The sequence below is a fragment of the Nitratireductor arenosus genome (assembly GCF_009742725.1).
Taxonomy (GTDB): Bacteria; Pseudomonadota; Alphaproteobacteria; order Rhizobiales; family Rhizobiaceae; genus Mangrovimarina; species Mangrovimarina arenosa.
In genome coordinates this window covers 787,830-842,321 of record NZ_WPHG01000002.1, presented here as the reverse complement: position 1 = coordinate 842,321, position 54,492 = coordinate 787,830, and the positions used below count along the sequence as shown (strand labels likewise).

Sequence of the window (54,492 nt, the reverse complement as noted above, 5' to 3'; positions counted from 1 at the left end):
CGCGCTGCCGCCCAAGGCGAAAAAATAGCTGTTTCCGACCGGGATCGGCCTCAGGCCGCGCCCGCCGACAGGAATTTCGTGATCTCACCAGCCACCCAGCCGGGCCTCTCATGCAGGATCCAGTGGCCGCAATCGGCCGCGCACTTCACGACAACCGTGTCGGCGTAACGCGCCAGCCCGTCGAGGCAGGCCGGCCGCAGCGCCTCGTCCGCTTCGCCCCAGAGCACCAGATGCGGCACGGCGACCCGCATCGCCTCGTCGGGCAGGGACAGGATCAGGCTGTCGGGCGCCGGCGCTCCCGGTTCCGGCACGACGATCGGCGAGGCGCGATACCAGTTCAGCATCGCCGTCATCGCGCCCGGTTGCGACCAGGCGGCGACATAGGCGCGCTCCTGCGCCGGCGTCATCCAGCGCGTGGTGGAAAAGCCGGCGATCATCTTCAAGGTCCGGCGATAAGTGTCGGCCGCCATGCGTTCCTCCGCGCCGGGCGCGCGCAAGGTATTGATATACTGGCTTGCCGCGCGCTGGCCGTCATCCTCGAAGATCGCCCGCTGGAAGGCTGCGGGGTGAACGCCGTTGGCGATCACCAGATGGCTGAGCCGCTCGGGCCGTAAAAAGGCGTAGGCATAGGCGACCGACGCGCCCCAGTCGTGGCCGGCAAGCACGAATCGGCGCGTTGGCGACAGCGCCGCAGCCAGCCGGTCGAGATCGGCCACCATGTTGCGCACCCGGTAGGCCTCCACGCCGTCAGGCTTGGACGACAGGTTGAAACCGCGCTGGTCGGGGGCGACAACGTGATAACGCGCCGCCAGCTCGCCCATCACGTTGCGCCACGCAGCCCAATATTCGGGAAAGCCGTGCAGGCAAACGATCAGCGGCCGGCCACGCTCGCCCATTTCGGCGCAATGAAGTCGCACATCGCCGGCGTCGAACTCGAAAAACCGTGTCTGGCTCACCTTCACCTCCGCATGACGGACAGGCACAACGTGGGCGCGCGTCCCGGCAATGGCAAGTTAGACTTTGGCGCGTTTGCGCGTGCGCAGGCGCTTTGATATAGGGGCCGCGACCCCTTTCCGACACAGGCGGCCAACTGACCGCCAATCCCAGAAAACGAGGACTTTCCATGGCGAAGATCAAGGTGGACAACCCCGTCGTCGAACTCGACGGCGACGAGATGACCCGCATCATCTGGCAGTTCATCAAGGAAAAGCTGATCCACCCCTATCTCGACGTCGACCTTAAATATTTCGATCTCGGGATCGAGTATCGCGACGCCACCGACGACCAGGTGACGGTCGACGCGGCCAACGCGATCAAGCAATACGGCGTCGGCGTGAAATGCGCCACGATCACGCCCGACGAGGCGCGCGTGGAGGAATTCGACCTCAAGCGCATGTATCGCTCGCCCAACGGCACGATCCGCAACATTCTGGGCGGCGTCATCTTCCGCGAGCCGATCATCGCCAAGAACGTGCCGCGCCTGGTGCCGGGCTGGACCAAGCCGGTCATCGTCGGCCGGCACGCTTTCGGCGATCAGTACCGCGCGACCGATTTCAAGTTCCCTGGCAAGGGCAAGCTGACGATCAAGTTCGTCGGCGAGGACGGCGAGACCATCGAGCACGAGGTCTTCGACGCACCCTCCTCCGGCATCGCCATGGCGATGTACAATCTCGACGATTCGATCCGCGATTTCGCCCGCGCCTCGCTCAATTACGGCCTGCAGCGCGGCTATCCGGTCTATCTGTCGACCAAGAACACGATCCTGAAAGTCTATGACGGTCGCTTCAAGGACATCTTCCAGGAGGTCTACGAGGCCGAGTTCGAGCAAAAGTTCAAGGACGCCAAGATCTGGTACGAGCACCGGCTGATCGACGATATGGTCGCCTCCAACCTGAAATGGTCGGGCGGTTATGTGTGGGCGTGCAAGAACTATGACGGCGACGTGCAGTCCGACACCGTGGCGCAGGGTTTTGGCTCGCTCGGCCTGATGACCTCGGTGCTGATGACGCCCGACGGCCAAACGGTCGAGGCCGAGGCCGCGCACGGCACGGTTACCCGCCACTACCGCCAGCACCAGAAGGGCGAGGAGACCTCGACCAACTCGATCGCCTCGATCTTTGCCTGGACGCGAGGGCTCGCCCACCGCGCCAAGCTCGACGACAATTCCGAGCTGGCCGATTTCGCCACGACACTGGAAAAGGTCTGTGTGCAGACCGTCGAATCCGGCTTCATGACCAAGGACCTGGCGCTGCTGATCGGCCCCGACCAGCCCTGGCTGTCGACCACCGGCTTTCTCGACAAGATCGACGAGAACCTGCAAAAGGCGATGGCCTAGAGCCGTCCATCTTTAAGATGGAAGCGGTTAGATGGAATGGATTTTCGTTCCGGCAAGGAGAAGTCCGTAGCGCGATAGGACTATCGGGCAACGGCTTCGACGGTGAGGTCTGGTTTATCGGGCTCGCCCGACGGGCCGGGGCGGAAAAGCCGTCCACGTCGGAAATGCTCTATGGTTAGGTCCGCGTCGCAAAACCTCGATGGAAGGCAATTTCGGCCCGGTTCGTGTAACTGAACAATACTGCCTCGTACCACGTTCCAATCCATAGCGGGCCACAGGCCGGCAAGCCGCTCTTGTCCGACACAGGGCGGCAGCCGGCTACCGGCCCTTCGCCTCCCCTGCCTGGACCGGCGGACATGGCTCGCTCCCATAGGAGCAGAACACGCAACAATCGCCGTCAAGCGGGCGCAGCAACTGTTTGCAGCCGCCACATTCGTGGAAAAACGCGCACGCGTCGATCGGCATTTGGCGGCGTTCGGAAAAACCGCAATGCGGGCATGTCAGGGTCGAGAAACGGCGCAACGTGGCCAAAACCATGTCAACGCCTCTCGGTTGCGGGGTATCCAGCGTTGGCGCTCGCCGCAGTAAAGATTTCGATTTGCGCATGCCGGTCGTCATAAACGACGGTCGCGGTTCGTTCATCTGGCGAAACGGAAACATCCAGAACGCCGTCCACCCGCATGAGGGCCGAGCGGACGATGTGAGGGCACGCGGCGCAATACATATTGGCGATGTCCAGAACGACCGTTCGCTCCGCGGCGCCCGCAATTCCGCCGAGCAACAGCAGCGGCAATGCCATCATCAGACGACGTTTCATTTGGACCTCCTTTCTCACGAACCAAGCAGGGCTGGTGCGACCATGTCAAAGGCAAGGGCGGCAACCACCAGAATCGTGGCAAGCCCGGCCGTCCAGTTCACCAATCTCCGCGACAAAGGCCGCGCGCACGCGCTACCCTTGGCGCAATCCCTGCCCCGCGCGCTTCGCAATCGCCAAAAGCCATAACCGAGACAGACGCCGGTTGCGGCGAGGATAAAGGGCTGGAACGGCGCAAGCGCCGTCAAATTGCCGATCCAAGCCCCACTGACGCCGATGAGAAAAAGACCGAGCGGGATCATACAGCAGGCCGATGCCGCGAGGGCGCCGAACAGGCCCGCCCCTATAGCCAGTCCGACCCCCGGACCGGGCGCCGCGGCCTCGTCGGTTCGCACATCGCGTTGAAGTGAATTGTCCGTCATGGCTCGACGCTACATCCTGTAGCAGCTACAGGAACAAGGGGCATTTCGGTGAAAACGATCACGGATCCGCGAGCCGCCGCCATGCCGATTGGCATGCTGTCGCGCAAGACCGGCGTCAATATCGAGACGATCCGCTATTATGAAAGGATAGGGTTGCTCCCGGCCCCGCCGCGCACCGCTGGCGGACGACGTATCTACGACGACGGCCATCGCCGCGCCCTCGCCTTCATCCGACGCGCACGCGAACTCGGCTTCGGCCTTGCCGACATCCGAGCCCTGCTCGCACTCGCGCGACCGCATGGGGAGAGCTGCGCCCAGGTCGAGCGCATTGCCAGCGCTCATCTCGACGATGTCCGCAACAAGCTGGCAGACCTGGCGCGGCTGGAGCATATCCTTGCCGAAACGGTCGGCAAATGCGCGCGGGAAACCGCGCCAACATGCCCGGTCCTGAATATGCTCGACCCCGGCTAAGGCGTCGCGTCACCACATCGACTTTTCGGCCCGTCGCGGCCAGTCGCGATCATAGGCTTCGCCGTCGATTTCCTGCCTGCTGGCAACGGCGAGAATTTGTCCGGGCGTCGGCAGGGTTTTCGGGTCGACATGGTTTTGCGGGTTCCACAGGCCCGAACGCGCGATGGCGCGAGCGCATTGGAAATAGACCGCCTCCACCGAAATGACCGCGACCGAGCGCGGCGGCTGGCCGTCGACGGCGAAAGACGCGCACAGCGCCGCGTCCGCCGTCAGCATGGCCCGTCCGTTGACACGCAAGGTTGTTGCCGACCCCGGCACCAGGAACAAAAGCCCCACCCGGCCGTCATGCACGATGTTACGCAAGGAATCCGTGCGGTTGTTGCCGCGCCGATCCGGCAATAGCAGGGTTTTTTCGTCGCGAATGCGCACGAAACCAGCCAGGTCGCCGCGCGGCGAGCAGTCGAGCCCTTCCGGACCGCAAGTCGCGAGCGCTACGAAGGGCGAGGCTTCTATGAAGGCGGCATATTCTGGAATGACGCGGTCGAGTTCCTTGACCAGCGACGTCTCGCCGGGCTGGCCGTAAAGCGCTTCCAGTTCCGCCACCGTCTCGATCCTGTCCATGCCCTTCCTCTGCCCGCGCCATTTTGTCGACCCTCCGCAGCCGACCCCGAGGCTCGCCGCGCTCAGGCTGGCAGGCGCCGCCGACGGCGGTTATGATCGGTTTTGCCCGACCGCGTTCCGCCACGGAGGATACAGGACGATGACATCTTTGCGCCACACCATCGCACTTGCCGGCTTTTTCGCGCTGGCGGCCGGCGCACCCGGGGCGCTCGCCACCTCGGGACCGGGTTGCTACCAGGTGGTCAATGTCGAGAGCTGGGACGTGCTCAACCTGCGCAGCCGGGCCTCGGCGAAGTCTGCGATCGTGGACATGCTGCGTCCGGGCAATCACGGCATCATCGCCGGCGAAGGCGCGTGCACGCCGACAAGCCGGCCGCTGCCGAGCCGCTGGTGCCGCGTCACCCATTACGACGGCGACCGCACCGTGACAGGCTGGGCCAAGCGGCGCTATCTCGCCCCCAGCGACTGCCCGTAACGGGTCAGCGCGCCAGGCCTTTTTGCTCGAGTTCGTCGAGATAGGCTTGCCAGCGTGCCTCTTTCTCGCGGCCGAGCGTGTCGAGATAGGCCCAGGTGAAGATGCCGGTGTCGTGGCCGTCGTCGAAGACGATGCGCACGGCATAATTGCCGACCGGCTCGAGCCGGCTTATGGCGACGTCCTTCTTGCCGCCCACGGTGACGCGCTGCTCGGCCGAATGGCCCTGCACCTCGGCCGAAGGCGACAGGACCCTGAGCATCTCGGCGCCCAGCGGGTGGCTCTGGTCGGCGAAGGTCACGGTCAGGACGCGCCGGTCCTTGGAAACGCGCAGTTCTTTCGGGGCCGCCATGATCAATTCTCCGCTGCCGCCGGTTTTGTCCGCTCCGCGGTCATCGATGTCGCTATCCCATCATCGCGGCGCGGCATCAAGTCGATATATTGCGCCAGATACAGCGAAAATGTTACCAAGGCTGCAAGCCCGCGCCAGGCACGGCGGGCCGGACCATTCGCGAGGCAGGACCGACAGCATGACCGCCAGCACAGTTCCGATGATCGACCCGTTCGGACGCACGATCGACTATCTGCGCGTGTCGGTCACCGACCGCTGCGATTTCCGCTGCACCTACTGCATGGCCGAGGACATGACCTTCCTGCCGAAGAAGGATCTGTTGTCGCTGGAGGAGCTCGACCGGCTGTGCACGGCGTTTGTCGAAAAGGGCGTGCGCAAGCTCCGCCTGACCGGCGGCGAGCCGCTGGTGCGCAAGAACATCATGCATCTGGTGCGCGAGCTGTCGCGCCATCTCAAAAGCGGCGCGCTCGAGGAGCTGACGCTGACAACCAACGGCTCGCAGCTCGCCCGTTTCGCCGACGAGCTCGCCGATTGCGGAGTGAGGCGCCTCAACGTGTCGCTCGACACGCTCGATCCCGACAAGTTCCGCGCCATCACCCGCTGGGGCCATTTCGGCAAGGTGATGGAAGGGCTGGAGGCGGCCGAGCGGGCCGGGCTGAAGGTCAAGATCAACGCCGTGGCGCTGAAAGGCTTCAACGACGGCGAAATCCCCGAGATGCTGCGCTGGGCGCATGGGCGCGGCATGGACATGACGGTGATCGAGACCATGCCGATGGGCGAGATCGACGCCGACCGCACCGACCAGTATCTGCCACTGTCGCTCTTGCGCGCCAGGCTGGAGAACGAATTCACCCTGACCGACATTCCGTTCAAGACCGGCGGGCCGGCGCGCTACGTCGAGATCGCCGAGACCGGCGGGCGGCTCGGTTTCATCACGCCGATGACGCATAATTTCTGCGAAAGCTGCAACCGGGTGCGGCTGACCTGCACCGGCACGCTCTATATGTGCCTGGGCCAGGAGGACGCCGCCGACCTGCGCCAGCCGCTGCGCGCGTCGGAGGGCAACGAACTCCTGCATGCCGCGATCGACGCGGCCATCGGGCGCAAGCCCAAGGGGCACGATTTCGTCATCGACCGCCGCACCAACCGGCCCTCGGTCTCGCGCCATATGAGCGTGACGGGAGGATAGCGTGCGCGCCAGGAAAGGTCCGGCCATGACGATGCGTGTCCTTGTGTGCCTGACCGCCGGCCTGTTCAGCCTGCACGCGTTCGCCGACACGCTGACCTACAAGAATTCCCGCTACGGCACCTCGGTCACCTTTCCCGCAGAAATCTTTCGCCAGGCGATGGAACCGCCGCAAAACGGCGACGGCATGACCTGGCTTTCCGAGGACGGGGCGAGTCTGGCCGTCTACGCCTTCAACAACGCGCTCCAGGCCTCGCCTGAGGCCTTTGCCGACCAGGCGAGCGAGCCGGCCGGACGCGAGGGTTTCGAGGTGACCTACCGGCGCGTGAAAGACAATTGGGTGGTGCTGTCGGGTTACGTGGAAGACGATATTTTCTACGACCGGTTCGAGTTCGGCGCCGACAATATCATCCATGCCATGCTGTTGAGGTTTCCGCGCACCCTCAAACCGGTCTACGAGCCGCATATCGCAGCCATGGGCAAAAGCCTGAACGGGCCGTAACGGCAAGCCCGGCAACGGAGGTTCGCTAGGCCGGTCCCGCGCACGGGCGCGTTCCAGCCGTCTGGACCAGTGGTTTGCGGTTGCGTTTGCGCAGGGGTGTGCGTAATCCGGTTAAGAACTGTTCCGGACATGGCCTTGCACCTTTCCCCCAATCTGAGCGGCGCGCTCACCATGGCGATCGCCATGGCCGCCTTCACGGTCAACGACGCCGTCGTCAAGCTGGTCAGCACCGAGCTCAACATGGGCCAGATCATGCTGGTGCGCGGCATCGTCGCCACGCTGCTGGTCGCCCTGCTTGCCTGGCGCGCCGGCGTGGCAAACAAGCTGTCGGGCATCCGCAATCCGATGGTGCTGCTCCGGGTCGCGGCCGAAATCGGTGCGACGGTCTCCTTTTTGCTCGCTTTACAGCGTCTGCCGCTGGCCAATGTGACGGCGGTGCTTCAGGTGCTCCCGCTGGCAGTGACGATGGGCGCGGCACTGGTGTTTGCCGAGCCGGTCGGCTGGCGGCGCTGGTCGGCCATTCTGGCCGGGTTCGCCGGCGTTCTGATTATCATCCGCCCGGGTTTCGAAGGGTTCAGCGCGTTTTCGCTGCTTGCGCTTCTGGCCGTCATGTTCTGCACCGTGCGCGACCTTGCCACCCGGCGCATCCACGCCGACGTGCCGACCCTGCTGGTTTCCACGCTGAGCGCGGTCGGCGTCACCATCATCGGCGGCTTGCTCGTCGTCCCGCTGGGTGGCTGGAAACCGCTCGACGGCGGCCAGTTTGGCACGCTCGCCGTCGCCGCCGTGATGGTGCTGGTCGGCTATCAGTGCGTCATCGTCTCGATGCGCTCCGGCGACATCTCCTTCGTGGCGCCCTACCGCTATACCGGGCTGTTGTGGGCTCTCGTGCTCGGTTATGCCATCTTCGGCGACGTGCCCGACGCGGCGATGATCGCCGGCGCGGTGATCGTGGTGGGCTCGGGCCTGTTCACGCTCTACCGCGAGCAGGTGCGCGGCCCGCGCAAGCCGGCCGCCGAAAGCACGGGGCCGACTATGAGCCCTGACGGTCTTTGAGCATGGCGGCGCGCAAGAAAGGCGGCCCGTCCCGCGCCATGGACAGACGGAGGCCGGTATGAGCGACCGACGTCAACTGCCGGGGGTCCGTTCGCCCCATATCCTCACCCTCGTCATCGCGACGGCGACCGGGCCGCTGGCGATGAACATTTTTCTGCCGTCCCTGCCCGGCATCGCCCGGCATTTTTCGGCCGACTACGCCCTGGTGCAGCTTCTGGTGTCGCTTTATCTCGGCGCGACCGCCGTGCTGCAGCTCTTCATCGGGCCGGCCTCGGACCGGTTCGGCCGCCGGCCGGTCATGTTGACCTGTTTTTCGGTCTTCCTGGTCGGCACCGTCGCGGCGCTGTTTGCGCCGACCATCGAGATCCTGCTCGCCTGCCGCGTGCTGCAGGCCTTTTCGGCGGCCGGCATGGTGCTGTCGCGCGCCATCGTGCGCGACACCGTGCGCACGGAGGAAACGGTCAGCAAGATCGCCTATATCGTCATGGGCATGTCATTGGTGCCGATGATCGCCCCGGCGATCGGCGGCCTTCTCGACGAATGGTATGGCTGGCAATCCACCTTCGTGCTGACGCTGGGCTTCGGCCTAGTGTCGATCAGCGTCGTCTATTTCGACCTCAACGAGACCAACAAGACGCTTTCGCCCAGCTTCACCGCGCAGTTTCGCGCCTATCCGGAACTGCTGCGCTCGCGCCGCTTCTGGGCCTACGCGCTGACGGCTGCCTTCGCCACCGGCTCGTTCTTCGCCTTTCTTGGCGGCGGGCCCTATGTCGCCACCGAAATCCTGAAACTCAGCCCGTCGGAATACGGGTTCTATTTCATGCTGATCTCCGTCGGCTACATGAGCGGCAATTTCCTGTCGGGCCGGTACGGCGCGCGCGTCGGGCTCGGGCCGATGATGCTTGCCGGAAATATCGTGACCTTTCTCGGCATGATCGTGTCACTGGCGTTGTTCGGGCTCGGTTTCGTCCACCCGCTGTCGCTGTTCGGCCCGGCCGCCATGGTGGGGCTGGGCAACGGCATCACCCTGCCGAGCGCCAATGCCGGCATCGTTAGCGTGCGCCCGCGTTTGGCGGGCTCCGCCTCCGGCCTCGGCGGTTCCATGCAGATCGGCGGCGGCGCCGCGCTGGCGGTGGTCGCCGGTGCGCTGCTGTCGCCCGACAGCGGAGCCATGCCGCTATTGTGGGTGATGGCGCTGTCGGCCGTCGCGGCGATCTGCGCCACGCTTTACGGCATGTGGGTCGACCGCGTCGCCGGACCACTGGGGGGAGCGTGAGCCGTGAGGAGCCGGATCGCCGGGGTCGTCCTCGCCGGTGGCCGCTCCTCGCGCATGGCTGGCCCCGACAAGGCCTTCCTCCCGCTCGCGGGCAAGCCGCTGATCGCTCACGCGCTGGAGCGGCTCGCGCCCGGCGTCGAGGCGATCGCGGTGAGCGCCAACATCGAGCCGCAGCGTTTTTCCGCCTTTGGGCGCCCGGTGATCGGTGACATTCTTGCCGGACAGCGCGGACCGCTCGCCGGCATCCATGCCGGCCTGGCCTGGGCTGCCAGCGCCGGCTTCGACAGGCTCGTCACGGCAGCGACCGACACGCCCTTTTTCCCGCGCGACCTGGTCGCGCGGCTGGCTGCAACCGGGAACCCAGGGCGGATCGCGCTCGCCGCCTCGCACAACCGGCCGCATCCGGTGTTCGGCCTGTGGCCGACGACATTGGCCGACGCCATGGCGGCGTTTCTCGACGAGCCGGGAAACCATTCCGTTTCCGGCTTTTGCCGATCCCACCCCGTCGACATCGTCGATTTCGCCGTGCAAAAACACAATGGTCAGCAAATCGACCCATTTTTCAACATCAACACGCCGGGCGATCTCGCCACCGCCGAGCGGCTGATTGCGGAGCAGGCGCGATGACACGGCGCGTTTTCGGTATTACCGGCTGGAAGAATTCGGGCAAGACCGCGCTGACCGCGGCACTGGTTACCGAACTCGGCCGGCGCGGCCATCTCGTATCGACGGTCAAGCACGCTCATCACGCCTTCGACATCGACCGACCCGAAACCGATTCCTTCCGCCATCGCGAGGCCGGCGCCATGGAGGTGGCGATCGTGTCGGGCCGGCGCTGGGCGCTGATGCACGAATTGCGCGACGAGGGCGAGCCCAGTCTGGCCGACGTGCTCGACAAGCTCGCGCCCTGCGACCTGGTACTGGTTGAAGGCTACAAGCACGACGCCCATCCCAAACTCGAGACCCGCCGCCTGGAGGCGCGCAGCCGCGAACCGCTCACCGGAACGAGCCCCAACATTGTCGCGATCGCGGCCGATCACCCCGTGGCGGGAGAAACCGTGCCGGTGTTCGGGCTCGGCGACATCACCGCGATCGCCGATTTCGTCGAAACGACGACCGGCCTGGCGGCGCGCGGCGCCAAAGCCTGAGCGTTCGGGCGCGGGAAAGACTTGTCACGCTTTGCGGTTGCATTCCCGACAAAAACAGTGGGAGTATCCGGTTTTCGCGGGTGTTTCGGCACCCGCCGGAAACGACAAGCGGCCGCAAGCCGCAAGCCAATGACAAAAGGACAGAGAGGAACATTATGCGTATCCAACAGCGTCTGGCGATAGCCGCATCGGCCGCCATCCTCGCCCTTTCCCTGGGCGCTGGCGCCCATGCCCAGGACATGATGAAGCTCAAGATCGGCACGGAAGGCGCCTACCCGCCCTTCAACAATCTCGAGGCCGACGGTTCCCTGGTCGGGTTCGACATCGATATCGCCAAAGCGCTTTGCGAGGAGATGAAGGCCGACTGCGAATTCGTTACCCAGGATTGGGACGGCATCATCCCGGCTCTGCAGGCCGGCAAGTTCGACGCCATCATCGCCTCGATGTCGATCACCGAGGAGCGCAAGGAAAAGGTCGATTTCAGCGCTAAATATTACAACACCCCGCCGGCGATCGCCGTGCCCAAGGACAGCGCCATAACCGAAGCCACCGATGAGGCCCTGGCCGGCAAGGCGCTGGGCGCGCAATCCTCCACCACCCATTCCAACTATGCCGAGGAAAAGCTGCCCTCGGCCGACCTGAAGCTTTATCCGACGCCCGACGAGTACAAGCTCGACATCGCCAATGGCCGCATCGACGCGGTGATCGACGACGTCATCGTTTTGTCGGAATGGCTGAAGACCGACGACGGCGCGTGCTGCAAGATCCTCGATACGCTGACACCCGATCCCGTCATCAACGGTGAAGGCGCCGGCATCGCAGTGCGCAAGGGCGAAACCGAGCTTGCCGACAAGCTGTCCGCCGCCATTCTGGCTATCCGTGAAAACGGCAAATACAAGGAAATCAACGACAAATATTTCGATGTCGACGTTTACGGCGACTGATGCCGCATAAACGCGGCCATGCCGGACGGTCATCGCACCGTCCGGCGATCCGGTTCCGCACGGCCGGCGATAGCGCCGGACGCGCGGCGGGCGCGCGGGGCACATGGACAGTTACCTGACCTTGCTGAGCTTCGGCGATCTGGGCTGGGGCGACGAGATCGCCATCGGCGTCGTCACCACGATCGCGCTCGCGCTCGCGACCTTGCCGATCGGGCTGTTCATCGGTTTCCTAGTCGCCCTGGCCAAGCAAAGCCGGGAATGGAGCTTTCGCACCGCCGCCGACATCTACACCACCATCTTCCGCGGCCTGCCGGAACTTTTGACCCTGTTTCTGGTCTATTTCGGGCTGCAGATCGGCATCCAGCAGGTCTTCCGGGCACTCGGCGTGGAAGCCGGCCTGGAGATCAATGCCTTCCTGGCCGGGGTCATCGCGCTCGCCTTCGTGTTTTCCGCCTTCGCCAGCGAGGTGTTCCTGTCCGCCTTCCGCGCGATTCCGCACGGTCAGTACGAGGGCGGCTACGCGCTCGGCCTGCACCGCAACAAGGTCATGCGGCTGGTCATCCTGCCGCAACTGATCCGCATCGCGCTGCCGGGCCTGTCCAACCTTTGGATGATCCTGCTCAAGGATACAGCGCTGGTTTCGGCGATCGGGCTCACCGACATCCTGCGCCAGACCGGGATCGCGGCGCGCAACACCAAGGAAGCCTTCCTGTTTTTCGGCCTGGCGGCGCTGCTCTATCTGGTGCTGGCGCTGTTGTCGTCGGTAGCGCTCGGCCGGGTGGAAGCCGCGGGCAAGCGCGGAGAGACGGCGCGATGACGACGCTGCAAGACAGCATCGACGCCTCCGAGCAGCGGCCGCCGGCCCTGCCCCGCTCATGGACGTTCGAGCGTGTCGCGGGAAACCTGACCCTCGCCTTCTGGCTCGTCGCCGGCATCCTTCTGGTGTGGTATCTGATCGATGCCTGGGCGCCCGAAAAGGTCGCGCGCTACGGACCCAAATATATTTCCGGGCTGCTGACCACGCTCTCCCTGGTCGGCATTTCGCTGGTCATCGGCGCTCTGCTGTCGATCCCCGTCGCTATCGGGCGGATGTCGAAGAACAAGCTGATCGGCCGCATCGCCTTTGCCTATGTCTATGTGTTTCGCGGCACGCCGCTGATCGCGCAGCTTTTTTTGATCTATTACGGTCTCGGCTCGTTCCGCCCGCAACTGGAGGCGGTCGGCCTGTGGGGCTTTTTCCGCGAGGCCTGGAACTGCGCGGTGTTCTCGTTCTCGCTGAACACGGCCGCCTATCAGGCCGAAATTCTGCGCGGCGCCGTCGAGAGCGTGCCGAAGGGGCAATGGGAAGGCGCCGCCGCGCTCGGCCTCAACCGGTTCCAGACGCTTTACAAGATCATCCTGCCGCAGGCGCTGATCGTGGCGCTCAGGCCCTACGGCAACGAGATTATCCTGATGATCAAGGGGTCGGCGATCGTCGCGCTTGCGACCGTCTACGACCTGATGGGCGAAACCCGCCGGGCCTATTCGCGCACCTACGATTTCCAGACCTATATCTGGGCGGCGATCTTCTATCTCGTTATCGTGGAGACGTTGCGCAATGTGTGGAGCGTGGTCGAAACCAGGCTGACCCGTCATCTGCAACGGTGAAACCACGCGTTTCCGTCAGTTTTTTCGAATCAACACGCATTAAGGAGGGGCCAGATGGCCAAAATCGCATTTTTGGGTCTCGGCGTGATGGGATATCCCATGGCCGGTCATTTGAAGCACAAGGGCGGCCACGACGTCACCGTCTACAACCGCACGGCCGAAAAGGCGGCCAAATGGGTTGGCGAGCATGGCGGCGGGCTCGCCTCGACCCCGGCCGAAGCGGCCAGGGGCAAGGATTTCGTGTTTTGCTGCGTCGGCAATGACGACGATTTACGCACCGTCACGCTCGGCCAGGACGGCGCCTTTGCGGCGATGAAATCCGGCGCGGTGTTCATCGACAACACGACGGCCTCGGCCGAAGTGGCGCGCGACCTTGCCGAGGCAGCCGAAAAAGCCGGTTTCGGCTTTCTCGACGCGCCCGTGTCGGGAGGACAGGCCGGGGCCGAAAACGGCGTTCTGACCGTGATGGTCGGCGGCGAACAGGCGATTTTCGACACCGCCCGGCCGGTGATCGAGGCCTATGCGAAAATGGTCGGCCTGATGGGCCCGGCCGGCGCCGGACAGCTCACCAAGATGATCAACCAGATCTGTATCGCTGGCCTGGTGCAAGGCCTGGCCGAAGGCATCCATTTCGGCAAAAAGGCCGGGCTCGACGTGGAAAAGGTCGTCGACGTGATCTCCAAGGGGGCGGCCGGCTCGTGGCAGATGGAAAACCGCCACAAGACCATGAACCAGGGCAGTTACGATTTCGGCTTCGCGGTCGACTGGATGCGCAAGGATCTGGGCATCTGCCTGGCCGAGGCCGAACGCAACGGCGCCAAGCTGCCGGTCACGGCGCTCGTCGACCAGTTCTACAAGGACGTCCAGGACATGGGCGGGCGGCGCTGGGACACCTCGTCGCTGCTGGCGCGGCTGGGAAAATAGCCGTGCCCGCCGCGGCGGCAGCGCCCTCGCCGGCGTGCGACGCCGCGGCCGTCGTCGCGCATCTGGAAACGCTCGCCTCGGCCGACAACCGCGCCGGCATGGCGCGGTTCGGTATTGCAACCGACGCCGCCTTCGGCATCCCGAACGCGGTGTTGCGGCCGCTTGGCCGGGCGATCGGGCGCGATCAGGCGCGCGCACTGGCGCTATGGCAAAGCGGCTGGCGCGAGGCACGGCTTCTGGCCTGTTTCACCGCCGAGCCGAAAAAGCTCACAGCCGCGCAGGCGCACGAGTGGGCGGATGATTTCGCCTCCTGGGAGGTGGTCGATCATGCCGCCGACCTGTTCGTCGAGGCCGGGCTTGCGGGCGAACTGGTGCCGGACTTCGCCGACGATGGGCGCGAATTCGCGCGGCGCGCCGGTTTCGCCATGATCGCATGGGCGGCGGTCCACCTGAAAAACGAGCCCGACGAAACCTTCCTCGCCTGGCTGCCACTGATCGAACGTCATGCGGACGACGAACGCAACTTCGTCAGGAAAGCGGTAAGCTGGGCGCTGCGCCAGACCGGCAAGCGCTCGCTTTTCCTGCATGAACCGGCATTGGCACTGGCGCAACGGCTTGCCGGCGTCGACGACCGCGCCAGACGTTGGGTGGGCAGGGACGCCCTGCGCGAGCTGACCGCGCAAAAGACACTGGACCGGCTGCAGGCGAAGGCGCAAAGGCCGACGCGCTGACCATTCACGCGGCGCTGGCGCTCTCCTTGTCCAACACCATATAGTCGAGCGGCAATTGGGTGGTGTATTTGATCTGTTCCATGGCGAAGGAGGACGACACGTCGCGGATTTCGATCTTGGCGATAAGCTTCTTGTAGAATGCATCGTAGGCGGCGATGTCGGGCACCACCACCCGGATCAAATAGTCGATGTCGCCGCTCATGCGGTAAAACTCCACGACTTCCGGAAAATCCTGGATCACCTCGGAAAACCGGCGCAGCCATTCCAGGCTGTGCGAATTGGTGCGGATCGAAATGAACACATTGACCCGGGTATTGACCTTGTCCGGATTGAGGATCGCCACCCGGCGCCGGATGACCCCCTCCTCCTCCAATTTCTGGATACGCCGCCAGCACGGCGTCGTCGACAGACCGACCTTCCTGGCCACATCGGCAACGGCAAGCGTGGAATCTTCCTGCAAAAGCCGCAGGATTTTCTTGTCGAGACGGTCCATGACGGCTCCTATGGAATTTTTTTCTAATTTACGCCTCTTGCGCCGCCTTTCAAGCAATTTTTTCTTTCTCATCACGCCAACTGGCAGCGCGCGTTCTATTTCCTTGTCCCGACGCAGAGCGAAATTTCCCGCCGCAATACGGGCAGCAAATCGGTCTCGAACCATGAATTGCGCTTGAGCCAGCCGGTATTGCGCCAGGACGGATGCGGCAATGGCAGGACCTTCGGTCGTCCCGGCCGCGAAAAAATCTCCTGCCAGGCGGCGACCGTGTCGGTCAGCGTCCTGCGACACGCGGCGCGCAGATGCCAGCGCTGCGCATGCTGGCCGACCGCCAGAACCAGCTCGACCTGGGGCATCAACTCCATCAGCCGGCCATACCAGGCCGGCGCGCATTCCCGACGCGGCGGCAGGTCGCTTCCCTTGGCGTCATAGCCGGGAAAGCAAAACCCCATCGGCGCGATCGCAAACAGGGCCGGATCGTAGAACGCCTCGCGCGAGACGCCGAGCCAGTCACGCAGCCGGTCGCCGGAGCGGTCGTTGAAGGGAATGCCGGTCTCGTGCACACGCAGCCCTGGCGCCTGGCCGGCGATCAGCACCGGCGCCGTCGAGGAGGCGACGACCACCGGGCGCGGCTCGTGCGGCAGGGGCCCGCCTTCGGGCTGGTCGCGGCAGATGCGGCAGGCGCGGATTTCGCCGGCCAGCCGGTCGAGCTCGGTGATCGGGTCGGAAGGCATCACGCACGCGCGCTCGGCCGGGCCGCCACCGTCTCGTACCAGCGCCGCACATTGCGAAGCCCCTCCGGCAGGTCGATGCGCGCCGGTTTCATGAAATCGATGCCGATCATGCCGGTGATGTCGGCAACCGAATAGGTGTCACCGGCTGCGAATTCGCGGTTTTGAAGTTCGCGATCGAAGATTTCCAGAAATTGCACCGTGCGCGGCTTGTTGACCTCACCCCATTCGGCGATCTGCGGCACCTCCCATTCCTTCATCGCCGGGTGAATATGCCGAAAAGCCTGACCGACGGTGAAGAGGAAGTTGAGTTCCAGGCGCCGCTGCCACATCTCCACCTGCGCCCTGCCGAGCGCGCCGTGACCGAACAAAGCAGGCTCGGGGTGAAGCTCCTCGAAATAGCGGCAGATCGCGATCGATTCGGTCAGGATCGTGCCGTCGGCGAGTTCCAGCACCGGCAGGCGCTGCAGCGGGTTGCGGCTGGTGACTTCCGGTCCGCGATGGCCCATCGCGCCCATGTCGATCGGCTCTCGCGCCACCTCGATGCCCTTTTCGGCCAGAAACACCCTGACGCGCCGCGGATTGGGCGCGCGTCCACCATCGTAAAGCTTCACCATCTGCCTCCCGAAAAACCGCGCACAATGCACGTGCGTCCATTGTCATCAGCCTGCACCAAACAGCGCCGCGACCCAAGCCCGCAGCCGCGTCGCGAGACCGATTTCGATGTCGCTCGCGCGACCGTGAACGGCACGCCAGTCACGCGGGCGTTCGAATTTTCCCGCCCACAATCCGCGTGCCTCGGCGCGCGCCCGACGTTCAGCCTGGCCATAGCGCCCATAGGACACCGCCCAGCCCGCTTCGACCATCGCGTGGTTGAGATCGATGTCGCCGGCGTGACAGACCGCCAAGAGGCGGCCGAACCGATCGCTCTCATGTCCGCGGCAAACGATTGCGTGTTGCCCCACCAGCCTGCGCAGCGCATCGCGCGCGGCCCGGCCGCAGGCGTAGTCGGCGCCGTCCCGCCGGCAGGTCTGATCGAGTTCGGGCGCGTCGATGCCGACAAGACGGATGCGCCCGCCACCAAGCGTCAGGCTGTCGCCGTCGCCGACCGACGGCCGACCGTGCCGTTCGACGGTCGTCGTCTCCTCCAGACGGGCCACCAACAGGGCAACGCCTGCGAAAACGGCGGCCGCCAAGACGGTGTCGGACAATCGGCGCAACCACCGCGACCGGCCGCGGCGCCCGGATTTCGGCACCGGCGGGCGGCGCAACCATGTCCTCACCGGAAGGGACTCTTAACCATTCGGAAGTAATTCTCCGATGTTGATCCAGATCTGGAAAACCCGGTTCCGATGGCGCCAAGACGCTCCACCATGGCGGACAAGAACATTGTGGACCGCACCAAGGCCCACCGCAACGCCGACCTTGCGCGGACGGTGAGGCAAACCCGCGACCGGCTTTCCCAGCAACCCGGCAATCCCGCCTTCGACCGGGAAATGTTGCGCCTGCATGCAGGCGCGCTGACCGGTCGCACCGCGGTGTTGCCTGTGCTGGCGGCCGCGGTCGCCGCCGCCGGCCTTGTCGCCGGCATGGGGCCGCAAGTAGCCTTCTGGGCGGCACTGACTGCGGTCGCCTATGCCGGGCTCGGGCTGTTCGCCGCCCACATCGCCAAAAAGGAGGTAACCGATATCGACGTGTCGTCGGTGCGGGTTCTGCTTTTGGTCGCCCATGCGGTCACCGGGCTGTGCTGGACGTGGTTCGCGCTCTTGAGCTGCGAGGCCTGTCAGATCGACCAGTTTTCCACCGTCAAGGGTGTGGTGCTGCTGTTTGCTGTCGCCGCCACCGCGATCCTGGCTTATGCGCTGCGCGGCGCGCTTCTGGCGACCTTCGCCCTGCCGGTCGTGGCCTATATCGGGCTTGCGGTGAATCTGTGGAACCCGGTCGATGCCGCCATGGCCGGTCTTCTGGCCGCGTCGCTGCCGTTTTTTTCCTACATCGCCGGCCATTTGCACCGCTCGGCAGTGATGTTGTTGTCGTTCCGCACCGAGAAGGACGGGCTGATCGCCGAACTCGAGACGGCGAAATCGATCTCCGACGAGGCGCGTCGGCGCGCCGAGGAAGCCAATCTCGCCAAGTCGCGGTTTTTGGCCTCGATGAGTCACGAATTGCGTACGCCGCTCAACGCGATACTGGGTTTTTCGGAGGTGATGGCCGAACAGGTTCTGGGGCCGCTCGAGAACGAGACCTATCGCGACTACGCGCGCAGCATTCACGATTCGGGCCATCATCTGCTGGCCTTGATCAACGAGATCCTCGACATATCGCGCATCGAGGCCGGGCGCTACAAGCTGAAGGAAGAGCCGGTCGACATCGCCCGCACGGTCGAGGAGTGTTGCAATCTGGTCGAGTTGAAGGCGCGCAACAAGGATCTGCACATCGTGCGTGAGTTCGAGCCCGACCTGCCGCAACTTCATGCCGACGAGCGGGCGGTGCGCCAGATCACCTTGAACCTGTTGTCGAACGCGATCAAATTCGCGCCGACCGGCGGCGAAATCAGAGTGCGCGCCGGCTGGACCGCCGGCGGTGGACAATATATCTCGGTGCGCGACAACGGCCCGGGCATCCCCGCCGAGGAGATTCCGGTCGTGCTGTCGGCTTTCGGTCAGGGCTCGATCGCCATCAAGAGCGCCGAACAGGGTACCGGGCTCGGGCTTCCCATCGTCCAGGGGCTTTTGGATATTCATGGCGGGCGGTTCGAATTGCGCTCCAAGCTGCGCCTGGGCACCGAGGCGATCGCGATCTTTCCGGCGTCACGCGTCATGGCGTCGCTCGCGACGGGCACCGCACACGCCAGGAAGGCGAGCGCGGCCTGATCCCTCAGACGGGCGCGGGCATAGGGCGCATGCCCGACAGGCAGAGCGTCGCCGTCCTGACCATGCCGACGGCAAGCGTACCAGCGATCCCACCGCCGGGAATATCCTGCGCGGCAAGCACCGGCCTTAGCGCTATCCGCTCGCTCACATCCGCCGGAGGCCCGTCGGGGGCCGACGCGGCCAGGCGGCAATGCGTCACCGCCTCGGCATTAAGCGCATGCAGCACGGCGGCGGCGGCGAGAGCCGCAAGCCCGTCGAGGATGACGGGAATGTTTTGGACACGCGCGGACACGATCGCGCCGGCAATCGCCGCGATCTCGCGGCCACCGAGCCGGCGCAGCACTTCGAGCGGGTCGCGCAGGTGGCCGGCATGGCATGCAAGCGCGGCGTCGATCGCGGCGTCGGCGCGATCGAGCCTCCCCTCGCCGGCTTCGGTGGCGGCTGTCGCCCAGTCCCGGCCGGTCCCGCCAAGCAGCGCGGCCAGCACGCAAGCCGCGGCAACCGGGCCGCCGACACTGAAATCGCCAAGCGCGAGCAGGCTAGTGTCCGCGCTCGCCGCCTCCATGCCGAAAGCCATGGTCGCCGCACAGCCGTGTTCGTCGAAGGCGGCTTCGACGGTGATGTCGCCGGTCGGCAAGTCGAGCGCCAGATCGAAGACTTTCAGCGCGATATCGCCGGCCAGGCAGGCCTGGTTGACCGCGGCGCCGCCGGCGGCGCAGTGCTCGACCATCGCCGCGGTCCAGGACGGCGCGCGCGCCGACACACCGTGGCGGGCAACGCCATGCGTGCCGGCAAACAACGCAAGCTGCGGCCGGGTCACGACCGGCGGCATGCGCTGGCTTGCGCGCGCGAGCCAGATCGCCGTTTCGGCCAACATGCCAAGCCCGTCGGCCGGTTTCAGCTCGTCGAGCCGCACGCGCGCGGCATCGGCTGGCGCCTCGTCGGCGCGCGGCAGGCCGCGCAGCAGATTGCGGAAGTCGTCGAAAGGCAAGCCGGTCGTCATGAAAAACCCGAAACTGTGATCCTACGTCGCCCGGCATAGCGTCCCGCCGCGCGCGCGACAATGGCCACCAGCGCCGCACCGCGTGGACCGCCCGGGTAGCGGCGGCGCGACGCAAACGCTCTTGCGCGCGCCGGGAAACTGTCCCATGTGCGTCGAGGCTCGAAAGGATTTTTGATGACCGCGATCGAATCGCCCTGCATCCTGGTCTGCTCGATCGACTTCAAGACCGGCTATTGCTTCGGCTGCGGGCGCACGCGCGACGAAATCGCCCGATGGATCGCGATGACGGCCGAGGCGCGCTGCCAGGTAATGGGCGAACTGCCGGCCCGGCTGGAGACGATCGAGCGCAAGCCGCGGCGCGAGACCAAGCGTGCGCGCATGGCACGCACGCGCGGCGCGGCAGGCTGAACGATGTCACGGCTGTTTTGGATCATCATCGCCATCATCGGTGGCGGGCTCATCCTGCTGGTGACCAGCGGCGACCGCGGCACGGTGTTCGGCATCGACGACAGCGTTTTCGCCCGCACGCTTTATCTCGGGGTCTGGGGCATCGTTCTGGCAGCCTCCATCATCGCCACGCGCATGCCGCTCGGCGACATCGCCCGCAACATCGCGGTGTGGCTGTTCATCATCCTGACGCTGGTGGCCGGCTACCAATATCGCTACGAGCTGCAGGATGTCGCCAGTCGCATCACCGCCGGGATCGTGCCCGGCAGCCCGATTTCGATCGAGGGCGGCAGCGCTGTGAGGCTCGACAAGCGCGGCGACGGCCATTTCGGCGCCCGCGCCCAAGTCGACGGCGCCACGGTCCATTTCGTCGTCGACACCGGCGCCACCTCGACCGTGCTGACGGCTGCGGATGCCGGCCGGGCCGGCATCGACGTGGCGACGCTTTCCTTCCGCGTCCCGGTCTCGACCGCCAACGGCATCGCGCGGGCGGCGGCAACCTCGGTCGACTCGATCACGCTCGGCCCGATCGAGCGCAATGGACTTGCCGTGCTGGTCGCAGCACCCGGCGCGCTGGGGCAGAGCCTGCTCGGGATGAATTTCCTGGAAACGCTGGCCGGCTTCGAGGTGCGCGGCGACGTGATGATCCTGCGCGACTGACGCTTCAGCCCACCAGGCTCCAGGCGAAGCGCGCCGCCACCACCAGCATGAACAGGCCGAATCCGATTTCCAGATGGCGCCGTTTGAGCGCGTGCGACAGCCTGACGCCGAGCGGCGCGGCGAGGATGGTGACCGGAAAGATCAGCGCCAGGGCGATCCAGTTGACGAAACCGGTCGAGCCGACCGGCAGTAGCGGATTGCCCCAGCCGGCCCAGACGTAACCGATCGAGCCGGGAATGGCGATCAACACGCCGACGCCGGCCGACGTGGCCACGGCCTGATGGATCGGACGGCCGTAAAGCGTCATGAAAGTGTTGTTCATGACACCGCCGCCAATGCCCATCAGCGTCGACAAGAGCCCGATCAGAAAACCGATCAGCGCCCGCCAGGGATTGCCGGGAACGCGATCGCCCAGGCGCCAGTGGGCGCGATTGAACAACAGCCTCAGACCGACAGAGAGCGCGATGGCGGCAAACACGATGCGCAAGCCGGCGCTGGAGATCGAAGCGGCGATCAGGCTCGCCACCACCACGCCGGCCGGAACGGCGACGACGAAACTGCGCAACAGCGCGACATCGACCGCCCCGCGCGCGAAATGGGCCTGGAAGGAGCGCAGCGAGGTCGGCACGATGATGGCGAGCGAGGTGCCGACGGCGACATGCATGCGCACGGCCTCGTCGACACCGAGCGCGCCGAGCGCCTGGTAGAAGATCGGCACCAGCACCGCGCCGCCGCCAATGCCGAACAGTCCGGCCAACAGCCCCGACACGGCGCCGGCTGCGGCAGCGCCCAAGGCCAGGCTGACAATATCGCTGATCGGCAAATCATTCACGAGCGTTCTCCGTGCGCAGGGCTAGCCTTGCGGCGCGGGAATGTAAATCGCTCCGGGACCTGTGGACAGTTAGGGTTTGGCGCGTGGCGGATTTCGCTGCCGGCAGGCGGCCCGACCGCGGTGGTGTCGACGCCGCCGGATGCCAGCTTGGTTCACGCGGCCTTGTCGGCCGCCCCCTGGTCGACGGCGGCAAAGGCACGCAAAAGCACCTCGGGGCCGGCGCCCGGCCTGGTCGCCTCGCTCGACAGGATCTGCCTGAAACGGCGCGCGCCCGGCAGGCCGTGGCACAGGCCGACCATGTGGCGGGTGACATGGGCAAGCCGGCCGCCGCGTTCGATATGGGCGGCCGCGTAGCCAGCCATCGCCGCCACGACATCGCCAAGCGCGACGGGCGCGCACGCCTCACCGAAGATCAGCCGGTCGGCCCCGGCCAGCATTGCGGGCTGGTGGTAGGCGGCGCGGCCGAGCATGACGCCATCGACATGGGAAAGATGCGCGGACGCCTCGGCCAGGGTGCCAATGCCGCCGTTGATGCCGATGAAACGGTCGGGCAGACGCTGCTTGAGGCGGTAGACGCGCGGGTAGTCGAGCGGCGGCACGTCGCGGTTTTCCTTCGGGCTCAGCCCTTCGAGCCAAGCCTTGCGGGCGTGCACCCAAAGCGCGTCGGCGCCGGCGGCAAAGACGGCGTCGGCGAGCGCGTCGAGCGCGGGCCCGGTGTCCTGGTCGTCGACGCCGAGCCGGCACTTGACCGTCACCGGCACGATGCAGGTCGCCTTCATCGCCGCCACGCAGGCGCCGACCAGCGCCGGCTGCTTCATCAGGCAGGCGCCGAACGTGCCGGACTGGACGCGATCGGAGGGACAGCCGACATTGAGGTTGACCTCGTCATAGCCGAACCCGGCTGCGATCGCGGCGGCCTCGGCGAGTTTTTCCGGCTCCGATCCGCCGAGTTGCAGCGCCACGGGATGCTCGTCGGGATGAAAGCCGAGTAGACGCGCCCGGTCGCCGTGCAGGATGGCATCGGCCACCACCATTTCGGTGTAGAGCAGCGCGCGACGGGACAATTGCCGATGAAAATAGCGGCAATGACGGTCCGTCCAGTCCATCATGGGCGCGATGGCCAATTTAAAATGCTGATTATATTGCATTATTTATATTTGCCACGAAGTCGGCCGAGCTTGCACGCACCGGGTTTTGACCAGATTGCACAGGCTTGTACCACTTTCGATGTTTCCACGCACCAAATGGCGACGATCGTGAAACCATCAACGATCGGTAGCGGCCACACGGCGGCCTAAACTCTCCGGGCGCTCACCCAGGCTCGAGAGGGAACAAGCCGTGGAGGGCCCGCCTCTACAGCCGCTCGCCGTCGCGCAAGCGATAACTTGGCTGATACATTGTGACCAGTTCCTCGGCGGCGGAAGGATGGACGGCCATCGTGCGGTCGAAATCCTCCTTGGTCAGCCTGGCCTTGACGGCGATGCCCAGGATCTGTGCCATCTCGCCGGCGTCGGGCCCCAGAATGTGTGCGCCCACGACGCGGCGGCTGTCGCCATCGACGACCAGCTTCATCATCATCTTTTCATCACGACCCGACAGCGTGTGGCGCATCGGCCGGAAGCTGGCCTTGTAGATCTCGACATGGCGGAAGCGCTTGACCGCCTCGTCCTCCGCGAGCCCGACCGTGCCGATCTCGGGCTGCGAAAACACCGCCGTGGCAACGTCGTCGTGGTCGGGGCGGGTCGGGTTGTCCTTGAAGACCGTTTCCACGAAACACATCGCCTCGTGGATCGCCACCGGCGTGAGTTGCACCCGATCGGTCACGTCGCCAATGGCGTAGATATTGTCGATATTGGTGCGCGAGAACTGGTCGACCGGGATCTCGCCGCGCGGCCCGACGGCGACGCCGGCCGCCTCGAGCCCCAGGCCGGCGGTGTTGGGCGTGCGGCCGAGCGCCAGCATGACGGTGTCGACCACCAGATGGCCGTTGTCGTGGAGATGGGCGTCGAGCCGGCCGTCCGCGCGCCGCTCGATCCGGTCGAAGATCGTATGGCACAGGATGCGGATCCCTTTTTTCTCCATGGTCTCGTGCAGCGTGCGCCTGAGATCCATGTCGAAACGGCCCAGAATCTCCTTGCCGCGATAGACCAGTGTGGTCTCCACGCCGAGCCCGTGAAAGATGTTGGCGAACTCGACCGCGATGTAACCGCCGCCGGCGATCGCGATAGAGCGCGGCAGGGTGTCGAGATGGAAGGCCTCGTTGGAGGAGATGCACAGTTCGTGGCCGGGCAAAGCGGCATGCGGGTTGGGCCGGCCGCCGGTCGCCACGAGGATGGTGCCGGCGGTGACGGTGCGGTCGAGCCCGACCAGGCGCACGGTGTTGCGGTCGACCAGCTCGGCCCGGCAGTCGAAGATTTCCGCGCCGGCATTGTCGAGCCCCTTGCGGTAGAGCCCCTCCAGCCGCGCGATCTCCCTGTCCTTGTTGGCGACGAGCGTCGGCCAGTCGAAGCGCGCCTCCGGCACGCTCCAGCCATAGCCGGCCGCGTCCTCGAAATGCTCGGGAAACTGCGAGGCATAGACGAACAGTTTCTTGGGCACGCAGCCGCGAATGACGCAGGTGCCGCCATAGCGGTATTCCTCCGCGATCGCGACCTTCTTGCCCAGCGAGGCCGCGACGCGCCCGGCGCGAACCCCGCCTGAACCGCCTCCGATCACGAACAGATCGTAGTCATAACTGGCCATGATTGCTGCCTCGAAACAGATCGGTTGGAAACGCCTTACATCGGCAGGCGCATGACAGGAACGCCGCTTATGCTCCCAAAGCGGGCCAAAGCGGAAAAATCCGGCGTCCGCCGGGCCACATCGTCACGCGAGGCACCGGCGCGTTTTCGGGCAGCAGGCTAGTCGGACGCCGTGCCGCCGTCATTCGCCGGCGCCGGATCGGCGGGCGCCGCGTTTTCGCTGGACGCGGTCTTCTTGCTCAGCGCCTCGTTGACGGCCACGGCCAGATCGCGGGCCAGGCCCTTTTGCCAGATGTCGGCGGCCTGGAGCACGTCACGGGTGACAAGTGGCGATTTGGTCTTGAACGCGATGCCGCCCGGCGAGGTGTAGAACGCGGCAATGGCGTTGAGTTCTTCCTCGGTGAAGTTGCGCGCATAGGCGAGCGCGGCTTCCTTTTCCAGATCGCCGCGGCGCGGGGCGAGCCTGAGCGCCTCCTCGTCGACGGTCTCCACGATCACGGTCTGGAGGTTCGGGTCCTTCTGGATCAGTTCGCCCTTCAGCGACTGCGCGGCACCCGGCAGGATGAAGTCGAACTCTTCCGTCGCGCCAAGCGAATCGATCGCGGCGCGCGCCGCCTTGAGATGGCTTTCGGAAACGTCCTGCGAAAAGGCCGGCTGTGCCACCGCCAGGATAAGTGTCGCCCCGAGGGCGGCCGCTAGGCGGCGGGCATGGATCATGGATGTCATCACTGACAGAACTCCCTTTCTATCGGGTGGCTTTTATGGTGCTCACGCCGTTTTCGCCGGCAATGATAGCAACGCTTGCTAGATCGAGAAACAATCCGTGTTCGACCACGCCGGGAATGGCGTGAAGGGTACTGGAAAGCGCTCTTGGATCGGGAATGCGGCCAAAAGATGCATCCAGGATCATATGGCCGCCATCGGTCATGAAAGGCTCGTCCTTGCCGCCGCGCACCGCGACCGGGCCGGACAGGCCGAGCCGGCTCGCCGCCTTTTCCACCGCCAGCCGTGTCGCGGCAAGACCGAAGGCGTTGACCTCGATCGGCAGCGCGAAGCGGCCAAGCATCTCGACCAGCTTGGCGCTGTCGGCGATCACCACCATGCCGTCCGACGCGGCCGCGACGATCTTTTCGCGCAAAAGCGCGCCGCCGCCGCCCTTGATCAAGGCAAGGTCGGGCCCGATCTCGTCGGCGCCGTCGACGGTGACGGACAGGCGGGGCGCGGCATCCAGCGTCGTCAGCGGCACGCCGAGCTCGCCGCACAGACGCGCCGTGCGCTCGGAGGTCGGCACGCCGACGACCACGAACCCGTCGGCAACCTGCGCGGCGAGCAGGCGCACGAATTCCTCCGCCGTCGAGCCGGTGCCGATGCCGATCGTGGCACCGTCCTCGACATAGGCGAGCGCGGCGCGCGCCGCCTCGATCTTCAGCAATCGTGCGTCCATGAAATCCAGCCCGTCTGCCCTTTGTGGCGCTGATCTAGCACTTCCGATCCGATGGTCAAAGAGGCCGCCCGCGCGCCAAGCGCGACGAATTGCCTTGTCGGCGATACCGGCACGGGCTATCGCCGGGTTTCGCCAAGCCCGCCGGCCACCCGACAGCGAGGAACCCGATCATCATGAAGCGCCCGTCCCCCGTCATCGTGTTCGACCTCGACGGCACGCTGATCGACACCGCGCCCGACCTGATCGCCAGCCTCAACCACGCGCTCGCCGATCACGGGCTCGCCCCGGTCAGCCCCGCCTCGATGCGAGCCTTCGCCGGGCTCGGCGGCAAGGCAATGATCGAGCGTGTGCACGCAGAGCGGCGCGTGCGGCTGGAGCCGGAAACCTCCGCGCTGATGGTCGAGACGTTCCTGGCCCATTACGGCGACACGATTCCGGGCACCTCCCTGCCCTATCACGGCGCGACCCCGGCCCTGGAGCGGCTGGCGGCGGCCGGCTTCGCCCTGGCGATCTGCACCAACAAGCCGCAGGCGATGACGGAGCGCCTGCTCGAGGCGCTGAAACTAACCGCTTATTTTTCGGCCGTATGCGGGGCCGACCGGTTTTCGTTCCGCAAGCCGGACCCGCGCCATCTGACCGAAACCATCGCGCTCGCCGGCGCCGACCCGCGGCGCGCGGTGATGATCGGCGATTCGCGCAACGACGTCGCCACCGCCAAGGCGGCCGGCATTCCGGTCGTCGCCGTCGAGCACGGCTATTCCGACATTCCGGTGCGCGCGCTGGAGCCGTCGCGGGTGATTTCGCATTTCGACGAGCTGACCGCCGAGCTTGCCCAGCGCCTGATCGACGGCACGCTCGACGGCTGAGCGACAGCGCGCTTGACTTTGCAAAGCCTCCGCCTCTATATCGCCGCCTGTCGCGGGGCCCAGGCCCCTGCGGGCGCGTAGCTCAGCGGGAGAGCATTCGCTTCACACGCGAAGGGTCACAGGTTCAATCCCTGTCGCGCCCACCATTTTTCCTCGGACGAATTCAGCCAAAATTCCTGCCCGCCCCGGCGGGCACGTCTAACGCGCCGTTTCAAACGGCGCCGGGGCGCGGCGTACCGACGGTCACTACTGCGCATGGTTAACCGGCCGCTCGGTTTAGCGTTCTCTTAACCCTGTGCGTGCATTTTTGGCGGCGTTCAACAGTATGGGTTGCGTATCATGCGTTCGGGTTTGGCGGTTGTGGGCGGCGTCGTGGCCGCGCTTTTTTTGTCCGGCTGCGCCAACGCGCCGAAAAAGCTCGCCGCCGGCGAGCGTCCCGGCCTCGCCTTCGCCGAGGAGCGCGCGCCGGCCGACGCCGAGCAGAGCGCGCAAATCGCCATGCTGAGGCCCGACCAGCTGCCGCGCGTGCTTGGCGGGCTGGCCGGGCGCACGATCCGCGTTGCGCGGGTCGCTGACATCGCCCTGCGACCGGGCGAAGTGGTGCTGACCTTCGACGACGGGCCGATCCCCGGCCGCACCGACAAGGTGCTCGACATACTCGACCGTTTCGGGGTCAAGGCGACCTTTTTGATGGTTGGGCAGATGGCCAACGCCTATCCGGCGACGGCGCGCAAGGTGGCCGCGCGCGGCCATACGATCGGCACGCACACGCAAGGCCACGCCAATCTCGCCAGCCTCAGTCACGCCAGCGCGCAGGCGCAGATCGACCGCGGCCGCAAAAGCGTGGCGGCCGCGGTCGGCCCCTACCGCGCCGCGCCGTTCTTCCGCTTTCCCTATCTCGCCTCGACCGCCGCGCTGCGCAACAGCCTCGCCGCCCAGGGCGTGGTGGTGATCGACGCCAGCATCGATTCCAAGGACTATTTCAAGAGCGGGCCGCAGGCGATCCGCGCCCGCACGCTGACGCGGCTGCGCCAGCGCGGCTCCGGCGTCATTTTGATGCACGACATCCACCCGCGCACGGCGGCGATGCTGCCGGGCCTGCTCTCCGATCTCAAGACCGGCGGCTACAAGGTGGTGCACCTGGCGCCCGGCGCGGGCGGCGGCCTGCTGGTCGCCTCGGCCGAAACGGACTGACGGGCCTCCCCCGTCCGGTCCGGATAGGCAATCTCCCGAAAGCCCACAGCTAGCCGATCTTGGCCAAGAGCCGCATCAAGCTGGCGCGCTCACGCCCGGTAAGCGGCGCCAGCGTCTCTTCGGTGATCGCAAACGCAAGCAGCCGCAATCGCGCCAACGTGTCACGCCCCTCGGCACTCAGCCGCACGACCAGCCGGCGTCGGTCCTCCTTGTGCGTGTCGATCTCGACCAGCCCGCGCGCCTTCAGCCGGTCGATGACGCCCTTGATCGTCGCCGCGTCCATGGCGATCAGGCCGCCGAGCTGGTTCTGCGAGGCCTCGCCGACCTCCTCCAGCCTGGCGAGCGCGGCGAATTGCGGCGGCGTCAGGTCGGAGATGCGGGCGGAAAACAGCGCCAGATGGCGCTGGTTGGCCTTGCGCAGCACGAAACCGATATGCTCTTCAAGCCTATAGGCTTTTTCCGCCGCCGCCGGTCCGGCGAACGGCGCGGCCTTCGCCTCGACGCTCATCTCAACCCGTCCAGTCCCGTGACGTCCCCGGCCGCCAGGCCGCCCACGCGGGCGTGGACGCGCCCGCCGCAGCTCATCGCCAGGCAGAACAGGATTTCGTCGGGGCGCGGCCCGTCGGGCGCGCTGACGGTGATGGCGTCGAAATGGCTGCGCACATAGGCGGCGTTGGCGTGGCCGAGCGGAATGTCGAGCGTGGCGCCGAAGCCTGCCACCTTCATCGCCGAGGGCACGATCGCCATTGATTTCGGCAATCGCTCGCGCATCGCATAGCCGCCCGGCACGTGCCAGAGCGCGCCGTGCTCGATCTCGCCCTGCGTGCCGACGATCGCGCCCTTGCCGTAGCCGTCGATTTTTTCGGCGTCGCCGCCGAGCGCGGCGATCAACCGTTCCGTCAGTTCGGCCCCGAGCGGCTTGAGATCGTCCATCGCCGCTTCGATGTCTTCTGCATATTTGCCGGCGAACGGGTTCTTGACCAGCGCCATCGCCGCCGCGCGCCGGCGTGGCGCAGCCGCGACCGGTCCGCCGTCGTGGACGATCTCCTCGAAAAACACCGCCAGCTTGCGGATCGGAAAGTCAGGCATCAAGCAAATCTCCTTGAAAGGCCCCGGCAGGCATGGTGCCGATGGAGCCGCACAGGCGGCAGGCGCCGCAAAGAAAAAGCGCCGCTGCGGCGATCAGGCCGCGCGCGCGGCAGGTTTCCGCCGCGGCGAGACCGCGCGCCAGCGCCGTGTCGATCTCCGCCGCATCGAGCGCGCCGACGCCGGTCGTGACCGGCCGCGCGCCGAGATCGCTGTCGGGCGAAAGCGTATTGGCCGGCGCGCGCGCGATCGCGGGATGTCCCGGCAGGTCGACGGCGTTGGCGATCAGGGTCGCGGCGACGTCGGCTGCGGCCGCGTTGGCGGCCAAAACGGTGACGGCGTCGGCGATACCCAGCGAATGGCTGCGGCCGCGCCAGCCCGAGGTCGCGATCCCGCGCACCGGATCGTCGGCGTCGATCGTCACCCGGTCGGAAAAACCGTGCCCGGTGCCAGCGACGGCAAGACGGATCATTTGCCCGGGCGCAAGGAAGACGGCGCTGTCGCCGCCATTGTTGACATAGGCCCGCTCCAGTTCGCGCCCGGTCACCAGCGCGGCCAGCACCTCGTCAGCGACCGCGCCGGCGACGGCGGCCATCGGGGTGACGAAACGGCCGGCATGCGGGCACGCCGCCTGCTCCATCCGGCGCGCGGTGGCGCCGGCAAAATGGCGCGGGGTGTTTGTCGACGGCGCGCGCAGGGCGCCGAGCTCGCCGGCCAGCTCGTCGAGCACGGTGGAAAAGCGGGCCGCCGCCTGCCGGTAGCCGGCCGCGCGCTCGGCCGGCGCGCCGAACGCCTCGACGATCAGGTCGATCGGGCCGTGCTGCATGTGCAGGCGCCGCCCGTCCGGCAGCCAAGCGATCCGCGGCCCGCTCATCGCCGTTCCCGCCGCCGCTGGCGGAGCGGCGGCCAGGGATTGCCGCGCGGCGCGGGTGTATCCCGGCGCGGATTGTGATACGCGCCGCCGCGCGCCAAAATGTCATCGACCGAACGGATCTCGTCGGCGTAACCGCCGAGCCGGATATAGTCGTCGCGGCGCAGGGTGAATTCGACCGGCGCCACCAGCGCCGGCGTCGGCACGTAGCCGAAGGCGTTTTGCGGCATGCGGGTGACGTCGACCATGATGGTGATGCCGCCGCCCGGCCAGACATAGACCGGCGCGCCGCCACAGGTGACATAGGTGTTCAGGCCCTGGACCGAGCGGGTGAGATTGACCGGGTTTTCTGTCACGCCGGCGCGGAGCGACCCGCCGGCACCGCCCATGAACAGCACGGTACATAAAGCCGGTTCGCAATTGTCTTCAATAAGATCGACGGATTTCTTCAATCGATCTGGAAAAGGCTTCGTTACCGGCTTTAAGTGCTGGTCGAGCTCATAATAGGCGAATTGCTCGCCGGTCGTCGACACCATCAAGAGCGACAGGCCGGGCCGGGCGCCCTTCCTGGCGTTGAAGGGGCCGAGAATCTCCAGCGGGTCGGCGATGGTGGTGCCGCCCCAGCCGAGGCCGGGTTCGGAGACTTTGAAATAGCGGCCGGGCGTGGAGCGTCGGCCGATGATCTTGATGCCGGTGTCGGGCCAGCCAAGCACCTTGCCGGCCTGGTGTTCCGACACCACGCCGGTGATGTGGTCGTCGACCACCACCACCTCGTCGACCAGGTCGCGCCACTGGCTGGCGAACATGCCGATCGTCGCCGAACCGCAGCCGACCCGCATGCGCTGTTCCTGGCGGCCGTCGATCACCGGCGCCTTGCCGGCCTCCACAACCAGCGTCGCGCCGTCGTCGATCGTCAGTTCGACCGGCTGGCGGTTGCACAGCGCCAACAGCGTGTCGCAGGTCACCCGTCCCTCGGCCTTGGAGCCGCCAGTCAAGTGGCGCACCCCGCCGAGCGAGAGCATCTGCGAACCGTATTCGGCGGTCGTGACGTGGCCGACCGGCTCGCCCTTCGCCCGCACCGTCGCCGTCTCGGGCCCGATATGGCGGTCGGTGTCGATCTTTACCTTGACCCCGCAATAGGAAAAAATCCCTTCCGTCACCACGGTCACCAGATCGACACCCTCGACCTCCTGGCTGACGATGAAGGGGGCGGGTTTGTAGTCGGGATAGGTGGTGCCGGCGCCGATCGCGGAGACGAAGCGGCGGCCGGTGTTGACCAGTTCGCCGTCCCAGGGCTCCTCCGGGTCGAGGAACGGCACCAGCGGCGTGCCCTCCTCGGCGGCGTGGTGCAGGATGGTCAGCGGATCGGTGCGCACGATCTTGCCGCCGACATTGCCGTAGCGGTCGCAGGCGCCGGTGCGCCCGTCGGCGATGTAGCACATCACCGGACAGGCATCGCAGCGGATTTTTTCGCCGCTGGCATCGGGCCTTTCGGGCGACGGTTCGAACCGTTCCGACAATTCGCTCATCGCCCCGCCTCCGCCGCGTGGATCGCGGCCAGAACCCGGCTCGGCGTCGCCGGCAGCCTGTCCACCAAAACGCCGGTGGCGTCGCGGATTGCGTTCAGGATCGCCGGCGCGGTCGGGATCAGCACGTGCTCGCCCAGCCCCTTGGCGCCGAACGGGCCTTCCGGGTCGGCGATTTCGACCAGAATGGTCTCGATCGGCGGCACGTCGCCGATAGTCGGGATCAGATAGTCGTGCAGGTTTTCCGTGCGGCCGGGCACGTAATCCTCCATCAGCGCCATGCCGATCCCCTGCGCGATGCCGCCCTCGATCTGGCCTTCGGCCAGTTGCGGGTTGATGGCGCGGCCGACATCGTGCGCGGCGGTGATTTTCAAAAGCGCGACCGTGCCGAGGCTGCGGTCGACCGCGAGTTCGACGATCTGCGCGCCGTAGCCGTAGACGGCGTAGGGCACGCCCTGCCCGTTTTCGTCGAGCGCCGTCGTCGGCGGGTCGTAGCTCTCCTCGGCCGAAAACACGTAGCCGCGCGCATCGAGCGGCAGCGTGTCGAGCGCGATTTGCCGGCGCGCCTCGCCCTCGCGCACGACGAGCAGGCCGGCGTCGAGGTCCACGGCCGCGCCGGGCGAGACATTGGCATAACGCAGGATTTTTTCGCGCAGGGCACGGCCGGCCTTTTCGGCCGCCTTGCCGCTGACATAGGTCTGGCGCGAGGCCGAGGTCTTGCCGGCGTCGGGCGTCTTCCCGGTATCGCCGTCGACGAGGCTGAAGGCGGCCAGCGGCAGGCCGGCGGCGTCGGCGCAGATCTGGGCGATCACCGTGTTGGAGCCCTGGCCGATATCGACCGCGCCCTGATGCAGCACAACAAGGCCGGCGGCCGATATGCCGACCCGGATCGTGGAGGGGTTGGGCAACGAGGTGTTGCCGCAGCCATACCAGCACGACGCGATGCCGACGCCGCGCCGCACCGGACCGTCGCCGGCCGCCGCGTTGGCGGTTTCGGCGTCGGCCAGCGCGCGCCGCCAATGCGGTTCGAGCGCGGCCAGGCAGGCGCCGATGCCGACGCCGGACGCCAGCACCTGCCCGGTCGCGGTCCTGTCGCCGTCGGCGAGCGCGTTGCGGCGTCGCAGCTCCAGCCGGTCGATGCCGAGTTTCGCGGCGAGCGCGTCGTAGAGCGTTTCCAGCATGATGGTGGCCTGCGGCACGCCGAAGCCGCGAAACGCGCCGGCGACCGGGCCGTTGGTGTGGATCGCCCGCGCGCTGGCGCGATAATTGGGCGTCAGATAGGGCCCGCAGGCATGCACCGGCACGCGGTTGGCGACCGTCGGCCCCCAGCTCGCATAGGCGCCGGTGTTGAAATCGCCGGCAAACGCCAGCCCGGCGATGCGTCCGTCGGCATTGGCGGCCAGCGTGGCGCGCATTGAGGCGGGGTGGCGCTTGGTGGTCGAGGCCATCGAGTCGGCGCGCGTATAGGCAAGCACTGCCGGCCGCCCGGTCTTCAGCGCCACCAGCCCGACCAGCGGCTGCAGCGAGACGTCGAGCTTGGAACCGAACCCGCCGCCGGTCGCCGCCGGCACGATACGCACCTTGTCCGGCGGCAGGCCGAGCACGGCGGCGGTGTCGTCGCGGTCCATATAGGGCGCCTGCGTGCACGCCCTGACGACCAGCGTGTCGCCGTCAAGCAGCGCATAGCCCGCTTCCGGCTCGATATAGGCGTGCTCGACATAGGCGGTCTCGATCGTGCCCGAGACCGACACCGCCGCGGCCGCGATCGCGGCCTCGGCATCGCCGCGTACGACCAGGCCCTGCGTCAGGATATTGCCCGGACGATCATCGTGCACGCGTCCGGCTCCTTTCGCGACGGCTTCGGCCGGGTCGAGCACATGCGGCAGTTCGTGCCAGTCGACCGGAAATTCGGCCGGGTCGAGGGTCGCGATCGTCGCCGGCTCGCCGGCGACCAGCGCCACCGCCTCGCCGCGAAACCGCGCGGTGCCCTCGGCCAGCGCCGGCTGGTCGGCAAACGGGCCGATGACGCCGAAGCGGTTGCGACCGGGAATGTCGGCGGCGGTGAAAACGGCGGCGAGGCCCGGCCGTTCGGCCACGAAGCGCTTCAGATCGCCAAAGCGGAATCTTGCATGCCAGTGCGGCGAGCGGATCACCAGCACCGACAGCGCGTCGGCCGGTCGTTCGTCGGCGCCGAACCTGTCGGTGCCCGTCACCTTGGCCACCCCGTCGAGGCGTATGACCGCCGCGCCGACCGCGCGACCGGTTTCGGGCGGCGGGCTCTCGCGACCGGTTTCGGGCAGACCGGCGCCCATCACGGCGGCGATGATCTTGCGGTAGCCGGTGCAGCGGCACAACACGCCGCCGAGCGCATCGCGCACGTCTTCCTCGCTCGGGGCGGGATTGCGGTCCAGGAGCGCGGTCGCGGCGACCAGAAAGCCCGGCGTGCAGATACCGCACTGGGCCGCGCCGTGACGCAGGAACGAGGCCTGCAAGGCCGACAGCCGGCCGTTGGCGAGCCCTTCCACCGTGGTGACGCGCCGGCCCGCGGCGGTCGCGGCCGGCATCAGGCAGGCGCAGACCGCCTCGCCGTCGACAAGCACCGTGCAGGCGCCGCAATCGCCGGCGTCGCAGCCGAGCTTGGTGCCTGTCGCGCCGAGTTCGTCGCGCAGCACGGCGGAAAGCCTGGCCACCGGCGAGACGTCGGCTGAAACCGGCGCGCCGTTGAGGGTAAAGCCGATCGTTTCGCACACCGGGCTCACGCTGCCTTCTCCTTGCCCGCGCCATCGTCGCAGGCCTGCCGGATTGCACGGCGCAGGATCTCGGCGGCCGCTTCGCGCCGATAGGCGGCGCTGGCGCGGACGTCGTCGATCGGCGACAATTCGACAAGCTGGTCGGGGCCGAAGGCGAGCGCTGCGTCCGGGCGGCGGCCGCGCAGCGCCTTTTCAAGCGTCGTCATGCGCCGGGCGACGGGCGAGCAGGCGCCGAGCGCCAGCGCGATCTCGCCGATCGTGCCGTCTTCGGCCAACGCGACGCGCGCGGCCGCCATCGCGATCGAGATCACCAGATAACGCCGCGCCCCGAGCTTGACGAAACCGCTGCTTCCGGCTGTTGCGGCCCTTGGCACGACAAGGGCGACCACCATTTCGTCCGGCGCCAGCGCGGTCTCGCGATTGCCGCGCACGAAGGCGTCGAGCGGCACCCGGCGCCGGCCGGCCCGGGCGGCAATTTCCACACTGGCGTCGAGCACCAGCAGTGGCGGCACGCCGTCGGCGGCCGGCGAAGCGTTGCACAGATTGCCGGCCACCGTGGCCGCGTTCTGGATCTGGACCGAGCCGACCTCGCGCGCGGCCGCTTTCAGCGCGTCGAAGGAAGGCGGCAGATCGTGGGCGATCAGCTCGGACCATGTGGTGCGGGCGCCCACGACATAGGCGTCGTCCGTCCGGGCGATACCGCGCAGGTCGTCGAGCCGGTTGATGTCGAGAATGTTTTCGCGGATCGGGCGCGCGCCCTGCCCGGGATAGAAATCGGTGCCGCCGGCCAGGACCCGCCACCGCCCCTTTGCGAGCAGATCGAGAGCCTCCTCCAGCGTCTGCGGTCGGGCGTAGTTTGCCAACGGGGTTTTCCCTCATAGCCGCCGGTTTCGAACAGGCGTTTCCGGCGCGGCAAATTCATTCGTATGCAAATGATATCAGTCCGCCGTGACTTGTCAAAGCCGGCCGCTACGGTCACCATGGCGCCGGTCGCGCCTGCCGCGCGCCGCTCCAGCCCAGCCGCAAGAGGACACAAATGGCCGACAAAGCCCTGCTCGTGATCGATCTGCAAAACGATTTCTGCCCCGGCGGCGCGCTCGCCGTTACCGGCGGCGACGAGATCGTGCCGGTGGTCAACCGGCTGATCGAAAGCTTCGATCACGTCATCATGACCCAGGACTGGCATCCGCCGCGCCATTCCAGCTTCGCCGCCGAGCACGCCGGCAAGGCGCCCTTCGAAACGGTGGACATGCCCTATGGCGAGCAGACCTTGTGGCCGGACCATTGCCTGCAGGGCAGCGCCGGCGCCGCGTTTCACGCCGGGCTCGACTGGACCAAGGCCGAGCTCGTCGTGCGCAAGGGATTTCGCCGCGAGATCGACAGCTATTCGGCGTTTTTCGAAAACGATCACGAAACGCCGACCGGGCTTGCCGGCTATCTGCGCGAGCGCAACATCGCCGATCTGACCATGGTCGGGCTGGCGACCGATTTCTGCGTCGCCTATTCCGCGCTCGACGCGGTCCAGGAAGGGTTTTCGGTCAAAGTCGTGATGGAAGCCTGCCGGGCGATCGATCTCGGCGGCTCGCTGGCGGCGATGACCGGCATGATGAAGGAGGCCGGGGTGCGCCTGGTCTGAACCGGTTTCAGCGGCCGCTCCCTATCCCAGACCGACATAATGGCGCACCAGTTCCGGCTCGGCGCGCAGCCGGTCGACGTCGACCACGTCGCGGTTGACGCCGTTTTCGATGAAGGCGACCCGGTCGGCGACCGGCAGCACCGCATCGACGCGCTGTTCGACCAGGATCGTCGACACGCCCTGTTCGCGCAGCCGCGTCACCGTTTCGCGGATGCGCGCGATCATCGACGGCATCAGCCCCTCCGTCGGCTCGTCGAGCAAAAGCACCGAGGGTTCCACGCACAGCGCGCGCGCCATGGCCAGCATCTGCTGCTCGCCGCCCGACAGCGTGCCCGAACGCTGGGCCAGTCGCTCGCGCAGCACCGGAAACAGCGCCAGCACCGCCTCGCGCGTGTCGCCGCCGCGGCCGCGCGTCATCAGGCCGATCTCGAGATTTTCGGCCACCGTCAATTCCGAAAACAGCCGCCTTCCCTGCGGCACATAGGCAACGCCCCGGCGCGGCACCTCGTGCGCGGGCAGGCGCGCGAGATCGTCCGCGCCGAGCAGGATTTCGCCCGAACGCACCGGCACCAGCCCCATAACCGCTTTTAGCGCGGTGGTCTTGCCGGCGCCGTTGCGGCCAAGCAGGCAGAGGACCTCACCTTGCCGCAGGGTCAGAGAAAAGTCACGCAGCACATGAACGTCACCGTAGAAACAATTGATCTTGTTGATGGTGAGGATGTCAGTCATCGTCGGGCGTCCCGAGATAGGCATGCTGGACGGCGCTGTCGGCGCGGATTTCGGCCGGCGTGCCCTCGGCCAGCACCGCGCCGTTGTTCATCACCGTGATGCGGTCGGCGAGCGCCATCACCACCGGCATGTTGTGCTCGATCAGAAGCACGGTCGCCGTGCGGGCGATGTCGCGCACCAGCGCAATGAAGCCGTCGATCTCGGCGTCGGACAGGCCCTGCGTCGGCTCGTCGAGGATCAACAGCCGCGGTTCGAGCGCCAGGCCCATGGCGACTTCGAGCAGGCGTTGGTGGCCGTAGGCGAGCTTGCCGGCGGCCTGTTCGGCGCGATCGGCCAGCCCGACCCGCTCCAGCGCGCTGGCGACGCCCCTGCGCAGATCGGCCGGCGAAAACCGGCTGCCGCCGCGCTCGGCATGGTCGATCAGCCGGCGCTGGGCGGCGAGCGCGACATTGTCGAACACGCTCAGATTGGCGAAGATCGAGGTGATCTGGAACGTGTAGGCGATGCCGCGCTTGACCCTTTGATGGGCTGGCAGCCGGGTCACGTCGACGCCCTCGAACAGGATCGTGCCGGCACTCGGCGCGATCCGGCCGCACACGAGGCTGACGAATGTCGTCTTGCCGGCGCCGTTCGGGCCGATAATCGCCCTGATCTCGCCCTCGTTGAGCGAAAAATCGACACTGTCGACGGCACGCAAGCCGCCGAAGGACCGGCTCAAGCCGCGCGTCTGCAGCAACGGGCTCACGGTAGCCATTTCAGCCACCTTTCGCGGATCGTGCCGAGCACGCCTTTGGGGAAGAAAAGCACCAGCACGATCAGCGCGACACCGACGATCAGCAGATAGGCGGAGGTGTAGCCCGACGTGATGTCGACGACATAGAACATGAAAACGGTGCCCAAAAGCGGGCCCAGCACCGTGCCGGCGCCGCCGAGCAGCACCCACAAAAGCGGCAGGATCGAATACTGGATCGCGGCGAAGGTCGAGCCGATATAACCGAACAGCACCGCGTAGGCGGCGCCGGCGGCGGCGCAGAAGGCGCCGGAAATCACCATGGCGGCGAGCTTGTTGGAAAACACATCGTAACCCAGCATGCGCACCCGCTCCTCGTTTTCGCGGATCGCCACCAGCACGCGTCCGAATGGCGCACGCACGATCGCGAAGCTTGCCATAAGCACGACCGAAAACAGCGCCACGGCGACGAAATAGCGGCTGGCCGGATCGCTCAGGTCGATCTCCAGGCCCGGCAGCGCCAGCCGGCGCGCGGCCTGCGGCAGCACCAGCCCCTCCTCCCCGCGGGTCCACTGCGTGAAATAGAGCGTGGTCAGGTAAAACACCTGCGAAAACATCATCGTCACGATCATGAAGGCGACGCCGGTCGTGCGCAGCGCCAGCATGCCGACCACCAGCGCCAGCAGCGCGCCGGCACCGACGCCGGTGGCGAAGGCCGCACCGACGCCCCAGTCGAGGTGGTAGACGGGCAATCCGGCGCCGTAGATGCCGGCGGCGAAAAACATCGCATGGCCGAGGCTGAGCTGGCCCGCATAACCGAACACGATATTGTAGCCGGCAGCGAACACCGCCAGCACCAGCACCCTGGCCAGAACGCCGCGATGATAGTCGGGCAGGATCCAGTAAAGCAGCACGAGCGCCGCCAGCACCGCCAGGTGCAAAAGCAGCGCGCGTGTCGTCGCCCGGCCCGCCATCAGCGCGCCGCCTGGCCGAACAGACCCTGCGGGCGGAAGACCAGCACCAGGGCGACCAGCAGCGTGGCGATCATCTTGGCGAGCGTCGGCGAAAAGAACACCGATATGATACCGTCCGACAGGCCGATCAGCACCGCGGCCACCACCGTGCCGCGCAGCGAGCCCAGCCCGCCGATGATGACGACGATGAAGGACAGAAGCAGCGGATCGAGCCCCATCAGATAATGCGCCTGCTGGATCGGCACGATCAGCACCGCGGCGACCGCCGCCAGCATGGCGCCGAGCGCGAACACGGCCGCATAGACCTTGTCGACGGGAATGCCGAAATTCTGCGCCGTCTCGCGGTCGAACTGGGTCGCGCGCATGACCAGGCCGATGCGGGTGCGCGTCAGCACCAGCCAGGTGGCCAGGATCAGCCCGATCGAGGCGACGATCACCGCCAGCTTGTAGCCGGAATAGCCGAACCAGGGCAGCGCGATGCGCAGGTTGAACGGCGCCTGCACGGGTCGCGCCTCCGGCCCGTAGAAGGTCAGCGCAAGTTGCTGGATGATATAGAGCATGCCGATCGTGGCCACGATCGTGGCCTCGGGATCATAGTTGAGCCGGCGCAGCACCGCCCGCTCGCAGACCAGCGCAACCAGTCCGACCACGAGCGGCGACAGCACCAGCGCCAGCAGGAAACCGACCGCCGGACTGCCGGTCACCAGGGTGGAAAAGAACCAGGCGAGCACGGCGCCCAGCATGAAGAACTCGCCATGGGCGACGTTGACCACGCGCATGACGCCGAACACCAGCGACAGGCCGAGCGCGGTCAGCGCCAGCACGGCGGCGGTCACCAGGCCTTCGAGGGTGGCCAGAAGAAGATGGGGTCCAAAGGACATAACGAGCGGTCTCAGCACCTGCGGCGGCGGCGCGTTTCAAGTACGGCGCGGGGCGTGGCGGAAGCGGGCGGGGATTTCGGGGTAGCGGGCGTGTCCCGTCGCCCCGCCTCGGAAAGAGCGGGGCGGCGGGCGCGGCGCCTCAAAGCGACTGTGTGGTGTAGTCGCCTTCCGGCTCATACATGCCGTCTTCGATCTCGGTGCGGTGCACGACCTCCATCCTGCCGTCGGAAACCTGCGAGATGTACTGGTGGCCGAAACATTGATGCAGCTCGCCGTTGAACTTCTTGGCTCCTTGCGGATGCTCCGGCCCGGCCGCGAATTCGGTCATCGCCTCGGTCGCCTCGACCAGCTTCTGGCGGTCGTCGGGCCCCTGATAGCCGGCCGCCTCCATCGCCGCCTTGATGACATAGAGCGTTTCCCAGCAACCGAACATATGCGCGGCCGTCGACACGTCCTTGGGATCGTCGACCGACGCGCCGTTCTGGTCGATGCCGACCGCGTCGCGATAGGCTTTGACGTAGTCCGGCGCGTCGGCCTGCAGGTAGCGCGGCATGCCTTCCCAGAAATGGCTGCCGTCGAGGAATTCCAGACCCGGGCTGGCCATGTCGACCGCCTCGAGCGAATCGATGAAACCGAATAGCTTCGGGCCGCCGCCGCCATAGAACTCGCCGAGTTCCTTGACGAAGGTCAAAACGGCCGGGCCGACCATGACGTGATAAAGCACTTCGGTGTCGGACGGGATCTGCGGAAAATAACGCGTGAAGGAACTTTCCGTCGGCGGGATCGGCACGTGCTTGATCACCTCGCCGCCCTGCTCCTTGATCGCCGCCGTGAAGAAATCGCGATGGTCGTGGCCGAAGGCATAGTCGGGAAAGATCATCGTGACTTTCTTGCCCAGATTGGACGCCACCCACGGCGCCATCGAGGAGACCTGCGCCTTGACGTCGGTGATGCCGGGCTGGAAGACGTAGCGATTGAGCTTGCCGGAGGCGACGTGATAACCTTCGCTGACGACGTAATAGGGCATTTTCAGTTCGCCGGCCGTCGGCGCCGAGCCGACCACGACATGGCTGAACAAGGTGCCGTAAACGACATCGACCTTGTGCTGGTTGGCGAATTTTTCCACAACTTCCGCGCCGCGCTTCGGGTCGGTGCCGTCGTCCTCGGTCACGATCTCGAGCGGGCGGCCATTGATGCCGCCAGCGTCGTTGATCGCCTTGGCGGCCGCCATCGTGGTGCGTTCGTACCAGCGGCCATAGGCGGCGCCGATGCCGGTGCGGTGGGCCTGGAAGCCGATGCGGATCGGCTCGGACGACTGCGCCTGGGCGTAGCGCACGAAGCCGGGTGCCAGCGTTAGACCGGCCGATGCGCCGAGCCCCTTGAGGGCGGTTCGGCGGTTGAGCTTGTCCGTCAGAAGGCTGGTTTTGCTGCGTTTTTCACTCATGCCGTTTCCCTCATGATTTCCGATTTCGACCAAAGGCGGCGCTTGCCGGAACCGGTCCGCGACGCGGAAAGAAAATCGATTGTGTACAAATCAAATCATCAATCCCCGGCCATGGCAACCGCCCCTTACCCCGCGTAAGGAAGGAGTCGGCCCGCAAGTCAATACCCCGTCGGTGTCGATAACAGCCACAGCCCGAAAACCGTATAGATCACCATCAGTCCGGCAAGCGGTATCTGGCTGATCGCGGCGCGGCCGGCCGAACCGTAGCAGCGCCAAGCGATGACATGGCTTGCGGCCACGGCGAGCAGGTGTCCGCCGATGATCGCCGCCGACTGCAGGTTCCAGATCAGCCAGGCCGTGTCGGCGCCCGCCGTCAGCGCGGCCGCCACATGCAGCCCGGCCGTACCGAACAGATTCCAGCCCGTCGCGAACGGATCGGAAATCGCGGCCAGCGCGTATTGCCCGTCGACGAGCAGCGCCGGCAGATGGTGGGAATAATGATAGCCGAGCACGATCGGCATCAGCGACCAGACCAGCCGCCCGGCCAAAGCAGCATCGTCCGGCCCCGCGCCGGCCATGCGCGCGCCAGCCCGTACCGCGCCGTGAAACAGCGCCCACAAGGCGACAAAGGCGCCAGCGGCCCCGATGCTGTTCGACCACACGACCGCCGAACGGCCGGGAAATTCAAGCGGGTTGACGCCGGCCATGCTGAGCCAGAAAAAAGTGCGCATCAGCCCGTCGAACGAGATCGCGCTCAAAGTCAGAAGCAGGAAGGCGGCGGCGCTTTTCGACAGGGCCGGCGCGCTCGCCAGCCTGGCGCCGGGAAGACAAAGACGCAGGCCAATCCGGCCGGGCCGGCTGCTGTTGACCTCGACGAAGGCCATGCGCGCCACCATCGTCATCAAAAGCGACAGGAACTCCGCCCGCCGGCTCCAGTGGCGGTGGCCGAAGGCGACCATGCCGCAAAAGGCAATCCCCCAATAGGCCGCCATTGCGAGCGCCAGTTTCTCCGGGTCGGCCGGAGCGATATAGACCAGTTCGAACCAGACGAAGGCCGCGAAGCCAAAAGAGGCCGGCCATGTGGCCGCGCGCGGCGGATAGGGCAGGAACGGCCGCCCGTCGGGCCGCCCGAGCATCAGCATGACCAGGCGCCACGGCCCGTACCAGGGCTCGATCCACCGCCACAGATTGCCGAAGATCCCTTGAAACAGCACCACGCCGATCCAGATGAAAACCCAAAACACCAGCGGCAACGGGTTGGACAGCGGGTCGCGACTGCCGAAAAGTCCGGCCGCGATAAGGCCGGCGAAAACCAGAAAGGAGACGGTGCTGGTCAGCGCCCGCGGATCGAGGCGTATCGCCAGGCCGGCCGAACGCCAACGCGCGAGCCGGTCGAGCAGCGCCGGCGGCACCAGCGCCAGCACCGCGAAACTCAGCCAGACGGCCAGCCCGCCGCCGACCAGGTAGTAGCCGGTCGGCAGCAGCAGCACATAGGCTCGGTCCGATACATGGGCAAAGGCTGGCGCCACGGTTGCTGCAAGCAGACCGACGGCGAGCGCCAGCGCGCGTGCGCGCATCGGCGCGCGGTCGGCGAACGGTTGCCGTCGTCGCGCCGCGCGTTGCCGGTCATCTCGGTTAATCTGGCTGAATGGCATGATTTGTCGGCTGCACTGAAGTTACCTATCTTAGACAGGAACGTCTGAACTTGTCCGCTGTTTTGCCGGCCGGCACAGTCGATGGCCGCCAAAACGGGCGGCGGTGCATCTGGGCTGGGGATGAATGCAAGAGATTGCTAAATAAGCGATAGCCATTAGATAGAAAAATGGCTATCCAATTCGTTGGACGATAACGATTGAGGCACCATGTTCGGCGCACCGCACGACACCGACGCTCACGGAAGCGCGATGGAAGATCTGGATCAAGGTATCCTGCCGGACCTGCTCGGCCGTCAGATTCGTCTGACCTATCTTGCCGCATTCCGGCTGGTGGAAAACCGGCTTGCCGCCTTCGGCATCACACCGCAGCAATTTTCCCTGCTGGCCATTGTCGAACGAAACCCCGGTTCCCGCCAGAGTCTGCTGGCCAGGGCGCGCGGGCTCGACAAATCGACGCTGGTTCCGATGATCGACCGGCTCGAACGCGACGGCATGGTAGAGCGGCGTCCGCTGGCGACCGACCGGCGTATCCGAACGATCTGGATCACCGAGCGCGGCAAGGACATACTCGCCGAAGCAATCCCGGCGGTTCAGGACGGGGATCGCGCCATCGGATTGAACCTGAGCGAGGCCGAACATCAGGAATTTCGCCGCTTGCTCGAAAAAGTACGGCTCGGGCTTGCCGAGCAATAGCCGCGACTGTGGATAATTCGGCCCCGTGCGCCCATGCCGATGGCGTTTCGAGCCCAACTGCTTAGTCTCGTCGCCATGCGACCCTCCAAGGACATTTCGCGCCTGATCGAGATCATGGCCGCGCTGCGCACGCCGGAAACCGGATGCCCGTGGGATGTCGAGCAGGATTTTTCCACCATCGCGCCCTACACGCTCGAGGAAGCCTACGAGGTCGCGGATGCGATCGCCCGCGATGATCTCGACGATTTGCGCGAGGAACTGGGCGACCTGCTCCTGCAGGTCGTGTTCCATGCCCGCATGGCCGAGGAACGAGAAGCGTTTTCGTTCGGCGACGTGGTCGAGGCCATCACCGCCAAGATGATCCGCCGCCATCCGCATGTGTTCGGCGACGCCGACGCACGCGCGGCCGGCACGGCCAAAGGGATGTGGGAAGCGATCAAGGCCGAGGAAAAGGCCGAGCGCAAGCAACGGCGCGACGCCCGGGGCATCGATGCCTCCGAGGCTGATCGCGGCTATCTCGACGACGTGCCGCTCGGCCTGCCGGCTTTGACGCGCGCGCTGAAGCTGCAGCAGCGGGCTGCCAAGGTCGGCTTCGACTGGACCGAGGCCGGGCCGGTTCTCGACAAGATCACCGAGGAGATCGGCGAACTGCGCGAGGCGCTGGATCGCGGCGATCAGGCAAAGGTGAAGGACGAATTTGGCGACGTGCTGTTTGCGCTTGTCAATCTCGGCCGCCATGTCGGCGCCGACGCCGAAACCGCCCTGCGCGGCACCAACGACAAGTTCCGCCGGCGTTTCCACCATGTCGAACGATCGCTGACGGCCCGCGGGCGCACGCTCGATGCGGCCTCGCTGGAGGAAATGGAAGCGGTTTGGCAGGAGGCGAAAGCCGACGAATAGGGTCGGCTCCTGATGTGCGCGACCCGGGTTCGGGCGGGTCGCAATGACGGTACAGCCTGGGCGTGGCCGGCTTTTGCTTCAGGACGTTCCAGCGACGACACGGTCGCGGAAACGCCTGCAACGACCGCGAACGGCTCAGCTGGTAAAGAAATTCTGGGTGCCGTGCGCCTCGATCGCCTCGGCGAGCCGGCCGAGCGCGTGGACATAGGCGGCCGTGCGCATCGTCACATCTTTGGCCCGCGCCACGTCCCAGACGGCGCGCCCCTCGCGCTCCATGATGACCCGCAGCTTGTCGTGGATCTCCTCTTCCGTCCAGTAATAACCCTGACGGTTTTGCACCCATTCGAAATAGGAGACGGTGACGCCGCCGGCATTGGCCAGAATGTCCGGCAGCACGATGACGTTGTTTTGGGCCAGGATCGCATCGGCTTCCGGCGTCACCGGACCGTTGGCGAGTTCCAGGACCAGCGTCGCCTTGACCGAGGCAGCGTTCCCCACGTGGATCATGTTTTCCAGCGCGGCCGGAACCAAAAGATCGCAGTCGACCCCGGTCAGGTCGGCAGCCGGCATGCATTCGTGCCCGCCCTGCCCGGCGGTGCTCGCGACCGAACGGCCTTCGGCTTTGGCGTCGAGCAGCATATCCATATGCAACCCGGCTTCCGAATACACCGCACCTTCGGAATCCGATACCGCGACGACCTTGTGACCGTCGCCGGCGAGCAGGCGGGCGATATGTTGGCCGGCATTGCCGAAGCCCTGAACGGCGACGCGCATGGTCTGTCCCAGCCCGAGATTTTCGGCCAGATGGCGCACGAGATAAAAGCCGCCACGCGCCGTCGCGTCACCGCGCCCGAGCGAACCGCCAAGGGCGATCGGCTTGCCGGTGATCACCGCCGGCTCGGCCTGCCCGACCATCTGGGCGTATTCGTCGGCCATCCAGCCCATGATCATGGAATTGGTGTAGACGTCGGGGGCCGGAATGTCCCGGTCAGGCCCGATAATGCGGGCGAATGCCTGAATATAGGCGCGCGACAACCGTTCGAGCTCGGCCTTCGACAAGGTGCGCGGATCGACCTGGACGGCGCCCTTGCCGCCGCCATAAGGCAGGTTCATCACCGCGCATTTGAAGGTCATCCAGAAGGCCAGCGTCTCGACCTCGTCGGCGGTCGACGCGGGATGGAAGCGGATGCCGCCCTTGGTGGGGCCGCGCGTGTCGTCATAACGGCAGCGCCAGGCAAGAAATGATTTACGCGATCCGTCGTCCATACGGATCATCAGACGCACCTTCGTGGTCTCCCGCGCATATTTCAGTTTCTCGATCACGTCCGGATCAATGCTGAGATGGGACGCCGCCTGATCTAGGCGTACCAACGCATGGTCGAGCAGGCTGTCTTCGGACATTATCTCTCCTTCGAATCGTTGCAATTTTGAAGCGGGTGGCGAATGCCCGGACGGGCGGGACTGGCCGGGGGCGTCAACGCGGCCGTCATATCAGGCAATGACGGTTTTAGGTTGCAAACACAAGGCTTTGGCTGGCCCATGTGAATATCGGGACAAACCCAAAAGCGACCATTGGCGATCGTGTCGCGACCTTGGTGATTACCGGCTGGCTTACAGGGGAAGCGGTTCCAGGACCACAAGGGTGACGGCGGTGAACGGCGCGATACCGCGAGGCCGCCGGCGTCAGGTTTCGCGGCGGCGCGCCAGCTCCTCGGCGGCCGCTTCCGTCAGGCGCACACGCAGCCTGGCGCCCCCATCGTCGAGATCCTCGCGTCCCAGCACCTCGCCATTGCGGTAGAGCCAGTCGAGTTGGCTCATATCCGAGGGTTGGAGCACGATCGTCGTATCCCGCAGCTTTCCCGACAAGCGCTGCTCGATGGCGGCCATCAGCGTATCGAGCCCCACCCCGGTCAGGGCCGAGATCACGATGGCGCTGCCGGTGGCGCCGGATTGCGTTTCGACCGCATCGACCTTGTTCCAGACTTCCAGAACTCTGGCTTCGTCGGAAGCGTCGATGCCCAGATCGCGCAGGATCGTCTCGACGTCCTCGGCCTGCGCGGCGGCATCGGGATCGGACAGATCGCGCAGGTGGATGATCAGGTCGGCTTCGACGACCTCTTCGAGCGTAGCGCGGAAAGCGGCGACCAGATGGGTCGGCAGGTCGGAGATGAACCCGACCGTGTCCGACAGGATCATGATCGTGCCATACGGCAGCCGCACCCGCCGCAAGGTCGGGTCGAGAGTAGCGAACAGCATGTCCTCTGCAAGCACCCCCGCCCCCGTCAGACGGTTGAACAGCGTGGATTTTCCGGCATTGGTGTAGCCGACGATGGCGACGACGGGAAACGGCACCTTCTTGCGCTTGGCGCGGTGCAGGTCGCGGGTGCGGCGCACGGTTTCCAGCTCGCGCTTCAGGCGGATGATACGGTCCTGCAGGAGCCGGCGGTCGGCCTCGATCTGGGTCTCGCCCGGCCCGCCGAGAAACCCGGCGCCGCCGCGTTGCCGCTCCAGGTGGGTCCAACTGCGCACCAGGCGGCCACGCTGATAATTCAGATGGGCCAGTTCGACCTGCAGCGCGCCTTCCTTGGTGCGGGCCCGGCGCCCGAAAATCTCCAGGATGAGGCCGGTGCGGTCGAGCACCTTGGCGCTGAGCGCGCGCTCGAGATTGCGCTGCTGTACCGGCGTCAGCGGATGGTCGACGATCACCAGCTTGATGTCGCCGTCGCGCAGCCGCTCGGCCAGTTCGTCGATCTTGCCGCTGCCAAGCAGGGTGCCCGGACGCGGCGCGGCAACGGCGACGATTTCGGTATGGCAGGGGTCGAGATCGATTGCGCGCGCCAGACCGATCGCTTCGGCAAGGCGCGCCTCGGGCAAGCGCGGCGTCCGCGGCCGGCCCGCCGGATCGGCGGGGGCAAGCGATTGCTGGCGCGACAGGACGGGAACGATCACCGCGGCGCGCATCACTGCCGACGCGCCGGCTACCGCCGTTGCGAGTACGGCTTTAGGTCCGCCGCCGCCCGGTCCCGCTATGTCCAATCAACCGTCCCGGCCATTGTCTTCACCATCAAACATCTGAACCGGCTGGCTCGGCATGATGGTGGAAATAGCGTGCTTATAGACGAGCTGCGAATGCCCGTCGCGCCGCAGGAGCACACAGAAATTATCGAATGACGTCACCACTCCGGTGAGCTTTACGCCATTGATCAGGAATATCGTCAGAGGGTTCTTGCTCTTGCGAACCGTATTCAGGAAGAGGTCCTGAAGGTTTTGCGATCTTTCCGCCATTGTTCTTCTCTTCCGCCGTGCCCTGTCGTCGGTCAAATGTGGCGCCGTGGACGAACCTTGTCGTTCGCAACACGCACAAACCAAGCGCCGGAACTGACCCGTCCCTTAAGCGTAGAACTGCCTGTCCCTCAGCGGTTATCAGGCTTGGGTTTTTTCCGCAACGTCAAAAAAAGCCTCGCGCAGGGAAAGCGCGACCGTGCCGGGATGGCCGTTGGCGACCGGCTTGTCGTCGATCCTGACCACCGGCATGACCACCGTCGTCGCCGCGGTGACGAAGGCTTCGCGGGCCTTCAGCGCCTCCTCCACGGTAAAGGCCCGCTCCTCCACGGTGTAGCCGAGTTTCTCGGCGATCCTGAACACGGTCGCGCGCGTGATGCCGCGCAAAATCCCTGTGTCGGCCGGGCGTGTGACCAAATGTCCGTCCGCCGTGACGATCCACACATTGGTCGAGGCGCCCTCCTTGACCGTGCCGTCGGGATCGACGAACCAGGCTTCCTGGGCGCCGGCATCCTTGGCCTTCTGGCGCGCGAGCACGTTGGGCAACAGCCCCACGGTCTTGATGTCGACGCGGTCCCAGCGATTTTCCGGCACGGTGATCACGGCGATGCCGGTTTCAGCCCGCCGGCGCGCGGCCTGCGGGTCGGAGCGCTTGGCGGTCACCACCAGCGAGGGGCGCGTGCTCGGCGCGGGAAAGGCATGGTCGCGCGGGGCCACGCCGCGCGTGATCTGCAGATAGACCAGCCCGTCGCGCACCCTGTTGCGCGTCACCACCTCGCGCATGATCGCCGGCAGCACCCGGCGCTCGAGCGGCCAGGCAATCGCCAGTTCGCCCAGCGAGCGGTCGAGCCGATCGAGATGGCCGCTCATGTCCATGATGTGGCCGCGCGCCACCTCGCACACCTCGTAGACGCCGTCGGCGAACTGATAGCCGCGGTCCTCCATGTGAACCTTGGCCTCGGCGTGGGGCAGATAACGCCCGTTGACATAGGAAATACGCGGCATGGTTCCCCTCGTTTCGTCCCGGCACGGGCCGGTCTTCACATCTTCAGAAATATTCGAGACTGACCCGGAACATCTGCTCGACCTGGCGTACGGCAGAGGCGAGCGCGAAGATCACGATCCGGTCCCCGGGCCGGACCACGAACGCGCCGTTCGGCTTGATCGCCTGGCCGTCGCGATAGACGATGCCCAGCCGCATGCCGTCGGGCAGTTCCAGATCGCGCAGCGGCGAGCCGACCAGCGGCGAGGTATCGAGCGCCTCGGCCTCGATGATCTCCGCCAGACCGCGCTGCACGCTGTGCACAGCGCGGATCCGACCGCGCCGCACATGCTGCAGGATCCGCGAGATCGTCACCGTACGCGGGTTGACGTGGGCGTCGATGCCGAGCGTGCGGGTGAAATCCTGGTAGGTCGGATTGTTGATCAGCGCCAGGTTCGACTTGCACCCCAACCGCTTGGCCATGACGCTCGACAAAATGTTGACCTGATCGTTGTTGGTCAGCGCCACCATCAGGTCCGCGTCCTGGATGTCGGCCTCCAAAAGCACTTTCTGGTCGAGCGCGCTGCCGTTCAAAACGATCGTGCGGCGCAGTTTGTCGGCGATCGCCACCGCGCGCTCGCGCGTGTCCTCGATGATCTTGACCTTGGTGCGCGACTGGCGCGCCTCCAGCGCCTGGGCGACGTAAAGGCCGATATTGCCGCCGCCGGCGACGACGATGCGCATCGCCTCGACCTCTTCGTGGCCGAACAGGCCGAGCGTGCGGCGGACCTGGTCGGTCGTCGTCACCACATAGGCGAGATCGCCTGCGACGAGCTGGTCGGCCGAATGGGGAATGAACAATCGCCCGTTGCGCGACACGCCGACGACGGTCGAAGGCAGATCGGGAAAAAGCTCCGTCAATTGCGACAGCGGCGTATCGATCACCGGGCATTCTTCCAGGCATTCGATCGCCACCATCGCCACCTTGCCGTCGGCGAAGCGCACGACGTCGTTTGCCCCAGGCAGCGCGATGCGGCGCAACACCATCTCACCGACCTCGATCTCGGGCGAGATGATGACGTCGATCGGCAGGTGCTCGCGCGAGAACAGGTTCTGGTAATGCGGCAGCAGATAGGACTGGGCGCGGATGCGCGCGATCTTGGTCGGCACGTTGAAGATCGAATGCGCCACCTGGCAGGCGGTCATGTTGACCTCGTCGTAGAGGGTCACGGCGATTAGCATGTCGGCCTGCTGCGCGCCGGCCATTTCCAGCACGTCGGGATGGGCGCCATGACCGACGAAACCGCGCACGTCGAGCTGGTCGCGGATCGTGCGCACGAGCTCGGGCGAGGTGTCGATGACGGACACGTCGTTTTGCTCGGCGGCGAGCCGCTCGGCAATGCCGTAGCCGACCTGGCCGGCGCCGCAGATGATCACGCGCATGGTCTATCCCGTCCAGCCGGCCTCAAACGCCGAGCGATTTCAGCTTCCGGTGCAATGCGGATCGTTCCATACCAATGAACTCGGCCGTACGCGAGATGTTGCCGCCAAAACGGTTGATCTGGGCGATCAGATATTCCTTTTCGAAATGCTCGCGGGCTTCGCGCAGCGGCAACGCCAGAATGTGCTGGTCGGACTGATTTGGCGCCCGTGGCATAACGTCTCCGATTTCGGCCGGCAGAAGCTCGGCGGTAATCGGCATGTCGGCATCGTCGCCGCGCGCCAGAATCATCAGGCGTTCGACATTGTTGCGCAACTGCCTGACATTGCCGGGCCAGTTGTGTGCCTGCAGAACCGCGAGCACGTCGTCGCCGATCCTCCGCGGCTTGATGCCGGACTGGCGGACCACCTGCTTCATGAAATGATCGACGAGATAGGGAATGTCCTCGCGCCGCTCCGACAGCGCCGGCACGATCACCGGCACTACCGCGAGACGGTGATAGAGGTCCTCGCGGAACCGCCCCTCGGCGATCATGGCTTCCAGGTTCTGTGCGGTCGAGGAAATGATGCGCACATCGACCTTGACCTGCTTGGCGCCGCCGAGGCGCTCGAACTTCTGGTCGACCAGCACGCGCAAAATCTTGTTCTGGGTCTCGCGCGGCATGTCGGCGATCTCGTCGATATAGAGCGTGCCGCGATGCGCCTCTTCGAGCGCGCCGACCTTGCGTTCCGAGCCGTTCGGCTCGGTGCCGAACAGTTCGATCTCCATACGCTCGGGCGTGATGGTGGCGGCGTTGAGCGAAACGAACGGCCCGCCCTTGCGCGCCGACAGCGCGTGGATGGCGCGCGCCACCGCCTCCTTGCCGGAGCCCGACGGCCCGATCACCATGACGCGGCTGTTGGTTGGTGCGATCCGGTCGATGACGTGGCGCAACTGATTCATGGCCGCCGACATGCCGATCAGATCGAACGTGTCGGAGGTGCGTTTCTTGAGATCGCTCACCTCGCGCTTCAATTTCAGCGTTTCCAGCGCGCGCTCGCAAATCAGGATCAGCCGATCCGCCTTGAAGGGCTTTTCGATAAAATCATAGGCGCCGCGCTTGATGGCCGAAACCGCGGTCTCGATCGTGCCGTGGCCGGAAATCATCACCACCGGCACATGCGGGTGGATGGTCTTGATCTCGTCGAGCAGCGCCAGGCCGTCGAGCCGCGAGCCCTGCAGCCAGATGTCGAGAAAGATCAGCGAGGGCACGCGCTCCGCGATCGCGGCCAGCGCGCTGTCGCTGTCATGGGCGGTGCGCGCGTCGTGGCCCTCATCTTCCAGAATGCCGGCGACGAGTTCGCGGATGTCTTCTTCGTCGTCGACGACCAAAATATCAGACGTCATGGTCGACCTTCTTTTCCGTCATGTTCGCGCCACCCTTGGCGTCGCCTTTTCCCAGCGCGGGCAGAACGATGCGTACCAATGCCCCCTTGCCGCCGTGGAAATCGTTCGGTGCGTCGTGCAGTTCCAGCCGCCCGCCATGATCCTCGACGATCTTGCGCACGATCGCCAGGCCGAGGCCGGTGCCCTTGGCGCGCGTCGTCATATAGGGCTCCAGCAGCCGTTGGCGGTTTTCGCGCGGCAGTCCCTTGCCGTTGTCGACCACGTCGACAATGATCCAATCGTCGTTCCTGGTCGCCGTGACGCGGATTTCGCCGCCTTCCCCGTCGCTCGCATCGGTGTCGGATTCGATCGCCTCGGCTGCGTTCTTGACGATATTGCCAAACGCCTGGCTCATCAGACGCATGTCGAAACGTCCGGTCAAAGCCTGCTTGCCGAAATCATGCTTGAAGCCGATCTCGGAGTGGCTGACCTCGACCAGGAAGGTCGCCTCGCGCAGCGCCTCACGCAGATCGGTGACCTCCATCAGCGGTTTGGGCATGCGCGCGAAGGCCGAGAATTCGTCGACCATCCGGCCGATATCGCCGACCTGGCGGATGATGGTGTCGGTGCACTGGTCGAAGACCTCGCGGTCGGAAGTGATCACCTTGCCGTAGCGCCTGCGGATACGCTCGGCCGAAAGCTGGATCGGCGTTAGCGGGTTCTTGATCTCATGCGCGATGCGCCGGGCGACGTCGGCCCAGGCGGAGGCGCGCTGCGCCTGCATCAGGTCGGTGATGTCGTCGATCGTAACCACATAGGCGGGAAGCTCGGCATTCTTCTCGTCTTCCTCGATAGTGACCTGGACGTTGAAGGTGCGCTCGGCGCCGGTGCGGAAAAACGTCACCTGCTCGCGATAGTCTGGGCGGCCGGAGCTGCGCGCCATTTCGAAGACGTGGCCGATATGCGGCAGCACCGACGACAGTTTCTGGCCGAGCGCCTTGGGCGCCTTCAAGGCGAGCATGGTCTCGGCCGAGCGGTTGACGATGGTGATGATACCGTCCGGGTCGACGCCGATCACGCCGGCGGTCACGCTGGCCAGTACCGCTTCGGAAAAGCGGCGCCGCTCGTCGATCTGGTCCTTGGCCGAAATCAGCTCGTTGCGCTGCGATTTCAACTGTTGCAGCATCTTGTTGAACGTGTCGCCGAGTGAGGCGACGTCGCCGTCGGAGGACCGCACGGGAACCGCCACGTCGAGATTGCCGGTCGCAACCTCGTCGGCCGCGCCGATCAATTGGCGGATCGGACGCACGAGCCGATCGGCGACCGCGATGCCGGTCCAGATCGCCGACAACACAATGATCAGCGTCAGCCCCAGATAGACAAGCGCGAACGCGACCTGGACGGTCGTGCGACTTACTTCCAGTTCGCGATAGTCGCTGGAATTGGCGCGCACGATCTGGCGCGCGCGGATCACCTGCGGATCGATCAGGCGGATCGTGTAGAGATAGCTGCCTTCGATGTCGCGCAGCTTGATGATCGAGCCGACGATGTTGCGCGTACGCGGTTCGATCAGCACCGGATCGCCGCCGGAGGCGTCGCGCACCGCGCCGGCCGGCGGCTCGGGCATGGGAAACTCGGCCCGAGTGTCAGCCTGCAGGATAATGTCACCGTCGTCGCGGATCAGGGCAGCGTGCGCCAGTCCGCGCCCGACCGCCTGCTGGGTCATCAGCCGCAGGAAACCGGTACGGTCGAGGCCGTAAAGCGTGCGGTTCTGGTCGAGCGTGATCGCCATCGACAAAGCGGTGCCCTGCAGATTGCGCGCGTTCTCCTGAACATAGGCCTCCGCGATCGACAGCGAGGAATTAACGATCGCCTTGGTCTTGATCTCGAACCAGCGGTCGAGGCCGATATCGAGCGTAATCGAGGCCACGATCGCCACCGCCAGCGCCGGCACCGCCGCGACCAGCGAAAACAGCGCGACGATGCGCACGTGAAGCCGCGACGCCGCCTTGCCGCGGCGCCGGGCCGCGACGATACGGTGCACCTCGCGGCCGATCAGCAGCACCAGCGCCAGAATCAGCAGGACGTTGATGGCGATCAGCGTCAGCGTGACCTGTTTGGTCGGCGCGATCGGTCCCAGACCGACAAGGATGATGAAGGAGACGGCCGCGCAGATCAGCGACGCCGCGACGGCGACGATGCCGGGCAAGGCCATCAGCCTGCGCCCTTCCGGCGCCGCCGGCTCCAGCATGCTGGCGGCCGGCATGGTTTCGCTTTGGTTCGTCATTCCCCTGCCACGCGGTTGCGTTGCAATGATGCAACGCAATGTGGCGATTCTGCAACAAAATCGGGGCACACGGCAGTTTATTGCGCCGCGGGCGCCACCGGCCCGCCAGCGGCGCAATCAGGAGGCGACGCTGCCGCCGCGCGTGGTGCGATAGACGTTGATGCCGAGTTCGCGGATTTTTTTGCGCAGCGTGTTGCGGTTGAGGCCGAGCAGTTCGGCGGCCCGGATCTGGTTGCCGCGCGTCGCGGTCATGGCGGCCAGCACCAGCGGGTATTCGACCTCGGCGAGCACGCGCTGGTAGAGCCCGGCCGGCGGCAGCTCCTCGCCGAAGGAGGAGAAATAGCGCTGTAGATGGTCCTCGACGGCCTGGCCGACCGATACGGTCTCGGTGACCGGACGCGGGCCGGCATCGCCCTGCGGGCTGCCGGTACCGTTCAGCTCCGCCTCGATGATCTCGACGCCGATCTCTTCCTGCGGGTAGAGCGCGGCCAGCCGCCGCACAAGATTTTCCAGCTCGCGCACATTGCCCGGCCAGGCATAATTCTTCAGCAGGTCCATGCCGGCCGGCAGGATGCGTTTGGCCTGCAAGCCTTCCTGTTCGGCGATGGCGAAGAAGTGGCGGATAAGGTCGGGAACGTCCTCGGCCCGTTCGCGCAGGCCCGGCAGCCGCAGCGGCACGACGTTGAGGCGGTAAAACAAATCTTCGCGAAACAGGCCCTGATTGATCAGCGTACGCAGATCCTTGTTGGTCGCGGCCACGATGCGCACGTCGGTGCGGATCGGCGTGCGCCCGCCGACGGTGGTGTATTCGCCCTGCTGCAGCACGCGCAGCAGCCGGGTCTGCGCCTCCATCGGCATGTCGCCGATCTCGTCGAGAAACAGCGTGCCGCCCTCGGCCTGCTCGAAACGGCCGGTCGAGCGGTGCTGCGCGCCGGTGAAGGCGCCCTTTTCGTGGCCGAACAGTTCCGATTCGATCAGGTCGCGCGGGATCGCGGCCATGTTGATGGCCACGAACGGTCCTTTGCGGCGGCGGCCATATTCGTGCAGCGCGCGCGCCACCAGCTCCTTGCCTGTG

Annotated in this window: 59 protein-coding genes and 1 tRNA gene (2 of these 60 running past the window's edge); 24 read left to right on the top strand and 36 right to left on the bottom strand. The window is 66.0% G+C overall.

Annotated features, from left to right (window positions below; all coding sequences use genetic code 11):
* A protein-coding gene (locus GN330_RS11065; RefSeq protein ID WP_156712703.1) for a TfoX/Sxy family protein crosses the window boundary here: on the top strand, positions 1-28 show its end. 308 nt of this gene lie to the left of the window's left edge; the window shows 28 of its 336 coding nt (coding positions 309-336); its start codon lies beyond the left edge, outside the window; the stop codon is at positions 26-28.
* Positions 29-50: 22 nt separating this feature from the next.
* On the opposite strand, the gene GN330_RS11060 is transcribed toward GN330_RS11065, so the two are convergent.
* The gene (locus GN330_RS11060; RefSeq protein WP_156712702.1) at positions 51-956 is read right to left on the bottom strand and encodes an alpha/beta fold hydrolase; all 906 of its coding nucleotides are present in this window, start codon (positions 954-956) and stop codon (positions 51-53) included.
* Between the two features lie 167 nt (positions 957-1,123).
* On the opposite strand from GN330_RS11060, the gene GN330_RS11055 reads away from it, so the two are divergent.
* Entirely contained in the window at positions 1,124-2,335 is a 1,212-nt protein-coding gene (locus tag GN330_RS11055) for an NADP-dependent isocitrate dehydrogenase (protein WP_156712701.1), read from the top strand.
* A gap of 318 nt (positions 2,336-2,653) precedes the next feature.
* On the opposite strand, the gene GN330_RS23780 is transcribed toward GN330_RS11055, so the two are convergent.
* From GN330_RS23780 to GN330_RS11045, 3 genes are read right to left on the bottom strand one after another with little or no spacing between them, the layout of a single operon-like run.
* The gene (locus tag GN330_RS23780; RefSeq protein ID WP_246188614.1) at positions 2,654-2,872 is read right to left on the bottom strand and encodes a GDCCVxC domain-containing (seleno)protein; all 219 of its coding nucleotides are present in this window, start codon (positions 2,870-2,872) and stop codon (positions 2,654-2,656) included.
* Between the two features lies 1 nt (position 2,873).
* Positions 2,874-3,152: a cation transporter gene (locus GN330_RS11050; protein ID WP_156712700.1), complete on the bottom strand. Its 279-nt coding sequence runs from the start codon at positions 3,150-3,152 to the stop codon at positions 2,874-2,876.
* Between the two features lie 14 nt (positions 3,153-3,166).
* Positions 3,167-3,571, bottom strand: a complete 405-nt coding sequence (locus GN330_RS11045) for a mercuric transporter MerT family protein (protein ID WP_156712699.1) — start codon at positions 3,569-3,571, stop codon at positions 3,167-3,169.
* A 48-nt stretch (positions 3,572-3,619) separates the two neighbouring features.
* On the opposite strand from GN330_RS11045, the gene GN330_RS11040 reads away from it, so the two are divergent.
* Positions 3,620-4,042, top strand: coding sequence for a MerR family transcriptional regulator (locus tag GN330_RS11040; protein ID WP_425487160.1), 423 nt, complete (start codon positions 3,620-3,622; stop codon positions 4,040-4,042).
* A 9-nt stretch (positions 4,043-4,051) separates the two neighbouring features.
* Here GN330_RS11040 and GN330_RS11035 read toward each other — a convergent pair whose 3' ends face one another.
* Complete coding sequence (locus GN330_RS11035) at positions 4,052-4,663, bottom strand: pyridoxamine 5'-phosphate oxidase family protein (protein ID WP_156712698.1); 612 nt, start codon at positions 4,661-4,663, stop codon at positions 4,052-4,054.
* A gap of 139 nt (positions 4,664-4,802) precedes the next feature.
* On the opposite strand from GN330_RS11035, the gene GN330_RS11030 reads away from it, so the two are divergent.
* A complete protein-coding gene (locus GN330_RS11030; RefSeq protein ID WP_156712697.1) occupies positions 4,803-5,138 on the top strand; it encodes an SH3 domain-containing protein in 336 nt (111 codons plus the stop codon).
* Between the two features lie 4 nt (positions 5,139-5,142).
* Here the strand turns inward: GN330_RS11030 and GN330_RS11025 are convergent, their stop codons facing one another.
* Positions 5,143-5,487 carry a gamma-butyrobetaine hydroxylase family protein gene (locus GN330_RS11025; RefSeq protein ID WP_156712696.1) on the bottom strand — a complete coding sequence of 115 codons (345 nt, stop codon included), beginning with the start codon at positions 5,485-5,487 and terminating at the stop codon, positions 5,143-5,145.
* A 178-nt stretch (positions 5,488-5,665) separates the two neighbouring features.
* Here GN330_RS11025 and moaA point away from each other — a divergent pair, with 178 nt between their 5' ends.
* From moaA to GN330_RS10970, 11 genes are all read left to right on the top strand, one after another.
* Entirely contained in the window at positions 5,666-6,676 is a 1,011-nt protein-coding gene (gene moaA / locus GN330_RS11020; RefSeq protein WP_156712695.1) for a GTP 3',8-cyclase MoaA, read from the top strand.
* Positions 6,677-6,701: 25 nt separating this feature from the next.
* On the top strand, positions 6,702-7,175 hold the full coding sequence (locus GN330_RS11015) for a hypothetical protein (RefSeq protein WP_156712694.1): 474 nt from the start codon (positions 6,702-6,704) through the stop codon (positions 7,173-7,175).
* Between the two features lie 135 nt (positions 7,176-7,310).
* Positions 7,311-8,231 carry a DMT family transporter gene (locus tag GN330_RS11010; protein WP_156712693.1) on the top strand — a complete coding sequence of 307 codons (921 nt, stop codon included), beginning with the start codon at positions 7,311-7,313 and terminating at the stop codon, positions 8,229-8,231.
* A 58-nt stretch (positions 8,232-8,289) separates the two neighbouring features.
* Positions 8,290-9,507, top strand: coding sequence for a multidrug effflux MFS transporter (locus GN330_RS11005; protein ID WP_156712692.1), 1,218 nt, complete (start codon positions 8,290-8,292; stop codon positions 9,505-9,507).
* A 3-nt stretch (positions 9,508-9,510) separates the two neighbouring features.
* The gene (gene mobA, locus GN330_RS11000; protein ID WP_343040548.1) at positions 9,511-10,134 is read left to right on the top strand and encodes a molybdenum cofactor guanylyltransferase MobA; all 624 of its coding nucleotides are present in this window, start codon (positions 9,511-9,513) and stop codon (positions 10,132-10,134) included.
* Positions 10,131-10,655, top strand: coding sequence for a molybdopterin-guanine dinucleotide biosynthesis protein B (gene mobB / locus GN330_RS10995; protein WP_156712691.1), 525 nt, complete (start codon positions 10,131-10,133; stop codon positions 10,653-10,655). The genes mobA and mobB overlap by 4 nt, the downstream gene beginning before the upstream one ends.
* Before the next feature lie 155 nt (positions 10,656-10,810).
* Positions 10,811-11,599 (top strand): ABC transporter substrate-binding protein, encoded by a 789-nt coding sequence (locus GN330_RS10990; RefSeq protein ID WP_156712690.1) that lies wholly within the window; start codon positions 10,811-10,813, stop codon positions 11,597-11,599.
* A 103-nt stretch (positions 11,600-11,702) separates the two neighbouring features.
* The gene (locus GN330_RS10985) at positions 11,703-12,416 is read left to right on the top strand and encodes an ABC transporter permease (protein WP_156712689.1); all 714 of its coding nucleotides are present in this window, start codon (positions 11,703-11,705) and stop codon (positions 12,414-12,416) included.
* Complete coding sequence (locus GN330_RS10980) at positions 12,413-13,246, top strand: ABC transporter permease (protein WP_156712688.1); 834 nt, start codon at positions 12,413-12,415, stop codon at positions 13,244-13,246. The genes GN330_RS10985 and GN330_RS10980 overlap by 4 nt, the downstream gene beginning before the upstream one ends.
* A gap of 54 nt (positions 13,247-13,300) precedes the next feature.
* Positions 13,301-14,170 (top strand): NAD(P)-dependent oxidoreductase, encoded by an 870-nt coding sequence (locus GN330_RS10975; RefSeq protein ID WP_156712687.1) that lies wholly within the window; start codon positions 13,301-13,303, stop codon positions 14,168-14,170.
* Between the two features lie 2 nt (positions 14,171-14,172).
* Positions 14,173-14,901, top strand: a complete 729-nt coding sequence (locus GN330_RS10970; RefSeq protein WP_343040547.1) for a DNA alkylation repair protein — start codon at positions 14,173-14,175, stop codon at positions 14,899-14,901.
* A 4-nt stretch (positions 14,902-14,905) separates the two neighbouring features.
* On the opposite strand, the gene GN330_RS10965 is transcribed toward GN330_RS10970, so the two are convergent.
* From GN330_RS10965 to GN330_RS10950, 4 genes are all read right to left on the bottom strand, one after another.
* A complete protein-coding gene (locus tag GN330_RS10965) occupies positions 14,906-15,394 on the bottom strand; it encodes an Lrp/AsnC family transcriptional regulator (RefSeq protein WP_156712686.1) in 489 nt (162 codons plus the stop codon).
* A gap of 95 nt (positions 15,395-15,489) precedes the next feature.
* The gene (locus GN330_RS10960) at positions 15,490-16,128 is read right to left on the bottom strand and encodes a uracil-DNA glycosylase family protein (RefSeq protein ID WP_156712927.1); all 639 of its coding nucleotides are present in this window, start codon (positions 16,126-16,128) and stop codon (positions 15,490-15,492) included.
* On the bottom strand, positions 16,128-16,739 hold the full coding sequence (locus tag GN330_RS10955; protein WP_343040545.1) for a glutathione S-transferase: 612 nt from the start codon (positions 16,737-16,739) through the stop codon (positions 16,128-16,130). The genes GN330_RS10960 and GN330_RS10955 overlap by 1 nt, the downstream gene beginning before the upstream one ends.
* A 48-nt stretch (positions 16,740-16,787) precedes the next feature.
* Complete coding sequence (locus GN330_RS10950; RefSeq protein WP_246188612.1) at positions 16,788-17,336, bottom strand: thermonuclease family protein; 549 nt, start codon at positions 17,334-17,336, stop codon at positions 16,788-16,790.
* A gap of 141 nt (positions 17,337-17,477) precedes the next feature.
* Here GN330_RS10950 and GN330_RS10945 point away from each other — a divergent pair, with 141 nt between their 5' ends.
* Positions 17,478-18,998 (top strand): sensor histidine kinase, encoded by a 1,521-nt coding sequence (locus tag GN330_RS10945; protein WP_156712683.1) that lies wholly within the window; start codon positions 17,478-17,480, stop codon positions 18,996-18,998.
* A 4-nt stretch (positions 18,999-19,002) separates the two neighbouring features.
* Here GN330_RS10945 and GN330_RS10940 read toward each other — a convergent pair whose 3' ends face one another.
* Entirely contained in the window at positions 19,003-20,001 is a 999-nt protein-coding gene (locus GN330_RS10940) for a nicotinate-nucleotide--dimethylbenzimidazole phosphoribosyltransferase (protein WP_156712682.1), read from the bottom strand.
* A 174-nt stretch (positions 20,002-20,175) separates the two neighbouring features.
* Between GN330_RS10940 and GN330_RS10935 the strand changes: the two genes are divergently transcribed.
* Both GN330_RS10935 and GN330_RS10930 read left to right on the top strand, forming a co-directional pair.
* Complete coding sequence (locus tag GN330_RS10935) at positions 20,176-20,409, top strand: DUF1289 domain-containing protein (protein WP_156712681.1); 234 nt, start codon at positions 20,176-20,178, stop codon at positions 20,407-20,409.
* Positions 20,410-20,412: 3 nt separating this feature from the next.
* Positions 20,413-21,108, top strand: a complete 696-nt coding sequence (locus GN330_RS10930; protein ID WP_156712680.1) for a retropepsin-like aspartic protease family protein — start codon at positions 20,413-20,415, stop codon at positions 21,106-21,108.
* A 4-nt stretch (positions 21,109-21,112) separates the two neighbouring features.
* On the opposite strand, the gene GN330_RS10925 is transcribed toward GN330_RS10930, so the two are convergent.
* The 5 genes from GN330_RS10925 to rpiA all read right to left on the bottom strand — a co-directional run bounded on the left by GN330_RS10925 (position 21,113) and on the right by rpiA (position 26,125).
* On the bottom strand, positions 21,113-21,940 hold the full coding sequence (locus tag GN330_RS10925; RefSeq protein ID WP_343040542.1) for a sulfite exporter TauE/SafE family protein: 828 nt from the start codon (positions 21,938-21,940) through the stop codon (positions 21,113-21,115).
* Positions 21,941-22,092: 152 nt separating this feature from the next.
* Positions 22,093-23,088, bottom strand: coding sequence for a tRNA dihydrouridine(20/20a) synthase DusA (gene dusA / locus GN330_RS10920; protein ID WP_156712679.1), 996 nt, complete (start codon positions 23,086-23,088; stop codon positions 22,093-22,095).
* A 205-nt stretch (positions 23,089-23,293) separates the two neighbouring features.
* Positions 23,294-24,682: a glutathione-disulfide reductase gene (gor, locus tag GN330_RS10915; protein ID WP_156712678.1), complete on the bottom strand. Its 1,389-nt coding sequence runs from the start codon at positions 24,680-24,682 to the stop codon at positions 23,294-23,296.
* Positions 24,683-24,840: 158 nt separating this feature from the next.
* Positions 24,841-25,407 (bottom strand): DUF2059 domain-containing protein, encoded by a 567-nt coding sequence (locus GN330_RS10910; RefSeq protein WP_246188610.1) that lies wholly within the window; start codon positions 25,405-25,407, stop codon positions 24,841-24,843.
* A gap of 19 nt (positions 25,408-25,426) precedes the next feature.
* Entirely contained in the window at positions 25,427-26,125 is a 699-nt protein-coding gene (rpiA, locus tag GN330_RS10905) for a ribose-5-phosphate isomerase RpiA (protein WP_156712677.1), read from the bottom strand.
* Positions 26,126-26,298: 173 nt separating this feature from the next.
* Here rpiA and gph point away from each other — a divergent pair, with 173 nt between their 5' ends.
* The 3 genes from gph to GN330_RS10890 all read left to right on the top strand — a co-directional run bounded on the left by gph (position 26,299) and on the right by GN330_RS10890 (position 28,185).
* Positions 26,299-26,991: a phosphoglycolate phosphatase gene (gph, locus tag GN330_RS10900; protein WP_156712676.1), complete on the top strand. Its 693-nt coding sequence runs from the start codon at positions 26,299-26,301 to the stop codon at positions 26,989-26,991.
* A gap of 71 nt (positions 26,992-27,062) precedes the next feature.
* A tRNA-Val gene (locus GN330_RS10895) sits at positions 27,063-27,137 on the top strand.
* A gap of 193 nt (positions 27,138-27,330) precedes the next feature.
* On the top strand, positions 27,331-28,185 hold the full coding sequence (locus tag GN330_RS10890) for a polysaccharide deacetylase family protein (protein ID WP_156712675.1): 855 nt from the start codon (positions 27,331-27,333) through the stop codon (positions 28,183-28,185).
* 49 nt (positions 28,186-28,234) lie between these two features.
* Here GN330_RS10890 and GN330_RS10885 read toward each other — a convergent pair whose 3' ends face one another.
* The 6 genes from GN330_RS10885 to GN330_RS10860 are packed head-to-tail and all read right to left on the bottom strand — an operon-like array spanning position 28,235 to position 35,281.
* Positions 28,235-28,693: a MarR family winged helix-turn-helix transcriptional regulator gene (locus GN330_RS10885; protein ID WP_156712674.1), complete on the bottom strand. Its 459-nt coding sequence runs from the start codon at positions 28,691-28,693 to the stop codon at positions 28,235-28,237.
* Positions 28,690-29,274 carry an amino acid synthesis family protein gene (locus tag GN330_RS10880; protein WP_156712673.1) on the bottom strand — a complete coding sequence of 195 codons (585 nt, stop codon included), beginning with the start codon at positions 29,272-29,274 and terminating at the stop codon, positions 28,690-28,692. Before GN330_RS10880 ends, GN330_RS10885 begins: the two co-directional genes overlap by 4 nt.
* Positions 29,267-30,145, bottom strand: coding sequence for a UPF0280 family protein (locus GN330_RS10875; protein ID WP_156712672.1), 879 nt, complete (start codon positions 30,143-30,145; stop codon positions 29,267-29,269). The genes GN330_RS10880 and GN330_RS10875 overlap by 8 nt, the downstream gene beginning before the upstream one ends.
* On the bottom strand, positions 30,142-31,671 hold the full coding sequence (locus GN330_RS10870; RefSeq protein ID WP_156712671.1) for a 6-hydroxynicotinate reductase: 1,530 nt from the start codon (positions 31,669-31,671) through the stop codon (positions 30,142-30,144). The genes GN330_RS10875 and GN330_RS10870 overlap by 4 nt, the downstream gene beginning before the upstream one ends.
* Positions 31,668-34,427, bottom strand: a complete 2,760-nt coding sequence (locus GN330_RS10865; protein WP_425487159.1) for a molybdopterin-dependent oxidoreductase — start codon at positions 34,425-34,427, stop codon at positions 31,668-31,670. The genes GN330_RS10870 and GN330_RS10865 overlap by 4 nt, the downstream gene beginning before the upstream one ends.
* Entirely contained in the window at positions 34,424-35,281 is an 858-nt protein-coding gene (locus tag GN330_RS10860; RefSeq protein ID WP_156712669.1) for an FAD binding domain-containing protein, read from the bottom strand. Before GN330_RS10860 ends, GN330_RS10865 begins: the two co-directional genes overlap by 4 nt.
* Before the next feature lie 173 nt (positions 35,282-35,454).
* Between GN330_RS10860 and pncA the strand changes: the two genes are divergently transcribed.
* A complete protein-coding gene (pncA, locus tag GN330_RS10855) occupies positions 35,455-36,054 on the top strand; it encodes a bifunctional nicotinamidase/pyrazinamidase (protein ID WP_156712668.1) in 600 nt (199 codons plus the stop codon).
* 21 nt (positions 36,055-36,075) lie between these two features.
* Here pncA and GN330_RS10850 read toward each other — a convergent pair whose 3' ends face one another.
* The 6 genes from GN330_RS10850 to GN330_RS10825 all read right to left on the bottom strand — a co-directional run bounded on the left by GN330_RS10850 (position 36,076) and on the right by GN330_RS10825 (position 42,389).
* Positions 36,076-36,783: an ABC transporter ATP-binding protein gene (locus tag GN330_RS10850; protein ID WP_156712667.1), complete on the bottom strand. Its 708-nt coding sequence runs from the start codon at positions 36,781-36,783 to the stop codon at positions 36,076-36,078.
* Positions 36,776-37,528, bottom strand: a complete 753-nt coding sequence (locus GN330_RS10845) for an ABC transporter ATP-binding protein (RefSeq protein ID WP_343040595.1) — start codon at positions 37,526-37,528, stop codon at positions 36,776-36,778. Before GN330_RS10845 ends, GN330_RS10850 begins: the two co-directional genes overlap by 8 nt.
* A complete protein-coding gene (locus GN330_RS10840) occupies positions 37,525-38,487 on the bottom strand; it encodes a branched-chain amino acid ABC transporter permease (RefSeq protein WP_156712665.1) in 963 nt (320 codons plus the stop codon). The genes GN330_RS10845 and GN330_RS10840 overlap by 4 nt, the downstream gene beginning before the upstream one ends.
* Complete coding sequence (locus GN330_RS10835; RefSeq protein ID WP_156712664.1) at positions 38,487-39,368, bottom strand: branched-chain amino acid ABC transporter permease; 882 nt, start codon at positions 39,366-39,368, stop codon at positions 38,487-38,489. The genes GN330_RS10840 and GN330_RS10835 overlap by 1 nt, the downstream gene beginning before the upstream one ends.
* A 139-nt stretch (positions 39,369-39,507) precedes the next feature.
* Complete coding sequence (locus GN330_RS10830) at positions 39,508-40,812, bottom strand: ABC transporter substrate-binding protein (protein WP_156712663.1); 1,305 nt, start codon at positions 40,810-40,812, stop codon at positions 39,508-39,510.
* A 158-nt stretch (positions 40,813-40,970) separates the two neighbouring features.
* Positions 40,971-42,389, bottom strand: coding sequence for a hypothetical protein (locus tag GN330_RS10825; protein ID WP_156712662.1), 1,419 nt, complete (start codon positions 42,387-42,389; stop codon positions 40,971-40,973).
* Between the two features lie 327 nt (positions 42,390-42,716).
* Between GN330_RS10825 and GN330_RS10820 the strand changes: the two genes are divergently transcribed.
* Complete coding sequence (locus tag GN330_RS10820; RefSeq protein WP_197435116.1) at positions 42,717-43,160, top strand: MarR family winged helix-turn-helix transcriptional regulator; 444 nt, start codon at positions 42,717-42,719, stop codon at positions 43,158-43,160.
* A gap of 75 nt (positions 43,161-43,235) precedes the next feature.
* Complete coding sequence (gene mazG, locus GN330_RS10815) at positions 43,236-44,060, top strand: nucleoside triphosphate pyrophosphohydrolase (RefSeq protein ID WP_156712924.1); 825 nt, start codon at positions 43,236-43,238, stop codon at positions 44,058-44,060.
* Positions 44,061-44,195: 135 nt separating this feature from the next.
* Here the strand turns inward: mazG and GN330_RS10810 are convergent, their stop codons facing one another.
* From GN330_RS10810 to ntrC, 8 genes are all read right to left on the bottom strand, one after another.
* A complete protein-coding gene (locus GN330_RS10810; RefSeq protein ID WP_156712660.1) occupies positions 44,196-45,461 on the bottom strand; it encodes a Glu/Leu/Phe/Val family dehydrogenase in 1,266 nt (421 codons plus the stop codon).
* Between the two features lie 282 nt (positions 45,462-45,743).
* Complete coding sequence (gene hflX, locus GN330_RS10805) at positions 45,744-47,021, bottom strand: GTPase HflX (RefSeq protein ID WP_156712923.1); 1,278 nt, start codon at positions 47,019-47,021, stop codon at positions 45,744-45,746.
* Positions 47,022-47,096: 75 nt separating this feature from the next.
* Positions 47,097-47,345 carry an RNA chaperone Hfq gene (gene hfq / locus GN330_RS10800; RefSeq protein ID WP_106569504.1) on the bottom strand — a complete coding sequence of 83 codons (249 nt, stop codon included), beginning with the start codon at positions 47,343-47,345 and terminating at the stop codon, positions 47,097-47,099.
* A gap of 138 nt (positions 47,346-47,483) precedes the next feature.
* Complete coding sequence (locus GN330_RS10795) at positions 47,484-48,347, bottom strand: D-amino-acid transaminase (protein WP_156712659.1); 864 nt, start codon at positions 48,345-48,347, stop codon at positions 47,484-47,486.
* Positions 48,348-48,390: 43 nt separating this feature from the next.
* The gene (gene trkA / locus GN330_RS10790) at positions 48,391-49,767 is read right to left on the bottom strand and encodes a Trk system potassium transporter TrkA (RefSeq protein ID WP_156712658.1); all 1,377 of its coding nucleotides are present in this window, start codon (positions 49,765-49,767) and stop codon (positions 48,391-48,393) included.
* A gap of 22 nt (positions 49,768-49,789) precedes the next feature.
* Complete coding sequence (gene ntrX / locus GN330_RS10785) at positions 49,790-51,151, bottom strand: nitrogen assimilation response regulator NtrX (protein ID WP_156712657.1); 1,362 nt, start codon at positions 51,149-51,151, stop codon at positions 49,790-49,792.
* Positions 51,141-53,417: a sensor histidine kinase NtrY-like gene (locus tag GN330_RS10780; RefSeq protein ID WP_156712656.1), complete on the bottom strand. Its 2,277-nt coding sequence runs from the start codon at positions 53,415-53,417 to the stop codon at positions 51,141-51,143. The genes ntrX and GN330_RS10780 overlap by 11 nt, the downstream gene beginning before the upstream one ends.
* 117 nt (positions 53,418-53,534) lie before the next feature.
* Positions 53,535-54,492, bottom strand: the 3' portion of a protein-coding gene (ntrC, locus tag GN330_RS10775; RefSeq protein WP_156712655.1) for a nitrogen regulation protein NR(I). Its footprint extends 512 nt past the window's final position; the window shows 958 of its 1,470 coding nt (coding positions 513-1,470); the start codon falls outside the window, past its right edge; it ends in the stop codon at positions 53,535-53,537.

What these genes read in the sequence shown, in the direction of transcription:
- GN330_RS10885 (WP_156712674.1), bottom strand. Translation starts at nt 28,693, where the DNA reads ATGAGCGTCGAGGCGAAGGCCGCGCCGTTCGCCGGACCGGCGGCGGCG.
- GN330_RS10910 (WP_246188610.1), bottom strand. Translation starts at nt 25,407, where the DNA reads ATGACATCCATGATCCATGCCCGCCGCCTAGCGGCCGCCCTCGGGGCG.
- gph (WP_156712676.1), top strand. Translation starts at nt 26,299, where the DNA reads ATGAAGCGCCCGTCCCCCGTCATCGTGTTCGACCTCGACGGCACGCTG.
- GN330_RS10840 (WP_156712665.1), bottom strand. Translation starts at nt 38,487, where the DNA reads ATGGCGGGCCGGGCGACGACACGCGCGCTGCTTTTGCACCTGGCGGTG.
- GN330_RS10830 (WP_156712663.1), bottom strand. Translation starts at nt 40,812, where the DNA reads ATGAGTGAAAAACGCAGCAAAACCAGCCTTCTGACGGACAAGCTCAAC.
- GN330_RS10835 (WP_156712664.1), bottom strand. Translation starts at nt 39,368, where the DNA reads ATGTCCTTTGGACCCCATCTTCTTCTGGCCACCCTCGAAGGCCTGGTG.
- GN330_RS10985 (WP_156712689.1), top strand. Translation starts at nt 11,703, where the DNA reads ATGGACAGTTACCTGACCTTGCTGAGCTTCGGCGATCTGGGCTGGGGC.
- mobB (WP_156712691.1), top strand. Translation starts at nt 10,131, where the DNA reads ATGACACGGCGCGTTTTCGGTATTACCGGCTGGAAGAATTCGGGCAAG.
- gor (WP_156712678.1), bottom strand. Translation starts at nt 24,682, where the DNA reads ATGGCCAGTTATGACTACGATCTGTTCGTGATCGGAGGCGGTTCAGGC.
- hfq (WP_106569504.1), bottom strand. Translation starts at nt 47,345, where the DNA reads ATGGCGGAAAGATCGCAAAACCTTCAGGACCTCTTCCTGAATACGGTT.
- GN330_RS10825 (WP_156712662.1), bottom strand. Translation starts at nt 42,389, where the DNA reads ATGCGCGCACGCGCGCTGGCGCTCGCCGTCGGTCTGCTTGCAGCAACC.
- GN330_RS10980 (WP_156712688.1), top strand. Translation starts at nt 12,413, where the DNA reads ATGACGACGCTGCAAGACAGCATCGACGCCTCCGAGCAGCGGCCGCCG.
- GN330_RS10975 (WP_156712687.1), top strand. Translation starts at nt 13,301, where the DNA reads ATGGCCAAAATCGCATTTTTGGGTCTCGGCGTGATGGGATATCCCATG.
- GN330_RS10780 (WP_156712656.1), bottom strand. Translation starts at nt 53,417, where the DNA reads ATGACGAACCAAAGCGAAACCATGCCGGCCGCCAGCATGCTGGAGCCG.
- GN330_RS11055 (WP_156712701.1), top strand. Translation starts at nt 1,124, where the DNA reads ATGGCGAAGATCAAGGTGGACAACCCCGTCGTCGAACTCGACGGCGAC.
- GN330_RS11030 (WP_156712697.1), top strand. Translation starts at nt 4,803, where the DNA reads ATGACATCTTTGCGCCACACCATCGCACTTGCCGGCTTTTTCGCGCTG.
- GN330_RS10850 (WP_156712667.1), bottom strand. Translation starts at nt 36,783, where the DNA reads ATGACTGACATCCTCACCATCAACAAGATCAATTGTTTCTACGGTGAC.
- pncA (WP_156712668.1), top strand. Translation starts at nt 35,455, where the DNA reads ATGGCCGACAAAGCCCTGCTCGTGATCGATCTGCAAAACGATTTCTGC.
- dusA (WP_156712679.1), bottom strand. Translation starts at nt 23,088, where the DNA reads ATGCAATATAATCAGCATTTTAAATTGGCCATCGCGCCCATGATGGAC.
- GN330_RS11005 (WP_156712692.1), top strand. Translation starts at nt 8,290, where the DNA reads ATGAGCGACCGACGTCAACTGCCGGGGGTCCGTTCGCCCCATATCCTC.
- mazG (WP_156712924.1), top strand. Translation starts at nt 43,236, where the DNA reads ATGCGACCCTCCAAGGACATTTCGCGCCTGATCGAGATCATGGCCGCG.
- GN330_RS11025 (WP_156712696.1), bottom strand. Translation starts at nt 5,487, where the DNA reads ATGGCGGCCCCGAAAGAACTGCGCGTTTCCAAGGACCGGCGCGTCCTG.
- GN330_RS10890 (WP_156712675.1), top strand. Translation starts at nt 27,331, where the DNA reads ATGCGTTCGGGTTTGGCGGTTGTGGGCGGCGTCGTGGCCGCGCTTTTT.
- GN330_RS11015 (WP_156712694.1), top strand. Translation starts at nt 6,702, where the DNA reads ATGACGATGCGTGTCCTTGTGTGCCTGACCGCCGGCCTGTTCAGCCTG.
- GN330_RS10960 (WP_156712927.1), bottom strand. Translation starts at nt 16,128, where the DNA reads ATGCCTTCCGACCCGATCACCGAGCTCGACCGGCTGGCCGGCGAAATC.
- GN330_RS11045 (WP_156712699.1), bottom strand. Translation starts at nt 3,571, where the DNA reads ATGACGGACAATTCACTTCAACGCGATGTGCGAACCGACGAGGCCGCG.
- trkA (WP_156712658.1), bottom strand. Translation starts at nt 49,767, where the DNA reads ATGCGCGTGATCATCTGCGGCGCCGGCCAGGTCGGCTACGGCATTGCC.
- GN330_RS11050 (WP_156712700.1), bottom strand. Translation starts at nt 3,152, where the DNA reads ATGAAACGTCGTCTGATGATGGCATTGCCGCTGCTGTTGCTCGGCGGA.
- ntrX (WP_156712657.1), bottom strand. Translation starts at nt 51,151, where the DNA reads ATGACGTCTGATATTTTGGTCGTCGACGACGAAGAAGACATCCGCGAA.
- GN330_RS10945 (WP_156712683.1), top strand. Translation starts at nt 17,478, where the DNA reads ATGGCGCCAAGACGCTCCACCATGGCGGACAAGAACATTGTGGACCGC.
- GN330_RS10935 (WP_156712681.1), top strand. Translation starts at nt 20,176, where the DNA reads ATGACCGCGATCGAATCGCCCTGCATCCTGGTCTGCTCGATCGACTTC.
- GN330_RS10930 (WP_156712680.1), top strand. Translation starts at nt 20,413, where the DNA reads ATGTCACGGCTGTTTTGGATCATCATCGCCATCATCGGTGGCGGGCTC.
- GN330_RS11035 (WP_156712698.1), bottom strand. Translation starts at nt 4,663, where the DNA reads ATGGACAGGATCGAGACGGTGGCGGAACTGGAAGCGCTTTACGGCCAG.
- hflX (WP_156712923.1), bottom strand. Translation starts at nt 47,021, where the DNA reads ATGCGCGCCGCGGTGATCGTTCCCGTCCTGTCGCGCCAGCAATCGCTT.
- GN330_RS10940 (WP_156712682.1), bottom strand. Translation starts at nt 20,001, where the DNA reads ATGACGACCGGCTTGCCTTTCGACGACTTCCGCAATCTGCTGCGCGGC.
- GN330_RS10795 (WP_156712659.1), bottom strand. Translation starts at nt 48,347, where the DNA reads ATGCCGCGTATTTCCTATGTCAACGGGCGTTATCTGCCCCACGCCGAG.
- GN330_RS10990 (WP_156712690.1), top strand. Translation starts at nt 10,811, where the DNA reads ATGCGTATCCAACAGCGTCTGGCGATAGCCGCATCGGCCGCCATCCTC.
- GN330_RS23780 (WP_246188614.1), bottom strand. Translation starts at nt 2,872, where the DNA reads ATGGTTTTGGCCACGTTGCGCCGTTTCTCGACCCTGACATGCCCGCAT.
- GN330_RS10820 (WP_197435116.1), top strand. Translation starts at nt 42,717, where the DNA reads ATGGAAGATCTGGATCAAGGTATCCTGCCGGACCTGCTCGGCCGTCAG.
- GN330_RS10870 (WP_156712671.1), bottom strand. Translation starts at nt 31,671, where the DNA reads ATGAGCGAATTGTCGGAACGGTTCGAACCGTCGCCCGAAAGGCCCGAT.
- GN330_RS10875 (WP_156712672.1), bottom strand. Translation starts at nt 30,145, where the DNA reads ATGAGCGGGCCGCGGATCGCTTGGCTGCCGGACGGGCGGCGCCTGCAC.
- GN330_RS10965 (WP_156712686.1), bottom strand. Translation starts at nt 15,394, where the DNA reads ATGGACCGTCTCGACAAGAAAATCCTGCGGCTTTTGCAGGAAGATTCC.
- GN330_RS10810 (WP_156712660.1), bottom strand. Translation starts at nt 45,461, where the DNA reads ATGTCCGAAGACAGCCTGCTCGACCATGCGTTGGTACGCCTAGATCAG.
- GN330_RS10880 (WP_156712673.1), bottom strand. Translation starts at nt 29,274, where the DNA reads ATGCCTGACTTTCCGATCCGCAAGCTGGCGGTGTTTTTCGAGGAGATC.
- rpiA (WP_156712677.1), bottom strand. Translation starts at nt 26,125, where the DNA reads ATGGACGCACGATTGCTGAAGATCGAGGCGGCGCGCGCCGCGCTCGCC.
- moaA (WP_156712695.1), top strand. Translation starts at nt 5,666, where the DNA reads ATGACCGCCAGCACAGTTCCGATGATCGACCCGTTCGGACGCACGATC.